A 56483-nucleotide genomic window follows, 5' to 3' on the forward strand; every position below is an offset into this window, starting at 1 on the left:
ACACAGCCAGCCGTGCCTTCGGAGGCCAGGCCGGCACGACCACGACCACCGATCCCGTCACCACAAAATCCCACCAGGCCGCCCCTACCACTCGGAACTGCCGACCCGCACCTTCCCCGAACACAGCGTCAGTGCGGACGTAGCCGAGGAGCGTGATCTGAGGGCGGTGTCGTCGGGCCGCTTCGTGCTGCACCGCCGACCTGTTCGGTGCGGTCAGCCATCCCGGCCCGCCGGATCAAGTCAGAGACGAGGTCCTGGCCCTGGATGATGGTCTCATCGAGGGTCCGCATGCCGGCATCCATGCGACCGGCCTCGAACGACCACCGGGCGGCGGCCATGCCCTGCACCAACGAGTCGTTGATCTCTATGGCCTCGCGGCGCAGTAGCGCCTCGGCCTCCAATTGGCGCCGCTCTGTCTCGGCTCGGCTCAGCCGATCCGATGCATCGCCGAGCACCAGACCGAGCAGCAGTATCGGCAGCACGCGTGCTGCCCATCCGGTAGGCGTCAACGACACATCCCGCAAAATGGTCCAGACCACGATGAGGACCACGGCGAGCAGGCCGGCGGCGATGCCCGAGCGCACTCCGAACGTGATCGAGACCACCCTGCAGCGATCGACCGCACGTCAAGGGCCGACGCGGTCAGCACCAGCGCGAGGACGGAACCCCCGAACACGACAACGTGAAGCAAGAACATGTCGTTGAACGATGTGCCGAACAGGTAGTACGCGTAGGTGTAAGCGAGGTAGGCAAGCATTCCGACCCAGAGCAACTGCGCGCGATCAGAGCCGCGTGGCCCACAGTCGCGCCAGCACGAGGACCGGTACAACTACGGCGAGCGTCACGGGGTCGTACGCCCGAAGCATCTCGGCCACCGACGCCTCTCCGGTGTACAAGCCATCCCTCAGCAGCCCCGCGAGCGACGCCAGACCGGCAACACCGGCGACGAAGAACGAGAGGCGTAAGCCGCCCGCCATTTCGCCGGGACCTCTCCGACGGTTGATGCTGTCGATGACCCTCTCAGTGCTGGGTCAGTTGATGCTCTCGTCCGAACAGGCTCATCACACACCCCACTCTTCGACGGCGAGTGAGGTCGGAGCGTCGTCTGTGGTTCGGCTGGAGCGTGCTCAGGATCTGCCCGGCATCACCACCGCCGACCTCCCTCACCGGCTCCATTTCAGCCGAGCATCTTTTCGTCCGGCAGGGTCGAAAGTCCCGGGGCCGCTGTCCGTTCGCCCTGACCGGCCGAGGTCGAGCTGTCCTGGCCAGTCCGAGACTCCGAACGGTCCCGGGAGGTCGAATCGTGCTCAGTCCGGGCGGGCGCGGAGGGCACGGAGTTCGTCACGCAGCGCGGGATCGGACATCACCATGTAGACGAGTGGGCCAGTCCTGCGGCTCAGTCGTGCCTGGGAGCAAGGATCTCCCCGCCGGATCGGGCATCTCGGCCGCGGCCGCGCGGGGCTCTCAACCATGTCCATTTCCTTTCGTGGCATCCCCCGCCACGAACGCAGCGGCCGGCGTCTACCGCGGCAGGACTCGGCATCCGGTGAGTCGAGTCGGCGTGATCCGGACGAACCGCGTGCGCAGCCCGGCTGCCAAGGTTGCGGACCTTGCTCTCCCCACAGCTCCACGAGAAGGTCGTGGTCGTCCACGAGCGCGGCGTCGCCGACCGCGAGGACGCTCCAACCCGCCTGCAGGAACTCGTCGACCTCGAACGCCACCGGGCGATCGCTCATCGCGTTCGCCAGCGCGCTCCCGGTTTCGGTACGAAAGTAGATGCTGCGCCGGAGAACGACGTAGTTGACCGGCAGGATCTGCGGACCGTCCGGCCCGTCGAACCCCACCCGGCCGACCGACCTGGCCGCAAGGCTCTCCCGCATTCCTCCGGCGGCATGTCCTGGAACAAGCCTGGCTCGAACCGGAGCTGCTTGCTGTCTCTTGCCTCCATCTCACCAACGTGCGGCCGCCCTTCGCCGGGGCGAACCGGCCAGAGGTCCCGGAACCGACAGACCGAAGGTAGTCGCGCTTGCGCGGCTGGTCCGGGATCTGACCGTCCTACGACGATTCCGGCCAGGCCGATCATGAACAGCGGGGTGACCCACCAGTCGCCGACCAGGGACTGGTAGAAGTCCGCGAACGGGCCGCTGGTGCCCTTGCCGAGGAATCCGGCGGTCGGGTCGCCACCGTCGATCCAGCCCTTGCCGGACGGCGTAGCGTAGCCGAGCCGAACAGCTTGTCGATGAAGGCCCACAGGAATGTGAGGCCGAAGGCGATCCGCAGCACCGCGAAGGCGCGGCGACTGGCGGTGGTTGGCCTGGCACTGATCCTGGGCATCGGGATGCGGATCGCGGCGGTCACCGGAGCACTGCTGTACGTGCTGATGTGGACCGCAGCCCTGCCACCGGAGAACAACCCGGTGCTCGACGACCACATCCTCGGCGCCATCACCCTGGTCGCCCTCGCTCTGGTTGCCGCTGGCAACGTGTGGGGCCGAGCTGCTCTCGGTCTGCACGATCAAGAGCCTGGGCCATGTCGCCCCGTCGATCGATGTGCGACTCAACTTCCTGCCGACTGGTGCCGCAAGTGCCTTCTCTGCGGGGCGCTTGCCCGCCACGGCCGCGTTGTACTGCTCACGCAGTTCCGCCGGATCCCGGGCGCCGGCGTCAAGTGCTCGCCGAGTCGCTCCATCGCGACTTCCGCCGCAGGGATGCGATCCCGTTGCTCAGCCACATGCCTCAGAGGTCGCTCACCGCTGTCGTCGGGCGAAAGCAGGTTCGCCAAGGTCCGGTCATGATTGATCGGGTCGAAGAGCTGGCCGCCAGGCGGGTCGGCAGTTCGTCGAGCATGTGGTCGACGATGCGCTCGATCTCGGCGAGGGTGAGCGGTTTGAACAGCACGATCTCAGGCCGGGGTCACGTGGTGAAGCGGTAGCCCATTCCAGGCTCGGTGAGCAGGTGTCGGGGGCGAGAGGGATCGGGTTCGAGTTTGCGCCGTAGCTGGGCCATGTAGACCCGCAGGTAATTCGTCTCCGACTCGTAGCCGGGGCCCCAGACTTCTTGCAGGAGCTGTTTTTGGGGGATGAGTTTGCCGGGGTGGCGGACGAGGATTTCGAGCACGTGCCACTCGGTCGGGGTGAGCCGTACGTCGCCATCGGGGTTGGTGACGCGCTTGGTGGCGAGGTCGATGGTGAAGGCGTCGGTCCTGATGACTGGTGCGCTGTCGCCGGGTGACGCGCGCCGCAGCGCCGCCCGGATGCGGGCGAGAAGCTCGTCCATGCCGAACGGCTTGGTGACGTAGTCGTCGGCGCCGGCGTCGAGCGCGGCGACTTTGTCGCCCTGGGTGTCGCGTGCGGACAGCACGATGATCGGGGCGGTGCACCAGCCGCGGAGGCCGTGGACGACGTCGACGCCTGTCATGTCGGGTAGTCCGAGGTCGAGGATGACCAGGTCGGGTGGCCGCCGGCCGGCGACGGCCAGGGCGGAGGTGCCGTCCGGCGCGGCGTCGACGTCATATTGGCGGGCACGCAGGTTGATGGACAGGGCGCGGAGGAGTTGCCGGTCGTCTTCGACGATCAGGACCCGGCTCATGACGCCACCGGAAGGGTCACGGTCATGGTGAGGCCTCCACCGGCTGTTCGTGAGGGGGTGAGTGTGCCGGCCATGGCCTCGGTGAATCCGCGGGCGATGGCCAGGCCGAGGCCGATGCCGCTGTCGCTGGTTTGATCGCCGAGGCGCTGGAAGGGCGCGAACATTCGTTCCCAGTCTGTCTCCGGGATGCCCGGACCGGAGTCGACGATGCGTAGTCGTATCCGGTCGTGGTCCTGGTCGTGGTCAGCGACGACGTAGACCTTGGTTGCGGGCGGTGCGAAGCGGCGCGCGTTATCCACCAGGTTGGCGACAACGCGATCCAAGAGCCCCGGGTCGGCGAGCACCAGCGGGAGATGGTCCGGTACGTCGACGGCGACGTGATCGTGGTTGTGGGGCAGGTGGAGCAGGGCGTTGGCGACGATCTCGTCCAGCGCGACCGGCCGCGGTGCGACGGACAAGGCACCGGCCTGGAGCCGGCTCATCGCCAGCAGGTTGGCGACGAGTTCGTCGAGTCGGTCGGCGGACTCCTCGATGGTGGCGAGCAACTCGTCACGCTCGGCCGGGCTCCAGGTCACGTCACGCTGCCTCAGGCTGGACACCGCTGCTTTGACGCCGGCCAGCGGCGTACGGAGCTCGTGGCCGACGGCGGCGAGAAGCGCGGCCCTGAGCCGGTCGATCTCGGCGAGCTCGCGGGCTTGCGCTGCCTGCCTGGACAGACGCTCGGCCTCCCAGGCTCGGGCCGCTGTTGCTGCGAGACGAGTCAGCAGTCGCCGGTCCTCGGCGAACAGTTCCGGGCCCTCGGCGACGAGGCGCAGGCTGCCCCCGGCGCTGACCGAGATGGCAGGGCGGCCGCGCGGTGGCTGGCCTACCGACGCGGCGATTCGCTCTTGATCGTCCCGCTGTTCGAGTAATGCAACCGAGTCCATGCCGAAGATGTCGCGGACCTGATCCAGCACGCCGGTCAGTGTGGTGTCGGTGACCGGTTCGGCGGTGAACCGCGACAGCACCTCGGCCTCGGCGCGGCTGCGCGCCGCGGCGACGCGATGGCGACCGGCCAGCTCGACCGTCACGCTGACGGTGACGGCCACGCCGACGAAGACGATGAGCGCGATGATGCTGTCCTGCTGGTCGACGACGAGCGTGTGGTATGGCGTAGTGAAGAAGTAGTTGGCCAGCAGCACCGAGACCAGGGCTGCGGTCACGGCCGGCCCCACGCCGCCGGTGACGGCTGTCAGCACGACCGCGAGCAGGTAGAGCAGCAGCACGCTCTCCAGCGCCAAACTGTCGCGCAGAGGTACCAGTGCGGCCGTCAGAACGGGCAGCCCGACCGCCGTCAGGGCGATGCCGGTCCACAACCGTGTCCGGCGGTGCGCGCCGGTCGTGACCCCCAGCGCGGAGCTACGGGCGGCCTCCGAGGCAGAGGACTTCGTGCTTTGTGCCACGATCCACTGTTGCACGGAAGCCGGGGAGCTCTTGTCCGGCCGCCCGGGAACCATGACTAGCGCGGTACCGGTTCGGTCCGTTGCTCAGCGCCGCGTGCCTCGCGCAGCTCCGCCGAGCCGAGCTGCCACGGCACGTTGATCACCATCACTCCCGGCTGGAACAACAGCCTGGCCTTGAGGCGAAGCGCACTCTGGTTGTGGAGCAGTTGCTCCCACCAGTGGCCAACGACGTACTCGGGGATGAACACCGCCACGAGGTCTCTCGGGCTTTGCCGGCGAATGTTCTTGACGTAGTCGAGGACGGGGCCGGTCACGTCGCGGTACGGCGAGTCCAGGATCTTCAACGGCACCGGAATGTCACGCTCAGTCCATTCCCGGAGCAGGTCGTCGGCCTCCTCGGGGTCGGTTTGAACCGTCACGCCAGAGAGCGTCGTTGGCCTCGTGGCCTTGGCGTAGGCCAGCGCCCGAAGCGTTGGAGTGTGCAGCTTGGACACCAAGACGATGCCGTGGACCCGGGCCGGCAGCGTGACACCGGCCTCCCTCGGACGCAGCTCGGTCGCGAGCCGGTCGTAATGCCCGCGGATGCCCTTCATCAGCAGGAACACAGCCGGCATGGCGAGTACGACGATCCACGCGCCGTGAGTGAATTTGGTGATCAGCACGACGACGAGCACGACCCCGGTGAACACCGCCCCGACGGCGTTGATCGCCCGGGACCGCAACATCGTATGCCTGCTCTCCGAGGGCACCGCCTGCCGAAGTTTGCGGGTCCAGTGCACCACCATGCCGGCCTGGCTGAGCGTGAAGGATACGAAGACGCCGATGATGTACAGCTGGATCAGCCTGGTGGTGCTCGCGTCGAACGCCCAGATCAGCAGACCGGCAAGGGCGGCGAGGATGACGATGCCGTTGCTGAACACCAGCCGATCGCCGCGGCGGGAGAACTGGCGCGGCAAGAACCCGTCATGCCCGAGCAGGGACGCGAGGATCGGGAACCCGTTGAACGCGGTGTTCGCGGCCAGGACCAGGATCGCCGCAGTGAACGCCTGCACCGCGAAGAAGCCGATCGAGTGGTAACCGCCGAACACCGACCCCGCCACCTGCGCGATCACCGTGCGCTGCTCGTAGCCGGCGGGTGCGCCGATCAGCCGATGCGCATCGTCCGCGACATGGACCTTCGCGATCAGCGCAAGGGCGGTGATCCCGGCGAACATCGTCACCGTCAAGGCGCCCATGATCGACAGCGTGCTGGCGGCGTTGCGGCTCTTCGGCGACTTGAAGTTCGGCACCCCGTTGCTGACGGCCTCCACCCCAGTCAGTGCCGTGCAGCCGGAGGCGAACGCGCGCATCGCAATCAGAACCACCACCAGGCCGCCCGTGTGCGTTGCGGGCGCGACGGCGATCGACGCCGACTCCGCGGTCGGCGGATCACCTGCCAGCGTACGGAAAAGCCCGGTCACGATCATGATCAGCACCACGGCGATGAATCCGTAGGTCGGAATGGCAAACGCCGTTCCGGATTCTCTGACCCCGCGCAGATTCATCAGCGCCAGCACCACGATCATGCCCACCGAGACGGACACCGCATGCGGCGCGAGTGCCGGAACCGCCGACACGATGTTCTGCACCCCGGCGGCAACCGAGACCGCCACGGTCAGAACGTAGTCGACCAACAGTGCGCTGGCGGCGACCAGGGACGCGTCCCGGCCAAGGTTGGCCCGGCTCACGGCGTACGCCCCGCCCCCGTTCGGGTAGGCGTGACAGGTCTGCCGATACGAGGCCACGACCACGATGAGCAATGCAACGACAACGGCGGCAACCCACGGAGTCATGTGCAACAGCGCGAGCCCGCCGAGGCTCAGCATGAGCAGGATCTCCTCGGTCGCATAAGCGTTGGAGGACAACGGGTCGCTACAGAACACCGGCAAAGCGAGCTTCTTCGGCAGCAACGTCTCGCCCATGCGTTCGTTGCGCAGCGGTTGGCCCACCAGAAGTCGCTTCGGCACCTCGATGATCTTCACGGGATCCAGCCAACAACCATCGCACGCCCGCGAACGGCCATCTTGACGCCTTCCTAACGCGCCAGGCGCCGACCCTAGCGCCGTCTTAATGCGCTCACGCGAGCTGCCTCAACCCTGTCCGGTGCGGAGTAGAAGGTTGGTCGTGCTGTGGGTGGCCAAGCCGCCCAGGGCTTCCAGTGCTCGGCAGGTGAGGGTTACGTCAACGACGGCGGAGGCGTCCAGGCGGACGCGGAGCGATGTGTCCTGGCGGCGGTCGCCGGTCAGGACACAATCAACCTGGTCCCAGTGGACGCCGTCGACGGGTTCGGGCTCGATGATCAGCGGCCCGGTCACGAAGCCTTCGTTGACGACGGCAACGGGGATGGTGTGCCACTCGCCCGGAGCCGGCTCGCCGAGTGGGGCGCCGGTGCGGGTGACGGTGACCCGGGCTTCGGGGTTGATGGTGACCGCGAGCGGAGCGTCGGTCTCGACGGGTCCGCAACAGCCGAGCTGCATCATCAGTGGACCTCACACTCGTCGAGCCGGGCACGGTAGATCTCCTGGGCAGCGTCGTACGCCTCCCGCGCCGCCTGCCGTTCGCTGTCTCGGATGAAACCGGACTTCGCCTTCCACAGGGCGTCGACGGAGTCGTGCAACCACTGCGCGCTGCGCCGGGACGCGCGGATCGGCCGGCCGGCGATCTCGACGAAGATCGGCTGGGTGTGCACGCTGCGCAGGATCCGCATCGCCAACCAGGACGAGCGTTCCAGCGTCACGTCGAACGACACCTCCTGCTCGGTGCCATCCGCCACCAACTCCTGCGAAGCCATCGGTACGCCGTTCACGAGCACCTCGACCAGTACGGCGCGGGACGTGCCGATCCGCGCCCGCTCCAGATGCCAGCCCACCGGCGCGCTGTACGCCGGACGCCCAGCCGGCGGCGGAGGCGGCTCCTCAGGCAGCCAAGCCGCGAACGTCGCACTCACCTGCACCGGACCCGCCTCAGCCACGCTGTGCTCGCGGGTCACGTGACCATCGACGGCCAGGTCGAAAACGTGACTACGACCATCACCGAAGTACGACGTACCCTCTCGCAGACCGTCGATCCACGCCTCCAGTGCCCGTGGACCCTGCGGCGGCTCGTCCAGTCGCACGTACGTACGCCCGACTCCCGGACCGTCGTCGTACATGCACGGATAGTCGGTCTCACCGAGCATCAGAGTGCGGTAGCCGACGTTGAGCAGGTGGTACCAGATGTTCAGCTCGGCCGTCGGCGCGAGCTGGCCGCCACACTGGAAGTCGGCGGCACCGAGCGGTACGTCGACCACGATCTCGTTGGACCCGATGCCGTGGAACCCCGGGATGACGTAGTTCGGCAACTCATCCGTGCCGACCGCCAGACCCACCCCACAGTGCGCATAGCCGGCGAGAGCGTTCTGCGAACGACCCCAGCGCAGGACCGGCAGGTTCCACGACGGCCAGTCCTCGATCACGCTGGTGCCGGGATAGTCCTGGTCGGTCAGCCCGAGCAGGATCACGTGGCCGGAGTGGCTGGACGGGAACCCGGACACCTCGAGGTCGTACCGCAGCACGCTCTCCGCGTCGCGGTCGGTCGGCTTCGGCCTCCAGGTCATGCCTTGTGCCTGTTGCATCGCCGGACACTCCAGCTCGGCCGGCGGGCTGATCGACTCGCCACTGAAGAACTGCTTCTGGTGGTAGTAGCACGGCGCCCAGGTGAGCACGCTGCCGAGCCACAGGCCCTCGCCGCGGACGTGCCTGATCATCGTCTCCGGCGTGACGCCCTCACTCGGGACGTTGTAGTGCGAGCAGCCGCCCGCGTGGATGTGCGGATCGCCCGAGTAGTAGCCACGGCTCGCCGGGTCGACCCAGCGATCGAGCGTGATCGCCAGTACGTCGGTTGCCGAGTCGACGTCGGCCTGGAACCGCACCGGCCGGTACTCCGGCCCGCGGATCGCGGAGATCTCGTACCGGCCCTCCGGCAGCCGGATCACCTCACCGGTCGCCCGGTACACGTGCTCGTGGAAGAACATGTCAGGCGCCAGCCGCATCGCCTTGGACGGGTACGAGCGCCCTTGCGCGTCGCGGACCGTGATCGACGCCATGCAGCTGCGGCCGTCCGGCTCGCGAACGTCCAACTGGATGTCGCGGGCCGACGCACAGTCGAACTCGAAGGACGCGCTGAAGTCCCGGTCCTCCAAACTCGTCCGGAAGCTCGCGACCTGCACCGGTGTCCGACTCAGGCTGTGGTGGTTGTGCTCGTCCGCGACACACAGCCACAGTCCAGCTGACCTGACGCCGTGCTCGCGGCTGTAGAGGCTGATGATCTTGTAGTCGACCTCCAGGCCGGACAGGACACTGGGTCCGGCGATCGTCGTATTCAGCCAGGCGTCCTTGATCCGCGGTACGACGGTCAGCGTGTCGCGCAGCGCGATCCGCGCGGAATGGCTCAGGTGGTCGATGACGCCGTACACACCGGTGCTCGTCGTGACCAGCTTGCCCTCGATCCGATGTGGATTCTCCACCCGCACCAGGAAGCTGCGCCAGCCGTGCTGGACCAGCTGCGGTGGCGCGGCGCCCGGGGTGCACACGGCGTTCCCGAGCTCGTCGATCCGCACGTCCACGAGGACGAACGGCCGCAGCAGAGCCTCAGGTTCAGCCTCCGGCTTGGCCAGTTGGGCCGTCACCTCGACAGGCAGCGGATCGCCGAGATCTGCCAACTGCCGGACGGCGCGGGACGCGGACGCGAGCAACGGCTGAGCAGCGGGCTCAGGCACGGTGACCTCCTGCGGTGCCGGGAGCACTCGACCCTACTCCCCTGGCCACCGGCGATCACGTGGTTATCCGACGACGGATCGCCCAGGGGCAACGGCGCGGCCGGCACGGGATCCCGAGCCCGATCACCACTCGGCCATTCGGGCAGGTGCAACGTCACTGTGCCGCCGCTTCCGGGTTCACGAGGGTCACGCGCCTCGTGGTAAGTGCTTGGCAGGCAGCCGGTGTCTTCGCTGTTGAGCGCGAAGATGTGTTCATTGGGCGGTGCGCACACTCTCATAGCCGCCATCCGCGCGGACACGCCGATGACAGGACGCCTTTGGCACTATGCAGGCAGCCACTGACCATCCACCAATCAAGGTCAGAGGTCGACCGGGGTGCCGACTTCCATGTCGTTCGCTTCCGGGTCGGTCACCATCGCAGACGCGGCTTCGAGCAACCCATGGCGGGTGAGCGCCCCACGCGCCGCACGACGTAGCGAGTCAAGATCGTCCCCTTCGAGGTAGAAGCAGATGAAGTCGTCGAAGTGGTCCGGGTCGTCGGTCTCCCCCAGGCCGGCACTGTCAACTACCTCGAACAAGTCGCCGAGAAGATCTTCGTAACCCTCCTGCCACTCGTCGCCAGCACCCCAAGCGGTGTAGGGCAATCGGACCTGCAGTTCCGCCACGACTCGCCTCCTCGACCTTGTGAGCGGACGTCTGAGTAGTGAGCCCTACATCAAGCTGCTCGTTCGAACCAGTCGATCGCGAGGTCGGCGACCGCTGCGGGGGCGTCGTCGGTGATGAAATGCGCTGCGTCGTCGACATAGGCGAACTCGACGCGATCGGCGTACCGCTCCGGATTGCGGCAGACACGCCCCATGAGCGCCTCGGTCCAGGGGTGGTCGCGGCGGCCGAGTACGACGAGGGTCGGCACCGTAAGCCGCTGGCGGCGGTAGACGCCGCGCATCATGCGCAGGCCTTCGGGCAGGACCATGCCGCGAGTGAGCGGACGCACCGCGCCGTCGATGTCGGGTCGGCGCATCGGGGCGAGGTGGGCTTCGACCGCTGCCTCCGATATCGGGCGGGCGACGTACTCCTCGGAGAAGACTCCGCGCAGTGAGGCGCCTGGGCGGTGCCAGATGAACGGGGGCAGGTGCCGGAAGCCCGGGAGGAGCTTCGGGCTGAACGTCATGAAGCCCGGCGGCACGGAGAGTTGCACTGCCGTTCGAACCCGCTCGGGGTGGTCGTAGGTCAGCTGCATCGCGGTGAGGACGCCCATGTCGTGGGAGACGAGGTGGGCCCGCTCGATGTGGAGGACATCCAAGAGGGCAAGCAGGTCGCGTAGCCGGGTCTCGCGTTCGATACGCGGATCGTCGGCCACGGTCCAGCCAGCCCCGCGCAGGTCGGGGCAGATGACGCGGTAGCCGCCTGCGGCGATGGCCGGAGCTATCGCGTGCCACTGCCACCAGTGCTGGGGAAATCCGTGCAACAGCACGACCGGTTGGCCCTCGCCGATGGCGGCGAGGTGAGTATGCAGGCCGGGCGTCTCGACGACGAGATGCTGGAATCCGGAGGCCTCTGGCAGCGGCGGCGACCAGGCCGAGGCGTCGACGGAACGAGTGATGCGGGGCTCGGGCGTGGCCATGGCGACCCCCTTCGTGCGATGGAGATACTATGTTCATAGTAGACCTCGTGGAAGGGAGCGTCGATGCCGGCGGCCACCCGGGATCGCGCACTCGAGGCGGCCGTGGAACTGCTCGGCGCGGAGGGCGTGCGCGCATTGAGCCATGCGCGGGTCGATGAACGAGCGGGTCTGCCGCCTGGGTCGACCTCGAACTGGTTCCGCACCCGCCGGGCGCTACTCGGCGGTGTGGTCGACTGGATCGCCGAGCGCGAGCGCGCCGACTTCGACCCGGCCGCGATGCCTGCGATCACTGGACTCGACGGGCTGGTCGAGGGCTTGTGCGCCATGGCCGAACTGCAGACCGGGCCATTCGCCGCGCGCACCCGCGCACGCTACGCCCTCTTCCTCGAACTGGCCGACGACCCTGAGCTTGGCGAGCCGCTGCGGCGGCAACGCCGCGAGTTCGAGGAGTGGACTGAGCGGATTGTGATCGCCGTCGGCATCGCCCACCCCGTGCCGGCGACCCGGGCCCTCATGGCACTCGCCGACGGGCTGCTCCTGCACCGGCTCACCGTCGACCCCGCTCTTGACATGCGCCCCGCCATCGAACGCGCAGTGCGCGCCCTCGCAGAGTCTTGACCTGACGCTCCAGCGCAGACAGCCAAAACACTGCCACGACAGACTTTCCGTCGTGTAGCCGACGCCGTGGCTATGTGGGGCTCGCGGACGGGCGGCCCGCGGACGCATGGCATCGGACACTGTCAATGACCCGAACTCGCACAGAAGTTCTCCCCGGCGCGCCGGTGCTGGCGGGATGCAGGAGCACTGGATCTGGTTCCGCAACCTGCCGTACCGCTCCCCGTGGTTGGTGCTTCGACGTCGATCGCCGGTGAAGGAACCAGGCCTTTCCGATTTCGCGGTTATGACGAGAACTGAGCTATCCAGCAAATGGATGGATTTCGATGGATTTCAGCGTGCAATTCCGCACAGTGTGCAACGAGTAGACCCTGGTCGACGCCGACTTGACCTTGACGCCGCGTCAACCCTTCACCCTGAGGACAGGAACTTCCTCGCAGGTGACTGGACCGGCTTCACAAAGGAGACAGGTGATGACGACGTTGATCGAAAAGATCGTCGGCGACCTCGGCGACAAGCGGCGATGGCGGCAGTACAAGGCTCGCGTCAAGGGGCTTCCCGCGAGCCACCGCACGACGGTCGAGACGCTGGAGCGGTACCTGACGTACTTCGGGGGGATCACGAAGGGCGACATCCCGGTGGACGTCGTGATGTCGATGCTCGAGGATCTCGCCGGGCTGTTCGAGCAGGCTGCGGCGGACGGGACCCCGATCCGCACGGTCGTTGGTGCGGCTCCGGTGGAGTTCGCCGAGACCTTCTTCCGGAACTACTCGGACGGTCGGTGGATCAGCAAAGCGCACGATCAGTCGATCAGTGCCATCGAGCGCGGGTTCTACAAAGAGATCGAGCGCGGGATCAACAAAGAGCGGGAACGGCTGGTCAACGCCGTCGAGCGCGCCGAGACAGAGGACGGGGGAAACCGCTCATGACGGCCCAAACGACCGCTGCTCCGGCGATTCGCGTGCAGGGTCTCGAGAAGTCGTACGGGAAACTCGAGGTGCTGCGCGGCGTGGACTTCGACGTGGAGCGGGGAAGCATCTTCGCCCTGCTCGGCTCGAACGGGGCGGGCAAGACCACGGTCCTGAGGATCCTGGCAACGCTCCTCAAGGCCGACGCGGGGGCGGCCGCCGTCAACGGCTTCGACGTCGCCACGCAACCGTCGGACGCGCGGGAGTCCTTCAGCCTCACCGGGCAGTTCGCCGCCGTCGACGAGATCCTCAGCGGGCGGGAGAACCTCATACTCGTCGCCAGGCTGCGCCACCTCGAAGACCCCGGCGCGATCGCGGATGACCTGTTGAAGCGTTTCTCGCTGACCGACGCGGGCGCGCGGAAAGTGTCGACGTACTCGGGTGGGATGCGCCGCCGCCTGGACATCGCGATGAGCCTCATCGGCAATCCGCCAGTGATCTTCCTGGACGAGCCGACAACGGGACTCGATCCCGAGGCGCGCGTCGAGGTGTGGGACACCGTGAAGGGTCTCGCCGGGCGCGGCACGACGGTACTGCTCACCACGCAGCATCTGGAAGAGGCCGAGCAGCTCGCCGACCGGATCGCCATCCTCCACCAGGGCCGGATCATCGTGAACGGCACCCTCGCCGAGCTCAAGCAACTCCTCCCGCCTGCCAAGGTCGAGTACGTCGAGAAGCAGCCCTCTCTCGAAGACGTCTTCTTCGCGGTCGTCGGAGACGCCGGCGAAGACGACAATCACGTCGACACCGACGAGCGCAGCCAAGACCGCAAGACCACGTCGAACAAGAAGTAAGGAACAACTATGGCCACGCACTTCTTCGGCGACACCGCCGTCCTCACGGGACGGACCATGCGCCACGTCACACGCAGCGTCGACACCATCATCACGACCGCGATCATGCCGATCGCCATGATGCTGATGTTCGTCTACGTGTTCGGCGGCGCAATCGACACCGGTCCGGTCGAGTACATCGACTACATGCTGCCCGGCATCCTGCTCATCACGATCGCCTCGGGCATCTCCTACACCGCGTTCCGGCTGTTCATGGACATGACGAGCGGGATCTTCGAGCGGTTCCAGTCCATGCCGATCGCACGGTCCGGCGTGCTGTGGGCGCATGTTCTGACCTCGCTGGCCGCCAACGTGATCTCGCTGGTGATCGTCGTGGGCGTCGCTCTGCTGATGGGCTTCCGCTCGGGGGCCGGAGTACCGGCGTGGCTCGCCGTCGCCGGCATTCTGCTCCTGTTCACCCTGGCGCTGACCTGGATCGCCGTGATCCCCGGTCTCTCCGCGGCGTCCATCGAGGGCGCGAGCGTGTTCTCCTACCCGCTCATCTTCCTGCCGTTTCTCAGCTCGGCGTTCGTGCCCACCGAGACCATGCCCGGCCCGGTGCGCTGGTTCGCCGAAAACCAGCCGGTGACTTCGATCATCAACACGATCCGTGACCTGTTCGCCGGGCAGCCGGTCGGCGACGACATCTGGATCGCCCTCGCCTGGTGTGTCGGCATCCTTGTCGTGGCGTACGTCTTGGCGATGGTCACCTATCGCCGGAAGATCGCCTGAGGCAGGCTGAGACCCATGCTCACCATCAGCCAGCTAGCGGGATACGCGGGGGTGACGGCGCGGGCGGTGCGCTACTACCACCAGATCGGGCTGCTGCCGGAGCCCGAGCGCGACGACTCCGGATACCGGACCTACGGCGCCGCCGCGGTCGTGCGACTGATCCGGATCCGCACCCTGGCAGATGCCGGTGTGCCGCTGGCCCGGGTGCAGGAACTCCTCGACGCCGGCCCGGAGGAGTTCGCCGATGGCGTCCAGGAGGTTGACAAGGAACTACGCGCGGAGGTCCGGCGGGTGCAGGACACTCGTAAACGGCTCGCCAGGCTCGCCGCCGGAGAACACCTGGCACTCCCGCAGAGCGTCGTCGGCTACCTCGACCGGCTGCGCGGTCTCGGTGTCCAGGAGCGGTACATCGAAATGGAGCGGGACGCCTGGATCATGGTCGCCGCCCAGGTGCCGCACCTGATCGACTCTGTCATCGCCAAGAAGCACGAGGATCTGGACAGTCCCGACATGGTGAAGCTCTACAGCCTTGTCAACGACGCGCTCGACTGGCGGGCCGACGATCCGCGGGTCGTCGAGCTCGCCGACATCCTGGAGCGCCTGAGGATTCGCGCGGTGGAGGCCGGCGAGACGGGTGCCGACGGCTTCGACGACCAGTTCGCCGCCCTGATGGACGCGACCATCGTCGAGTCGTCCCCGGGAGCCGAGCGGGTTCTGGCGATCCTGGAGGAGCGGGGTTGGAAGGGCTGGACCCGCATCGAGCGAGTGCCTGTCGACAGACTCAACACTCAGCCCGGGTCCGTCGGGCAGCACGCACCGCCGGAGGAGCCTGACCCGCTTCCCGGACCGCCGAGCGAACCGGATCACGCAGATGCTCGACTTCGTCGAGACCGAGCCGGCGCCGTCGCGGGCTGACGTCATCGATCGGTCGCGCCGTGGCGAGATCACCGCAGACAGGTGGAGCAGCTCATCGTCGCGCTCGATATGGGACCAGCCGCCGGCGGTGTCGAGTCTCGACGCGCGGCCGAAGAGGAAGGCGAAGTATCTGTGGGTGATGGTGGACTCCCTTGGGAACGGCGATCCGGGGCGGGTCAACGTGCGGGTGCCGCTGGAGCTGCCGCGAGCCGGCGTACGGCTGGCGGTCCTGATCCCGGCGCCGGCACTGGAGCAGGCCAACGCCGAACTGAACAAGTCAGGCGTGCCGCTCGACCTGACACAGCTCAAGCCCTAGCAGCTCGAGGCGCTCCTGGAGCACCTCGACGAGATGACCCTGGAGGTCGACCAGCCCGATGCCAAAGTGCGTGTCTTCTGCGAATAGGCGCCGTCCAGTTGGACGGGCCCCGGAGAGATGCTGGACACCCTCCGAGGCCGCGCCCGCCACAGCACGGGAGAGCGGACCCGAACGACGAACCGACGGGGGCTTCGGGAGGATGAGCACATGAACGAGAACGAGGACTTCCTGGCTGAGCAGGCGCATCTCATGGAAGCCGAACGCATCCGGCAGGAGGTCGAAGACGCCGCCTCCGACCCCGCGGCCCAGGAGGAATGGATCCGTCAGTCCAACCTGATCTACGGCGGACTGACGGGCGCGGGTCTGGTGGTGGTGCAGCCCTTCCTGACCGAGACCTCGCTCGACCCGTCGGCGATGGTGTGCGTCATCGCGTTCTCCATCTCGATACCTCTGCTCGCCGCGCTCCTGGTGCTGAATCGGCAGGAGGCGTTTCGTCGACGGGCGAGCAGGTCACGGTTCGTCGGGATGGCGAAGGCGGTCGCACAAGGATCGGCGTTCGTCGGCATCACGGCGGCCTTCTGGCACATGTCCATCGTTGCGGGGATCGTGTTCCTGGCCATGGGGTTGGTCGCGATGGGAGTGCACTCCTCGGGATACGTGCAGTTGGAGTACGACTCGAAGTTCCGTCCGAGATTCCTTCCTCGCAAGACACCCGAGGCATAACGAACCAACGCAATCGGCGCGAAGCGGTCACCGCTGGCGCGAGTCGACGGGCTCCTTGATCGTTTCAGGGAAGGGTGGCGGAGTAGAGGCTGATGGCGAGTGCCACGCAGAGGAAGAGCGCGCTGGCAAGGGGCTTGGCGCGGAGAGCTCAGGCAATCCCGGCAATCGCGAGAACGCGAGCCAGGGTCCACAGTGCGATTCCCACGGGTCCGACCTTTCTTGGTGCGGCGGCGATCCTGGACTGCGGGCGCGGCGGGCTTTGCCTTGAGTGTCAGCCGACGTGGATTCCGGGTCTGCGGGCCGGGTCGTCCTCGTGTTGGCGGATGATCTCGCGGACGACGGGCGCCGTGTCGCCGCGCCCGAGAATGAGGTAGCGCAGCAGATGGCTCAGCGGGTTGCCCTCCGACCACTCGAAGTGGCAGTGGGGCCGGACGCCGGTGGTGTCGCGGAGCGTCAGAAGGATCGCCGCGATCGCGTTCGGTGCAGCGGGGCTCTTGGCGCGGAGGATCCGGTAGCCGTCGACATCGATGCCTTCGACGCGGAGTACGTCGCTGAACGTGGACGGGTCGATGACATCGATCTCGAGGAACAGGACGTCTGCGTGACCCGGGACGGGGTCCATTTCCCGGACCTCTGCTTCTTTGGCGGAGTACTCGGCAGCGTCGCCGGCCTGGCGGCGGTTGGCGATCAGGTTCAGGGCTCCGTCGTTGGTGATCGAGTCAGTGATGAAGCGGCGCGCTGTGTCGTCGAACTCGATCCGGTCGGCTCGCAGTTCCGTCGTGCGAGAGACCCTGGAGATCAGCGAGACGACAATGATGCCGGCGATGAACAGCCCGGAGATGGCGATGCCGTCGGGCTTCTCGATGATGTTCTCGACCAGCGCGTACAGCAGTACCAGGGTGAGGATCGTGAACGCGATCGTCTGCCGGCGTTGCCGGCGGTGGCCGGCCGAGATGGTGACCGCGACCGCCCCGGACACCATCATGACCAAGATGCCGGTCGCGTAGGCGCCGGCCTGGGCGTCGACGTCGGCGCCGAAGGCGATGGTGATCGCAACGCTGATCGCGGTGTACACCAGCACCACTGGGCGTACGGCGCGACCCCACTCCGGCGCCATGCCGTAGGTCGGCAGGTAGCGGGGCACGATGTTGATCAGACCCGCCATAGCCGATGCGCCGGCGAACCACAGGATCAGAATGCTGCTGACGTCGTAGGTGGTACCGAACACCTCGCCCAGATGCTCGTGGGCGAGATAGGCCATGGCACGCCCGTTCGCCGCGCCGCCGGGCTCGAATTCCTCGGCCGGGATCAACACGGTGGTGATGAAGCTGGTTGCCAGCAGATAGACGCTCATGATCAGCGCGGCAGCAGTCAGCAGCTTCTTGGTGTTGCGGATCCGGTTGGCCAACTGCTCCTCGGCGTCGCGGCCGTCGGCTGCCACGAGCGGCATCATGCTGACCCCGGTTTCGAAGCCGGACAAGCCGAGCACCAGCAGCGGGAAGGCCACGATCGCCGGACCGATCACGCCACCGAAGCCTCCTCCGCCTGCCGTCAGCGCGTCGATCCAACCGGAGAACGCCCCCGCCCCCGTGACGACGTCATACAGGCCGACCGCCACGACTGCCGCGTTGAGAGCGAGAAAGACGGCAACCAGCGGAATCGCTACACCGACCGCCTCGCTGAAGCCGAGCAGGAACACCCCGCCGAGGATCAGCAGCAGCACGACTGTGACCAGCACCTCCTGCCCGTGCAGGAAACCTGGCGCGTAGGGGTTCTCCAACAGGTGCACGGTCGCGTCTGCCGATGACAGGGTGATGGTGACGATCCACGACGTCGCGACGAAGCCGAGCAGCACCAGTACGAACAGCTTGCCCCGCCAAAACGGCAGCAGATTCTCCAGCATGGCAATCGAGCCTTGACCGTGGGGGCTCTCCTTTGCCACCCGCCGGTACATCGGCAACATTCCGAGCAGCGTGAGCGCGACGATGAGGAGCGTCGCCAGCGGCGACAGCGCGCCAGCCGCAAGAGCCGCGATTCCAGGCAGGTACGACAGCGTCGAGAAGTAGTCGACGCCGGTCAGGCACATGACTTTCCACCATGCCTGCGGCGGGGCATGCCCCTCATCGGCCTCCGGGCCGACCGGCTGCACCTGGTGCCGCAGCAGCCAGCCCACGGCACCACGCGAAGGGCCCGCCTGTCTGCCCGGCCCTTCGACGGTCGATGGGACGACGAGGTCATCAGAGGGAGTCACGCGGCAAAGCATGCCCGATGGATCCGGCCATCCCAGGATCGGCCTAAAGTAGCAGCATGGAGGAACCGCGAGGACCGATGTATGCGGCGGTCGTCGGCGGTACCGCGCTCACCTACCTCATCCTCGCGCTGATCCACGCGAAGGGCGCCACCTGGCTTATCCCGATACCCGTCGCCGCAGCCGCGGCTGCACTCATCGCGCTGACGAGTCGACGCCATCCGCGCTGACCTTCGATTGCCTCTGGCCGGCGTGCTGGCAGGCGCCCAGTTGCTGGCCAACGCCTCGGCGATCGCCACCGATCTGGGCGTACCGCCGGTCATCATCGGCTTCACGTTGGTCGCTCTCGGTACGTCGCTGTCGGAGGAGGTCACTCCCGTTCAAGCTAAGCGCCGCGGCGAGTCGGATCTGGTGGTCGGAACCTGTTCGGCAGCAATCTGTTCAACAGCCTTGTCGGCTGCGCGGTGGTCGGATCCGCATCCGGCTCGGTCACTCCGGGAAGGCTCTGGGTGCCTTGAGCTGGCCCGACTGGCCGCGTACGCGCTGACCATGCCGCTGCTCGTGTCAACCTGATCTGCCTGATGGCGCGGTTGGATGGGTGCGGCGCTGGAGTGCTAGAGACAGGATGTGGTCATGACGCGGGTAGAGATCTTGTCCACTTCCCTTGGCGAGGTTGAGATCGCCCGGATCGACGCGGCTGGTCCGCCTGTGCTGTTCTTCCCGGGTGGTCATTGCTCGGCCATCAGCGACTGCGGCTGGGAGTTGTACACCGGCCTCGGTCACTCGGTCGTGTCCTTCTCTCGTCCTGGCTACGGCGGCACGCGAGTAGGCGACCTGTCCGGTGCGGAGTTCGTGCCAGCCGTCGAGGAGGTGTGCGATGCCCTCGCGCTCGACGAGATCGCCGCTGTCGTCGGGGTGTCGTTCGGCGCCTTGCAGGCCGTGCCGACCGCGATGTCGGGGCGCATCGACGTTCGGCGTCTGGTCCTGCACAGTGGCGCACCCTCGACGCTGGCGTACCCGGACACGCGGGCGCAGCGTCTGGCGGGGCCGGTCGTGTTCGGTCCTCGTGTCCAGCAGGTGACCTGGGCAGCGATCTCGCGGCTTGTCGGCACTGAAATCGGGCTCCGCGCGCTCTGCGCCTCGCTGTCGATGCTCCCCGCGGGACGCTGGTGGCGATCCTGGAGTCAGCAGGACCGCGAGCTGGCGCGGAAGATGTTTCGAACCATGGCCTCAGGTCGGGGATTCGCCAACGACTTGCGGCAGGCCCGTGCCGACTCCAGCAGATACCGCCGCCGGCTGCTGCAGCGGGTCGGCTGCCCCACACTGATCACGGGCTCCCGCCACGACGGCGGGGTCGCCTTCGCGCACGCCGAGGACTTCGCGGCCACGATCCCCGGCGCCCGCCTCGTAGAACTGGACTCACCAACCCACCTGTTCTGGATCGGCCCGCATGCCGACGCCGCACGGCGCACGGTCCAGACCTTCCTCACCGAGACCGAATGACCGAACTGCCGGAGAAGCTGGACGGCATCAGGAATCGGACGTACGAGGTCGTCGTACTCGGGCATCAGGAACTCGGCCACCCAGGTATCGGTCAATCGGTGACGGAGCCAGCCTGCTTGAGTTCGTCGTACAGCAGGCTGAATCGGGCGTCGCGGTGAGCGCCAAACTGAACGATGCCGTGGCGGCACCGGCCGCGTTCTACGCGGCGCCGACGACGCTACCCGATGGGCTTGGCACCATCATCCGCAGCGAGGTCGTCGACGGGTACGTCGCGGGTGCGACCATCTACCGGGTCCCGTACGCCTCCACCGGCTACGACGGGAAGCGTGCTGCGGTCAGCGGCCTGATCTTCGTGCCGACCGGTCCGGCGCCAGCCGAGCCGCGCAAGGTCGTCTCGTTCACCCACGGCACGGTCGGGGTCGGGTCAACTGCGCGCCTTCGGCGCTGAAGTCCGCCGCCGAGGCCCACATCTTCGAAGACCTGGACCTGTTCCTGGCTGCGGGGTACGTCGTCACCGCGACCGACTACCAAGGCCTGGGCACCGAAGGCCCACACGCTTACCTGGTCGGCGCGACCGAAGCCGCCAATGCCCTCGATCTCGTCCGCGCCGCGCACAACCTGCCCCAGGCGCATGCGGGCACCACGTTCGCGACCTGGGGCCACTCCCAAGGTGGGCATGCGTCACTGTTCACCGGCCAGACCGCCGCCACCCTACTCCCCCGATCTGAAACTGGTCGGGGTCGCCGCCGGGGCCCGACCGGCCGACCTGCCCGCACTGCTCGACGTCAACCTCAAGACCCTGCCCGGGAAGGTCCTCGTCGCGATGCTGCTGCAGTCCTGGTCAGAGGTGTACGACGACGCCAGCATCGAGAAGATCGTCAAGCCCGGCGCCCGCCCATCCATCAGCATCGCCGGCTACTGCCTGTTCAAACAGTTCCTCGCCGCCGTCCCCAGTGCACTCCTGCTCGACCTGACGTTCATCTCGAACGCACCGGTCGACACCGAGCCCTGGAAGACGCACTTCGCCGCCAACGCGCCCGGCGGTCAGCGCACCGGCGTACCGATCCTCATGACCCAAGGCGAAGCAGACCCCATCATCGCGCCCGCCGTCACCACGAAGCTGGCTCAAATGCTCTGCACCAGCGGAAAGCAACTTCAGTTGCGCACCTACCCCGGAGTTGAACACGTCGACGCGGGATTCAAGGCCGCACCCGACGTCGCTGCCTGGATCGCCGACCGCTTCGCCGGCAAACCGGCACCCACCACCTGCACCTGAGCCTGCGGCGGCAGTCGTCCGATCGCGCCAATGCCAGAAATCCTTCGCTGATCATGCCAAATCAGCAATCCGCATCGCTGTCTCGTGCACACCAAGGTCCTGCTCCCCGACATCCGCAGACCCACAGATGCCCACAAAACAAGAGCTGTGGGTTGGACGCCGTAGTCGTGGAATTTCGGCAGATGGTGTGAGCTGCTACGGGTCGGCTAAGGGATGCGGATGCTGCGTGCGACATCCGCGGCGCCACCGCACAGCAGCCCCGACGCGTCGTGCTGTGCGGTGGCGGTGATCGTGGAGGGACTGCCGAGGGAGTCACCCATGTCGACGGCGATGTCGCTGATTCCCTGGCCGGCCAGGTGCGCAGCGAGGCAGGCGGTGCTGTTGGCGTTGGCGATGTCTTCCGCGACGCCGATCGACGGGGCGAACATGCGGGCCGCGGCGCGGCCGCTGGGCGTCGGCGCCGAGTAGGCGTAGCAGCCCAGGAAACCGAGTCGGTCGCAGGCGGCACGGAGCCGTTCGAAGTCCGGGCTGAGGGTGGTGAGAGCGGACCGCGTAGCAAGGGGAACCAGCAACCGCGACCGCCCCACTGAGGCGACGCGGGTGCCGGGAGCGAGTGTGCCCGGGGTGACGCCGAGTGCGGGTAGGACAAGGTCGCACTCGATCGCTGTGGGCCTGCGGAGGTCTACGGGACCGGGGTCGAAGGCGGCATTGACATGAGTGTTCTCCCGCACGGACCAACCAGTGAAGACACGCCCTGCCGCATGGATGGTGGCTCGATACTCCCGGCCCCCTGCGCGCTCGGCCAGGAAGGCCAGAGCGGCAACCGTCCCATGACCGCACCCAGGCAGTTCTCCCTCGGCGGTGAAGAAGCGGAGGGAAACGACCGGACCGCCCCGTCGGCTGTCGTGCACCGACACGAAGACCGCGTGCGACGTTCCCATCGCAGCCGGCACACGACGGCGTTCATCGTCACTCAACGGCGCCTCGTCCAGCACCGCGGTGGGACTACCGCCCTGGCCGTCGCGCAGACACGCCCGGACGATCGTGACGGGCAGACCGTGCCTACTCATCGCACTGCCGTGATCCTTGTGCCGGACCGGCGTCCGCTTCTCCCGCCCACCGCCGGCTCCACCTTCATGCCTCCGCAGGATTCTGATCGTTCTGTTCTTGCGCCTCCGCCCAGGTGATCGCCCATTCGTCGAGCGGCCGGAGGGCGTGACTGAGTGCTGCCCCCAGGCGAGTGAGCTCGTAGCCGTCGGCTGAGGGGGCGATGATCCCGCTGGCCGTGAGTTCCCGAAGCCGCTGGTAGAGGACGCTCGATGACATTCCTTCGCACTGTGCCAGCAGCGCGCGGGCGCCGAGCGGGCCCGCACGCAGCTCCCAGAGAATGCGCAGCGCCCACCGACGACCGAAGAGGTCCATCGCGGCCATGATCGGACGGCCGGTCGTCGATCCACGAACCGGTGTTCCTGGGCGCGGTGTCGGCATGGCCCTCCTTGTGTTTTGTTATTCGAAACACTAGCATCCGTGCGTGTTTCGAATTTCAAAACAACCTCCACGGGAGCGCCGATGTCGCGAATAGCCCTGCTGGAACCGCCGTACGCCGACCAGGCCGGCGCGCTGCTCGTGCGCATGATGCCCGGGGACGTGCCGCCGATCGGGCTCTTCCGGATGTTCGCCAGAAACCTCCCGATGGCCGGCGCCATGCACGGATGGGGGCGCTATGAGCTGGGCCGACAGCTGACCCTGACCATGCGGGAGCGCGAGATCGCCATCGACCGGACGTGCGCGCTGTGCGGCTGCGAGTACGAGTGGGGCGTGCACATGATGACGTTCGCCGAACGGGTCGGGCTCACCCGCGAGCAGGCGGCATCCCTGGTGCACGGCGGCCCCGCTGACGAGTGCTGGACGTCCGAGCGGGAACGGCTGCTCATCCTCGCCGTCGACGCGCTGCACGAGCGTTCCGACATCGATGACGCGCTGTGGACACGGCTCGTGTCGGTCTTCGACGAGCTCCAGCTGCTCGATCTGCTTCTGCTGTGCGGGTGGTACCACGCCGTCAGCTTCGCCGCGCGCGCCGCACGTGTGCCGCACGAGCCCGGCGCGCCTCGCTTCGCCGACTTCCTCCCCATCACGACCGCGACCAACCGGTGAGCACTACCCGGGAGCACTCCGAGGCGCGGCTGCTTGTCCCCTCCCTGATGTTCATCGCCCTGGTCGTGGCGGCAGTCGCCAGCCTGGGGACGCCGCTCATCACCAGCGTGGCGACCACGTTCCACGTCTCGCTCGACAGCGCGCAGTGGACGCTGACCATCGCGCTGCTCAGCGGCGCCATCGCCACGCCGGTCCTCGGCCGGCTCGGAGCCGGCCCCCACCGACGAGCCACGATTCTCGTCACGCTTGCGGTCGTCGTCGCCGGCAGCGCGCTCACCGTGCTACCGCTGCCGTTCGCGTGGCTGCTGGCCGGCAGGGCGGCCCAAGGCGTCGGGCTCGGGCTGACGGCGCTGATGATGGGCGTGGCCCGCGACCACCTCCCCGAGGCGCGCAGCGCGGCCACCATCGCCCTGATCTCGGTGGTCTCGATCATCGGGGTCGGCGTCGGTTACCCGCTGGCCGCACTGCTCGCCGAACTCGGCGGGGTGCGGGCCGCCTACGGCCTCGGCCTGGTCGTCACCGCCGCCGCCTTCCTGACCGCGTGGCGCTCCATGCCCGAAGCCCCCGAAGGCCGCTCCGCCCACTTGGACGTGGCAGGGGCGGTCGTCCTGGCCGCTGCGCTGCTCCTGGTGCTGTTCCTCGCCGGCGAACGGAATCTGTGGAGCCGGCACCTCGCCGTGGCGGCGGGCCTCGCCGTCGTCGCGGTGGTGCTGCTCTGCGTCTGGGCCGTCGTCGAGCTGCGCAGCACGACGCCCCTGGTCGATGTGCGGGCGGTGCGGCACCCGGCGGTCGCCGGGGCGAACCTCGCCATGTTCGTCGGCGGGATCGGCATGTACCTCCTGCTCACGCTCATCACCCGGTACGCGCAGACGCCGCACGGCGCCGGCTACGGCTTCGGGCTGACGACCTTCGTCGCCGGGCTGGTCCTCATCCCGTTCTCGGTGCTGGGGTTCGTCGCCGGCAAGCTCACCCCGCGGGTCCGGACGCGGATCGCCGACCCCCTGCTCCTGGCCGGCAGCGCCGTCGTGGTCGGCGGCGGGTTCGCCCTGTTCGCGGCGGCCCGGTCGGACCTGGCGGAACTGTTCGCGGCGATGGGCGTGCTCGGCTTCGGCGTCGGCGGCTTCTCGGCCGCGATGCCCGGCGTCATCCTGGCCGTCACCCCCAAGAGCGAGACGTCGAGCGCCATGAGCTTCAACTACGTCGTCCGCAGCGTGGGGTACTCCGTGGGCAGCGCCATCGGCGGCCTGATCCTCGCCGCGGGCACCGGCCCCGGCCACCTCTTCCCCGACGACAGCGCCTACACCACCGCGGCGCTGGTCGGCATCGGCGCCATGGCGATCACGACGCTGACAAGCCTCGCTCTCGCCCGCCGACGCTCGTCCGAAACCAACCCGTAAGTCAGATGCACTCATCCCAACACTGGAGGTTCCATGCCCAAGGGCTACTGGGTCAGCGTTTACCGCACCATTTCAGACCCTGAGAAGCTGGCTGCTTACAACAAGCTGGCCGGTCTGGCCGTCCGTCCCGCGGGCGGGCGGACCCTCGTCCGTGGCGGTCGGGTCGTGGCGCATGACGCCGGAATCGCCGAGCGCACCGTCGTGGTCGAGTTCGACAGCTTCGAGCAGGCCGTCGCGGCGCACGAGAGTGCGGCCTACCAGGAGGCGCTGGTCGCCCTCTCCGACGGCGTCGAGCGCGACTTCCGCATCGTCGAAGGCATCGACTGACCGAGGTCCAGTCGGATCTTCGCTGAAGGACTCCGTCGAGAATCTTGAGGACGGCAGTCAACGATCGTGACGCTGCATCAGGCTCGTAGGAGCATGATGCCCATGTTCCCGGGGAGCCCGATAGGCGGAGCGTAGTACCGACTGATCTCCGCCGCCGACGTACCACTACGCCGTGATCGGCCGTCAACGCCGAGCCTCTTGCCACAGATGTCGCCGGAACCGGCGCTGTCGGTGCCGAGGACGCCTGTGCGCCTTCGGCACCGGCAACCGCCTGATCCCCAATCACCGGCACGCCCCATCCGATCGAACCGGAAGCTAAGGACCCCGCATGCAGTTCCCTCACATGGCAGCCCGCAACGTCGTGACACTCGCGCTATCCGAAGATGCGGCCGCTGATGACGTCACCACTCGATGGAGCGTCGCGCCGCGACAATCGGCGACGGCAGTCATCACCACCCGCCAACCGGGCCTGGCTGCCGGGATGCCCCTGGCTGCCGAGGTTTACGCCCATATCGGCGGCGAAACACGGATCGACCAATCGGTGCCCGACGGCACTCGACTTGAGGCCGACGATGTCCTGGCGAGGATATCCGGCCCGGCACACCAGATCATCACCGGCGAACGGACGGTGCTGAACCTCCTCCAGCGGCTTTGCGGCATCGCCACACTCACCGATCGGTATGTGGCCGCCGTGTGCGATCTGCCTGTCCGCGTCCTGGATACCCGCAAGACCGCCCCTGGACTTCGGTTGCTGGACAAGTACGCGGTCGCCGCGGGCGGAGGGCACAATCATCGGCTGGACCTCGGTGCCATGGTGCTCCTCAAGGAGAACCACATCGCGGCCGCCGGCGGCGTCACCGCCGCCATCGACAGCGTCCGTAAGAACATGGCGTCGGAGGGCAAGACCCTGGCCATCGAGGTGGAGGTGGCCACGCTCGCCCAAGCCCGTGAAGCGCTGCAGGCCGCGCCGTCATGGATCATGCTCGACAACATGACCGTGCCGCAGCTGGCCGAAGCCGTCCGCCTTCGACGCGAACTGGCCTCCGACTCCGGCATCAAGCTGGAGGCCTCGGGCACGATCACCTTGGACGACTTGCGCGCCGTCGCGGAAACCGGTGTCGACGCCGTCTCCGTCGGCGCGCTGACCCACAGCGCGCCGGCCATGGATCTGAGCATGCTTCTGAGCATCTCCCCATCGTGAGAGGCCGAGTCGGCAGCCTCGGTCGAATCGCAGGCTCCCAGCGTCGCAATCGCGACGCGACTGCACGATCCGACATTCGGGAGGAGCCTGCGACGGTCGACCGCAGGGTCGGAGCCGACCAGCTCGTGCTCCGGATCATCCGGGCGACCCGCCGCCGGGTACGACCGAACTTTCCCGATACGAAGTCAGGTAGCCCTGCCGGCGCTGCGAGCAGGCAAGCGAGACGCTTCTCAAATCCTTTGACCCTCCCGAGCAGCCCTTCCGACGAAGAGTGGCCGCTCGCCGCCTGAGCTCCCCGGTGATCTGTCGCCAGAACAAATCTGATCTGGCGACAGCTACCCGAGACGGCGACGCCGATCGACGGGGACCGGCGCCCTGAGGCGTGAGCATTCGGTCTCTCAGAGATCCAGCTTCAGGCGTGTGGCTAAGGTGCGTGTTCCTCCTGGTAGACGCTGTTGTGGCTTCACTGTGGAGTCGAGCCTTCAAACAGGCCTTCGACAATTTTCGTCAGCACCGGCGGGTCGATCTCGCCGAGCGTGGTCAGCGTAGTTGCCTGGGCACCGGTGCAGACGGCCTGCGCCAGGTATCTTCTGGCACGCTCCGGCTCGAAACTCGTGGCCACCAGTTCCAAGGCTTTGCCGCGACTGTTCACACCGGGGTGATGCGAGCGGCCGATTCCGCGGCGTGGTCAACCCGCCCAGCCTCATCCAGTGCCCTGACCACCTCCGGCACCGGCAAGGCCATCAGCCCGCGCCCGGTGTGCGCCGGAATCCGCGAGGCGGTACGCCTTCGGACTTCGTCGACGGTGATGCCGTGGTCCACAATTGCCGAGTCCCGCAACGGCGCAGACAGTACATTCACACTGCCCAGGGCAGCTCGGTTCACTGGCGAAGTTTTGGTCGCTTGGTCGGCATAGCGGTGAGTGGATCTTCCGGCCAGGGATGGCGGGGGTAGCGGGCTCGCAGGTCGGCTCGGACCTGGGGATAGCCCTGCTTCCAGAAAGAGGCGAGGTCGCTCGTGATCGCGACCGGGCGCCGCGCGGGCGACAATAGGTGCAGAACGACCGGGACACGACCGTCCGCGACGGATGGAGTGGCAGTCCAGCCGAATACCTCCTGCAGCTTCACTGCGAGGACCGGTGGCTCGACACCGTCGTACGCGAGTCGCACCTCGGAGCCCGATGGGACCCGGAGCCGTTCCGGTGCGAGTTCGCCGAACCGGGTTGCTGCGGGCCATGGCAGGAGTCGCCGGAGCGCCGAAGCCACGTCGATGTGGGCAAGATCGCGCGAGCGTCGCACCGAGGCGAGCTCGCTGCCCATCCATTCGTCGAGATCGGCCAGGAGTGTGTCGTCGTCGACCGCAGGCCACGGGGCTCCGAGGTGGGCGTGGCAGAACGCGATCCGCTCCCGCAAGGCGAGAGCGGCCTCCGACCAACGCAGTACAGACAGACCGCTGCGCCGGATACCGTCGAGGACGGCCGCTTGGACGAGCAGCGGGTCGGCCTTTGCCAGCGGAACGTCGTTGAGCACGATCGCGCCGAGTGCCTCGACGCGCCGCGTCACGATCCGGCCGTCGTCCCAGCGGATCTGGTCGGTGGTCGAGACGAGGTCGCCTGCGATGTCTCGTGCGGTCTGCTCATCGATCGGCGCCGCGGAACGGATCCTGGCATCGGCGCGACCGGGTGCCCGGTCAGCAACCGCGATCGCCAGCCAGGTCGTGGTCCGCAACGGCGATTGCGGATCCAGAGCAGCACCCGTACCACCAGACATCTGGTACGTCGCCGAGTCGACCCCCCGGATCCGCGCAATCCGATCGGGATACGCCAGCCCCACCACGACCCCCACCGCAAGATCATCCGGTACTCGGCGCGTCCCCCGACCAGCCGGCCCACCAATCGCCGGCCGCACTCCATCTCCATCCAACGGGTCGCCGGTTGTCATGCCTCGGCCGAGGCGCTTTGCTTCCTCTCGCCAGCGGGCCGTGGCTCCGCGGTCCTCGCCGCGGCGGAGGGCTCGCCAGCGAGCCGGTAAATCATCGCCGAAGTCGCGGCCGGAGTCCTCCGAGAGCATCGCGACGACCTCGCGTGCCCGGTCGGCGCCGACCCGCGGCGTGCCGTCCAGCAACGCACGAGCCAACCGAGGATGCGCCCCGATCGCCGCCATCCGCCGTCCCCGCTCGGTGATCCGGCCGCCGTCGTCAAGAGCATCGAGGCGGCGCAGTAATTCGGTGGCCGCGGTCATCGCCACCGCTGGCGGCGCCTCGAGCAAGGTCAGACCGTCACCAGCAGGCGCACCCCACGCCGCGAGGTCGAGGGCGAAGCCTGCCAGATCGGCGATCGCGATCTCCGGCGCCGCATGATCGTCGAGATGCGAGTGGTCGGTGGCGGACCAGCACCGATAGACCCGGCCAGGCGCCTCCCGCCCGGCACGACCCGCTCGCTGGTCGGCGGACGATCTCGAAACCCGGCAGGTGACCAACGCACCGAGGCCACGGGATTGATCGGTCCGTGGCTCCCGGGCAAGACCCGAGTCGACCACAACCCTGACCCCGGGCACAGTCAGCGAACTCTCGGCGACCGACGTCGTAACCACGATCCGACGAGTGGCGGCCGAAGCCAACGCGCGGTCCTGCTCAGCCCTTGATTGGCGACCGAACAACGGCAGGACATTCTGACCAGCCAACCGGCGAGTCACACCGTTGATCTCGGCCTCCCCCGGGACGAACACGAGGATGTCGCCGTCGTTCTCGGTCAGCGCACGCTGGACGACGGCCGCGACGTGATCCAGCAGGCGCGGATCGACCCGCCCACCGGGAAGCAGCGGCACGGGGACCGGCGGTGGGGCCCACTCGATCGCCACATCGAACAGCGCCGCAGACGCGGTGATCACGGGCGCCGGAACGTCCGAGCCCAATGCGCGACTCAGCCTGATGGTGTCCGCCGTGGCCGACGTCGCAACGATCGCCAGGTCCTCCCGAAGATTCGCCCGGATGTCGATGCAGAGCGCGAGCAGTAGATCGGCGTCAAGGTGCCGCTCGTGGCACTCGTCGATAACAATCGCGGCGACACCCGGCAACTCCGGGTTCTGCTGCAGACGACGTACGAGGAGCCCTGTCGTCACCACCTCGACACGGAGTCCCTGGCCGCCACTGCGTTCACCGCGCATCGCGTAGCCGATCCGCTGCCCGAGCGGTTCGCCGGCCAGCGTCGCCAGCCGGATCGCAGCCGCGCGGGTTGCCATCCTTCGCGGCTCGGCGACGATGATCCTGCCCCCGAGCGCATCGCCCAGCGCAAGCGGCAACAGCGAGGTCTTCCCCGATCCAGGCGGCGCAACCAACACCGCAGTACCGCGCGAACGCACCGCATCGACCGTGGCAGGCAGAACCGCCCGGACAGGCAGATCCGCCCCCGGCACCGACGATTCAGGCAGCAACACGCCTCGACGCTAGCCGACCCCACCACAGAACCCTCGACAACCCGGTCCACAGCCCATGAAGAACCCATTCTCTGGACACCGACTGGACCAGGCGGGAACGACTGCTCCGCGCGGACATCGTGGCGCGGACCGACCAGCTCGCATGGCACGACTGGGGGGTACTGCGCGACCTCGGCCGCGACCGCGACTGGGTCGGCAACGGCTCGGCGCAGGAGTTGTACTGCGCCGGCGGTCGGGCCGAAAGGTCCTGTACGGCGAACGCCGCTGGGCGACTCGCTCGTCGCATCCGATCGCCGACGAGTGACCGCAGCTGGTCAGCGTGGTGGGCGGAGTACTGCGAACGGGTCCGTGACGGTCAGCTCGCGGGCCACGAACGTGTAGACGGTCGCGGGACGGCCGCCGCTCTGGCCGGGGCTGGCTCGCCGCTCGGTCGGTTCGATCACGTGCCGCCGGGTCAGGACGCGGGTGAGATTGGTGGCGCCGAGCTCATAGCCCAGTGCGGCGCCGAACAGGTCACGCAGCTCGGCAATGGTGAACTCCAAGGGAGCCAGCGCGAACCCGATGTTCGTGTACGACAGTTTCGCGCGCAGCCGCCCGACCGCGGCATCGATGAAGTAGCGATGGTCGAACGCGGTCCGCGGCAGGTCGTCGATCGGATGCCAGAGCGTGTCGGACGGAAGCTCCGGCCGTACGTCGGACGGAACCAGGCCGAGATAGCCCGTTGCCAGCACGCGGGCCCGCGGATCACGATCGATCGCACTGTGGGTGGCCAACTGTTCCAGGTGCGCGACGTCGCGGACGTCGACCTTCGTCGCGAGGTGCCCGGTGATGGCCTCCCGGAGCCGCTCTACAGGCTCGACCCCGCCGCCGGGAAGAGCCCAGCGGCCACGGTGCGGACTCCGTGCGCGTTTCCAGAGCAGGACGCACAACCTGCCGTTGCGGACGGACAGGACCACGGCGAGCACTTCGTGCGGATAACTGGGGAAGTTAACCGGATCACCTTTCTTGGCTGCGGGCACGACGACGATGGTAGCGTGCGTCTAGTTATCGACTATCAGGCGAAAACACCCGAATGGTTGCGATCCACGCAGATCCAGCACCACAGACAGAAGGTCGGAACAACACATGCAACTGACGACGGAGACGGTCCGGACCGCGGTGCTGGCCGCACTGGCCGAGGATCAGTCGGCAGACGACGTCACCACACGGTGGAGCGTCCCAGCGGCGCTACAAGTCGAGGCGACGATGATCGCCAAACAGCCGGGACGCGTAGGCGGTCTGCCTGCTGTACAAGGCGTCTACGCGGCCATCGATCCCACCGTCACGATGCGGCCGGCTGTTGCCGATGGCGATTCGGTTCTCCCGGGACAGCCGCTGGCGTGGATCACTGGTGCGGCGCACTCGATCATCACCGGCGAGCGGGTGGCGCTGAACTTCGTCCAGCGAATGTCGGGCATCGCAACCCTCACGTCGGCCTTCGTAGCTGCGATCGGAGCGCGCCCCGCCCGGTCCGGCTGCTCGACACCCGCAAGACCGCGCCCGGTCTCCGGGCCATGGACAAGTACGCCGTGAGTTGCGGCGGTGGAACGAACCACAGGCTCGACCTGGCCGCCATGGTGCTGCTCAAGGAGAACCATCTCGCTGCGGCCCGCGGCGTGGCCACGGTCGTCGAGCGGCGCAACACCTCCGGGTCGACGTCCCAACTCGAGGCCTCCGGCACACTCACCCTGGACACCGTCGCCGACGTCGCCGCCACCGGTGTCGATGCCGTCTCGGTCGGCGCCCTCACCCACTCCCCTGCCGCACTCGACATCAGCCTGCTGGTCACTCGCGACCACGAACTCAACTGAGCTCCGGCACGGCGTCGGAGGGCGTCGTCACCCCCAGTTATCGCCTATGAAGCGAAAATCTCCCGAGAGAAGGACCTGTTGTGACCGTTGGGACAGCAATCAGCTGGCAGGAAGAGGTACGCCGCCTGGCCCGGGAGCGAGATGCGGTGGTGCTCGCCCACAACTACCAGGAACCGGCGATCCAAGATGTCGCCGATCACGTCGGCGACTCGCTCGCGTTGTCGCGCGTCGCGGCCAGTACCGACGCGTCCACGATCGTGTTCTGTGGCGTGCATTTCATGGCGGAGACCGCCAAACTGCTCAGCCCTGACAAGACCGTGCTGATCCCCACCGCCCGGGCCGGCTGCTCCTTGGCGGACACCATTACCGCTGACCAGTTGCGGGCCTGGAAGGCCGAGCACCCCGACGCTGCGGTTGTTGCCTATGTCAACACCAGTGCGGCCGTGAAGGCCGAGGCCGATATCTGCTGTACGTCGTCCAACGCGGTGGAGGTGGTGAACTCGATCCCGGCGGATCAGCCGATTCTGTTTCTGCCCGACCAGTTCCTCGGGGACCATGTCAGGAGGCAGACCGGTCGGGACAACATCGAGGTGTGGATGGGCGAGTGCCACGTGCATGCCGGCATCAGCGCGGCCGACCTGCGCACTCAAGTGGCGGCCGACCCTGCGGCCGAGGTTCTGGTCCATCCCGAGTGCGGCTGCGCGTCGTCGGCGATCTGGCTCGCCGGCGTGGGTGATCTGCCGGCAGATCGGACCCACATCCTCTCCACCGCCGGCATGCTGGACGCCGCGCGCGACATGACCGCGAAGACCGCCCTGGTCGCGACGGAAATCGGCATGCTCCATCAACTTCGCAAGGTGAACCAGAAGACGACCTTCCTGCCGGTGAACCCGAAGGCCTCGTGCCGATTCATGAAGATGATCACCCCGGACCGACTGGTGCGGTGCCTGCGTGAGGGACGCGACGAGATCCAACTGGCGCCCGAGGTCGTCGAGCGTGCCCGGCGGTCGGTCGAACGGATGGTTGCCATCGGCAAACCTGCTGTTGCTCGATGACGCGCACCGTCGACGTCGTCGTCATCGGCGCCGGCGTGGCAGGCCTGTCAACCGCGCTCGGTCTCGCGGCGACCCGCGATGTGCTCCTGCTCAGCGCCGGCCACGGCAGCACACCGTGGGCCCAGGGTGGCGTCGCCGCAGCCTACGGCGAGGACGATCCGCTCGACCACGCGCGCGACACCGACATCGCGGGCGCAGGATACTGCGATCCTCGCAACGTTCGGGCGTTGGTCGAGGAGGGACCGCAGCGACTTGCCGAACTCATCGCTCAGGGGGCTCGCTTCGACCGTGAGGACGACGGATCGCTGTCGAGAACTCTCGAGGGAGGCCACGGTCGTTCCCGGATCGTGCACGCAGGCGGTGACGCCACCGGCGCGGAGGTTCATCGCGCGCTCCGTAGCGCGCTACAGCTCACCGGCGTTCAGACGATGGACGGACGGACCATCGGCCTGATCAAGTCAGACTCCGGCCGCATCGTCGGCGTGCTCGTCGAAACCGGCACGGAGATCACCCGGATCGACGCGCGCGCCGTTGTACTGGCCACAGGCGGAGTCGGCAACGCCTACCTGGCGAGCACCAATCCGCCGACGGTGCGCGGTGATGGCATCGCTCTGGCGCTGCGGGCCGGCGCGTCTGTGGTGGACATGGAGTTCGTCCAGTTCCACCCGACAGCGCTCTTCACCGGTGAAACCGGCGGTCAGTTGCCGTTGGTCACCGAAGCCGTGCGCGGTGAAGGCGCAGTACTACGTGACATGCATGGTCGCAGGATCATGGCCGGCCGGCACCCGCGAGCCGATCTGGCCCCCCGGGACGTCGTCGCCCGGGAGGTCGAGGCAACGATGCGCCGCGACGGATCCGACCACGTCTGGCTGGACGCCACATCCATCGCGCCCGACGTACTCCGACAGCGATTCCCGACCGTACTGGCCTCCTGCGCACGGATCGGCGTTGAGCTGCTGTCCGAGCAGATCCCGGTCGCGCCCGCCGAACACTTCCTGTGCGGCGGCATCCGAACCGACCGCGACGGCGCAACCGACGTACCAGGCCTGTACGCCGTCGGCGAGGTCGCCGCAACCGGCGTACACGGGGCCAACCGGCTCGCCTCCAACAGCCTCCTGGAGGGACTGGTCTTCGGCCGGCGCGTCGCAACGGCCCTGACCCTCGATCTCCCCGCAATGGACCACGGCCACTCATACGAACTGGCACTGAACCATGATCGCGAACCGGAACGGATTCGCGCGATCCTGACCAAGTACGCCGGTATCCGTCGCGACGGCGCAGGCCTGAACGCCGCCGCTGACGAACTCGAGCCACTGGGCACCGGACCGCTCGCGACGGTGGCGCGATCTGTCATCGCGGCAGCGACCACACGACAAGACAGCCGCGGCTGCCACTGGCGTTCGGACTACCCGCACTCCGACGAGCGCTGGGACGAGCACATCGTCGTACGGCTCGACAAAGACGGCCGCCCGACCACCCGGCAACTTCTCCACGCAACCACGCAGTGACGGGGCAAGCCCAACGACCTGGGCCTAGGTATTTGAGTGCTTCTGTGAGTCAGTACGAGGGGGACGCCATGCCTGAGGATCCTGAGGTCATCGTCGAGGACTACGAGGACGAACTGACCGAGCGGCTGCTGCATTGGCGGGAAGTGCTCGTGCGGCACGACCAGGTCCGGGAGCAGTTGGGGAACGTCGACCCAGCCGCTCTCAGTTCTCGGCCCGACCCTGCCGGGACGAAAGCGTGACGAGAGCTCGCCATTCGTCGCGACGATCTTCGACCCGCGGGAGAACCGATCGGTCGAGGTGGTGGGACGGCTCGACGGCGATGACGTCGAAGTGACGCCGAGCGCGTTCCGGCCGAACCCGACCGGCGAGGAACTCAGCGCTGCGCTCGAGGTGCTCCGCGAAGATCGGGAGTTCGCCGGGCTGCGGGACCGGGACAACGTCGTGGTCTACCAGCCGATGCCTCCGTTGGCGGACGTCGACCTGGATGACGGGACGGCTGTCCGCCGGGTCGCGTTTGGGGGTGTTCGACCCGCAGGCCGAGCGGCGGCATCGGTTCGCCGCGGTCGACAAATCAGCGACCAGGTCGTGGAATGGGACCCGAAGCTCTTCCACCCGCTGGATGGGGACTGCGAGGAACGGCTGCCGGTCGGTGTCAACAGCATGCCCGACGGCGGCGGCCGCGACTGGGCACTTCCTCCACGACGAGGCACACCCCGCTGCGCACCAAGGCCACATCATCGGACCCGAGCTACGGCCGATCAACTGGTGAGGCTCTTCTCGACCGCTAGTTCCACCTGTTGTCCAGCAGGTGGTCTTCGAATCGGCGAACCAGCTGATGACTTCGCTCGGGACGTAGCGGAGCCCGCAGTTCCCAGCCGCGAGCGTCAGGGTCTTCGTCACGCCAGTTGATCACCGGATCGCCGACGACATGACCCGTTCATGCAGTCCTACCGAACGCCGTGATGCCCAGCTCATGCCGGATCGGTCGGTAGTCCCGCGCTTGAGACCTGTGATCAAGGTGCGTGTTCCTTCAGGGGCACATGGGATGCCGCGCGTCCATCCAGGTCAGTGCTGTGGGAAGCAGGCAGCGACGGCCAAGCCATCCACGAAGTCGTTCATCTCGTGCCCGGAATGGCCCTTGACCCACCGGAAGGCGACATCCCCGCGTTTGATCACCAACGCCACCAGGGGCTCCCACAGGTCCCTGTTGGCGACCGGCTTCTTTGCTGAGGTGAGCCAGCCTCGCTCGAGCCAGCCCGTGTGCCATCCGTCGCGGAAGCAGTTGACGACGTAGGTCGAATCCGAGACGACCAGCAGCGGACCGTCGTTGGCACGCACGGCCTCGAGGGCGGCACGGATCTCCATCCGCTGGTTCGTGGACGCAGCCTCGTGACCGGCGGCATACTCGGTCGTCGACAGCGCCCAGGCCCAGCCGCCAGGTCCAGGGTTCCCCGAGCAGGCACCGTCGGTGAACACCGTGCGCGCGCCGATGGGCACTGTCATGTCGGCCGGACGAAGACGGCGGGCGCGGGTTGGAGGCATCAGAGCGAAACACTACTCCGCCGACGCATCCACAGACGCACCGCTCCGAACAACGAGGCTCAGTGCGCGGCGGGGATTGGGAAGGTGACTCGGATCAGAGCTGTTAGCCGCGCCATCTCGCACATCGTCAATCGAGCAGGAGTTCACCGGTCGAGGTGCGGGGGTGCGACCTCGAAGTGGGCGACCGTTTCCTCTCTGTCGAGAAGGTAGTCGTCGTCTTCCGGGTAGTACTTGGCGCGCTCGATGTCGTCGCCGGCGAAGGCGTGGATGTGATCGAGGTCGGACCACCAGCTCAGCGTGATGATCTCGGTGCGTCCGTCGCCGAGATCGCGGGTGAGCAGTTGAGCGCCCTGGTTTCCCGGAGTACGGCGATAGCCGGACATCCCGGTGCGCTCGACGATGTCGACGTACTCGGCCGCCTTCTCAGTGGGCACCCATCCCCGCCACATGCGCGCAATCATGCAGCCCAACCTACCGTCAGGCAGCTATCGGACCATCAGGTCCAGGTTTGGGGGTACGGCAACGGCGCGATGCCTCTCGTGATCCAACCTAGGCAACGGGTGGCGGAGCGTGGCGTCCTTGCCGGCTGCCGGAGTAGGCGCGTTCGCGGAGTTCGCGCAACCAGCTCGGTGCTGGGACGGCGGCCGGAGGGTGATTGAGGACCGGGTCGAAGACGAGTCCGCTGTCGTCGAGACATTTGAGCAGTTCCAGCCGACCGATCTGGTGCCAGTCGGCAGTTTCCCCGCTGAGGTGCAGGGTGAAGCTGGGCGGCGCGGAGTGCTGCAGTCCGTGGATCGATGTGTGCCCGACGGGAGGGCCGGAAGGTGTCAGCATCAGCCACCACCGACGGTCGCCTGATTCGTACGGGGCCAGAGTCCCGTAGCTGGAGGTTGCCCAGTCCCCGGCGGGCACAGGCATCCAACGAGTCCACGGGCCATCGCCAGCGCTGGAGAACAAGAAGTCACATGGTTCGGCCGGATCCTGCAGGTGGAATCGCAGGGCGAGGCCGAGGACGTCAGGCCATCGGCCTGGTGTGCCGGCGCCCTTCGACATTCTGACCGTAGTGACGTAGTCGCCCTGGGGAATCAATGAAGTCGAGTGGTCGACGATGAGTCGTGCGGCGAAGGTGATGCCGCGCGGATGCACTGCAGGGGCCTGCCGCAGCCGCGCCAGCGAGCGGAAGACCGCCGAGAACCCGTGGGCCGGCGCGTTCGTGAACCGTCGGACTGCGCCCGTCATGCTCGTTGTTCGCCGGTTCATGGTTGGCGCCGGTGACTAACGGGGCCCCGGCTGAGCAACTCGGACAACTCACTCGTCACGGTGCGTCGCCGCAGTACGGCGGTGGAGCCTGCCGAGGCGTGGCTCATCCCTTCGATGGTTTCCCGCAGAACATCCTGTGCGTCGATCGTCGGTGACCAGCCGAGCTCACGCCCAGCCCGAGAGCTGTCCAGGGCCGGCGCAGCGCATCCAAGGTCCAGCCAGCCCGGTGCCACCGGCTGCAGCCGCGCTTGCCACGTAGCCGACATCAGTGCGCGGACCAACCGAGCAGGGGTTTTGACCCACCGGGTACCGAGTGCCTCGGCGATCATCGCCGAGGTGACCGGCGTCGCCGCAGCCAGGTTGAACGCTCCAACAGCCCGCTGCTGCAGGACCCGCACAATCGCCTCCGCGACGTCGTCAGCATGCACCATCGCAATCGTCAGTCCCCCAGGCATCGGCAGCACCGGTACCGCGCCGATGGATCTGGCCGGCAGCAGCACCGGCAGTGCGTAGCGCAGCAACGCGCTGCCGGCCGAGCGCTGCCCGATGATCCCGGGTCGCAAGCGGGCCACCGCCGTACCGTGGGAAGACTGCTCGAGGGAGTCGAGCAGTCTTTCGGCTGCGGCCTTATGGCGGCTGTACGACGAGCTGGGCACGCCGTCGACCGGCCAGTCCTCTGTCACAGGATCGGCGTCACGTTTGGGTGAGTACACCCCCACCGATGACATGTGCACCACCTGTCCGACACCCGTCGAAGTGCAAGCGTCAAGGACCCGTTGCGTCCCACCGACACCGACGGCCTCGAGGTAATGCACCTGGTGTGACGGCTGGAATGCCCAGGCCAAGTGCACTCCCGCGTCCGCGCCACCGAGAACCTGCCGCAACTGGTGCTCGCAGTCGCGGCTGGACAGATCGATGGACACCCACCGGGGCTTATCCATCGCGGCATGGTCGGGTACCCGTCGGGCCACCGCGACGATGTCGTACTCCCCGTCCGCCAGCAGGCGACGGGTCAAGGCGCTACCAACATTGCCACTAGCGCCGGTGATGACAACTCGCATACCGCTCCCACCTCCGGCGCCTCTACTGATGGAGTGGTGCCAGGGTCCGGGCAACTCCAAGAGCACAGCTAGCCGCCCCTGAGCGGACGGCTGCGTGCGCGCCGTCGGTACCCGGGTCACGCGCAAACAAACGAGTTCCGACACCTGCACGGCCCAGCGGCGGGCGCTCGGTCGAGATTGTCAGGATTTGCGCGCGCCGCCAGCAGACTCGGGTCGGCACCTCCAAATAGTCGGTGTACCAATCATGCGGCACACGCTTGAAGTGATCGATTATTTGAGATTGCCATCAAGAAATGGCGGCGATGCGGTACGGAGAGCTGCCTCGTTTGTTAGGTGCCGTCGTGGGCACCGCGTTGATGTTCAGGAGAAGACCGGCACATCACCTTCCACGAGCAGGCTCCGATCCGAGCGCATCCTGGTCGATCGGAAGGGAGGAGACTCATGAGCGTTGCCGCCGGCGGCCCGCGCCGTTCAGGAGGCTATCTCGAACGGCCGGAGCCAAGCAGCCTGGCAGACGTCATCGACAGCATTCTCGACAAGGGCCTCGTCATCGATGCCTATGTGCGCGTGTCGCTCATGGGTATCGAACTCCTCACGATCGACGCCCGGATCGTCATCGCGAGCGTCGACACGTACCTGCGCTTCGCCGAGGCAACCAATCGTCTCGACCTGTACGAGAAGGGCGGCAAGGACATCCCAGAGATCGCGGAGGGGGTCGTGGAAGCCGGTGCGTCAGGCGTTGGCCGTGGTCTTGTGTACGGCGCCAAGGAACTACTGTTCGGCAGCGACAGCGGCCGGGAAGAGGACTGAGAACCACCTCCACGCCGGTGCGGTAAGTACGTGGTCATGGCTGTACCCAGCTTCCAGTCGCTGCCAGCGGTCGGAGCGACACCGGGCGATGGTGCCTCGTCCGAGATTGCGGCATCTGCAGGCGGCCGAAGAATGCGCTCGTGCCGGGCACGGGCCGGGCGTAGTCTCGGGAGATATGTGATTCGTGCCCAGGGGGACCGACCGTGAGCCAGCCTGCCACCCACTCCGACTACCCCGACCACATCGATGCCGCCGTCCTGAAGATCGCCGGCGTCGTCGTGTTGGGGGCCATCATGTCGATCCTCGACATCACCGTGGTCAACGTCGCCCTCCCGGTCTTCCAGGACGAGTTCGGCTCGACCGACAGCCCGGTCGCCTACTCCCACGTCGCCTGGACGGTCACGGCGTACACGCTCGCGCTCGCGACCGTGATCCCGCTGACCGGATGGGCGGCGGATCGGTTCGGCACCAAGCGGCTCTACATGACCGCGATCTTCCTCTTCACCGCCGGGTCCGCCCTGTGCGCCACCGCCTCGAGCATCGACATGCTCATCGGCTTCCGCGTCCTGCAGGGGCTCGGTGGCGGCATGCTGATGCCGCTCGGCATGACCATCATGACCCGGGCCGCGGGGCCGCACCGGATGGGGCGGCTGATGGCCATCCTCGGGGTGCCGATGCTGCTCGGCCCGATCCTGGGACCGATCCTGGGCGGCTGGCTGATCCAGGTGGCGAGCTGGCACTGGATCTTCCTCATCAACGTGCCACTCGGCGCGATCGCGATCGTGTATGCCTGGTTCGCCCTGGCCAAGGACAGCCCTGAGCCGTCGGAGTCCTTCGACTTCCTCGGAGTGGCGCTGATGTCCCCCGGGCTCGCCTTGTTCCTTTTCGGCGTCTCGTCCCTGCCGGCCGAGAACGGTGACTTCGGTGCACCCAGGGTCTGGGTCTCGATGCTGGTGGGGGTGCTGCTCATGGTGGCCTTCGTCTGGCACTCCTTCCGGCCGGAGCACCCCCTGCTCGACCTCCGGCTGTTCCGCAACCGCAACCTGACCGTCTCGATTGTCACGATGTTCCTGTTCGCCGCCGCGTTCTTCGGCGGGCTGCTGCTGGTGCCGACCTACTTCCAGCAGATCCGCGGTGAGTCCACGCTGAATGCGGGCCTCCTGGTTGCGCCGCAGGGGCTCGGCGCCATGGTGACCATGCCGATCGCCGGGCGGCTGGTCGACAAAGTACCCGTCGGCCGGATCGTGCCCGTCGGGCTCGGGTTGATCGTGGTGGGCATGTTCGGCCTGACCCAGGTCACCTCGACAACCCCGTACCCCTTGCTGATCGCGATGCTTGTCGTGATGGGTTTCGGGATGGGGGCCACGATGATGCCGTTGTTCACCTCGGCGCTGAGGACGCTCTCCGGCCCCCAGGTCGCGCGTGGCTCGACCTTGCTCAACATCACCCAGCAGATCGCCTCCTCCTGCGGGGTGGCGACGATGTCGGTCATCCTCACCAACCAGCTCAACGACTCACCGATTGTCCCCGGTACGCAGCGCGTCCCCGGGCAGGGCGAAGGACTCCGCGAGACCCAGGCGGCCATCCTGTCCAACACCCGCCCGGAGAGCCTTGCCCCGCTCGACATCGACCCCGCCGCCATCGCCCGCGGACTGGTCGACGCCGCCACGGCGTTCGCGACCACCTACTGGGTCGCCTGGGTGCTGGTCGCCCTCACCCTGGTACCGGCACTGATGCTCCCCCGCAGACGCGAGAAGACGCACCTCCTCGACGACCGCGGCGTTCCACCGGCGTAGGCGACTGACCGCCGCGACGTGCTGACGTCGACGTCACCGTCATCGACCGCACCACCACCATCGGCTCCAACTGCTGCTCTGTCACGTCGTTTCCAGATCCGGCCACGTCGCATCGGCCGGCGCGATCCGGGCACTGGGGAACATGGATCAGCGCCTTGCCCTCGTCACCGGAGTCACGGGCTACATCGGTGGCCGCCTTGTACCGGCACTGCTCGAGGCCGGCTTCCGGGTCCGCGCGGTGGCTCGGAACCCTCGCCGGCTCCGCGATCGGGCCTGGTACGAGGAGGTCGAGGTCGTGGAGGCGGATGCCGGGGACGCCCGGCGACTGCGGGCGGCGATGAACGGCGTTGACGTCGCCTACTACCTGATCCACTCTCTCGGTTCCGGCCGGCGGTTCGAGGCACGCGACCGGCACCATGCGTTGACGTTCGGGACGGCTGCGCGGGAGGCCGGCGTACGGCGCATCGTCTATCTCGGCGGCCTCTACCCCGACAACGAGGAACTCTCGCCGCACCTGGACTCCCGACGCGAGGTCGGCGACATCCTCCTGGCGTCCGGCGTGCCGGTCATCGTGCTGCGCGCGGCCGTGATCATCGGTTCGGGGTCGGCGTCGTTCGAGATGCTGCGGCACCTGACCGACCGGCTGCCGGTGATGGTCACCCCCCGCTGGCTCAGCACCCGGATCCAGCCGATCGCCGTACGCGACGTCCTGCACTATCTGGTCGGCAGCGCGTCGATACCGACCGGCGTGAGCCGCGGCTTCGACATCGGCGGGCCCGACGTCCTCACCTACCGCGACATGATGCAGCGCTACGCGAAGGTCGCCCACCTCAATCAACGGCGCATCCTCCTGCTGCCGCTGCTCACGCCGTCGCTGTCAAGCCACTGGGTAGGTCTGGTCACCCCCGTGCCGAGCAGTATCGCCAGACCACTGGTCGACAGCCTGGTCCACGAGGTCGTGTGCAAAGAGCACGACATCGCCAGGTACGTCCCCGATCCAGAGCCGGGACTGATCGGCTTCGATCGGGCGGTGGAGCTCGCGCTCAAGCGGATCCGCGACCTGGACGTGACGACCACCTGGGCATCCGCAGCAACGCCCGGCGCCCCGAGCGATCCACTGCCGAGCGACCCGGACTGGTCCGGCGGCTCCTTGTACGTCGACGAGCGCGAAAGCGTCGTAGCTGCGAGCCCCGAACGTCTGTGGAGGGTGGTCGAGGGCATCGGCGGCGGCAACGGCTGGTATTCCTGGCGCCTCGGTTGGTGGGCCCGCGGCCTGCTGGACCGGCTGCTCGGCGGTCCAGGCCTGCGCCGAGGCCGGCGCAACCCACGACATCTGTCCGTCGGCGATCCGCTCGACTGGTGGCGCGTCGAAGAGATCCAAGACCACAGGCTCCTCCGTCTCCGCGCCGAGATGCGACTCCCCGGCCTGGCGTGGCTCGAACTCATCGTCGACCACGACGACGCCGGCAACACAGTCTTTCGTCAACGTGCGCTGTTTCATCCGCACGGCCTGCCCGGCCACCTGTACTGGTGGGCGATCAAGCCCTTCCACGGCCTGGTTTTCGGTGGCATGCAGCGCAACATCACGTCCGCCGCCACCGCACTCTCCGAGGTTCTTCCTCGCCGGCGGGATCTCTGCGGCGCCAACCTCAGACGTTCCTTCTTCAGACGTTGAGCCACACCGGAAGCCCGACGTGCGCTCACCTGTCCTGTATCGAGATCCGTACATCAATTGTGCATAGGTTTGAGGCAGGCGGCCGAGACCAGGCGTACTCCTAGACAGGCAGGAATAGCCAGCTTGCAGCGGGCACTGGCGCGAGTTCCAGGCATGCGTCGTGCATGATTTCTGCACAAGTTTTGCCGGTAGTGCATCCGTACCCCCGCCATCGACCGAAGAAGGGACAACAATCCGATCCCTTAGGAGGGTTCCATGTCCGTGCGTCGATTCACTGCCCTGCTCGCCACCGGCCTCTTGGCCGCCGGCGCCCCTGCAACCGTCGTGGCCAGTGCCCAGGCCGAGCCAGTGGCCACCGCGACCGTGTCCGTGCTGCACGCGGTGCCCGGTCCGACGGTCGACGTCTACGCCAACGGAAAGGCGCTGCTGACCAACTTCAAGCCTGGCACGCTCACCGACCCGGTCAAGCTGCCTGAAGGCGCATACGACCTCAGAGTGACCGCGGCCGGTGCGGGCGCGAACGGCGCAGCGGTCATCCAGGCGAACGACCTCAAGGTGCCAGCCGGTGCCAACATCACAGTCGTGGCACACCTGTCGGCGGCCGGCAGGCCCGTTCTGACGCCGTACGTCAACGACACGTCGAAGCTCGCGGCGGGCCAGGCCCGGCTCACCGTCCGGCACGACGCGGCCGCCCCCTCCGTCGACATCCGCGCGGGTGGCACGCCGGTGTTCAAAGGCCTGACGAACCCGAAGGAGGTCAAGGCCGACCTGCCCGCCGGCACGGTGAAGGCCGACGTGGCTCTGGCCGGAACGTCCACCATCGCCCTCGGCCCGGCCGAGGTGAACCTCAAGGAGGGCACGAACACGATCGTCTACGCCTGGGGCAGCGCATCCGGCAAAAGCCTGAAGCTGGCCGTCCAGACGATCTCGGGCCTGCACGGCAACCCGTCCGGCGTGCCGGGCGGCACCGGCGGTCAGGCCGCCGAGCAGGACCCGTCGGCCGGCACGCTATTGCTGACAGGCGTTCTGGCGCTCGCCGGGCTCGGTGTCATCGGCCTCGGTACGGCGACGCGCCGGGCGCGTATCCGGTCGTGATCCTCACCCGCGGTGCGGCCATCCTCGCGATGGCCGCACTCCCCATCGCCGGCCTGTTCGCCGGCTGCGCGGCGCCGGACGGTGCGTCCAGCGGCGGCCGGGGCGAACGGACGGAGCAGACCGCATCGGAGGCTGTCTCCCCTCCACCAGTTCCGCCCGCTCCCTCTCCAACATTGGGGGAAGGCGGCATACGCACTCAACCCGCCGATCCGCCGGCGCTGACGAAGGCTGCCCAGCCGGTCCGTCTGCAACTCGCGTCCGTTGGGATCGACATCCCGGTCGTCGCCGTGGGAGTTGCCTCGGACGGGCAAATGGAACTACCACCCGACCCGGCCATGATCGGCTGGTACCGGTTCGGGCCCAGCACCACAGATCTGCGCGGCGCGGTCGTCCTGGCCGGTCACGTCGACAGCAAGCAGTACGGCGTCGGGCCCTTGGTTCGCCTCCGCGAACTCCGCCTCGATGCTCTTGTGACTGTCCAGCTGAGCGACAGCACGGTGACGAGATACCGGGTTCAAACGGTTGAGAACATTCCCAAGACGAGCACGGCCTTGGACCAGGTCTTCGATCGCGACGGCGCTCGGCTGCTGCGCGTCATCACCTGCGGCGGGCCGTACGACCGGAACGGCGGCGGCTATCGGGACAACCTCGTCGTCACAGCACGGCCGGCATGACGACCCCGAGACTCCGTCCCGACACAGCCCGTGACGCCGTCGTCAGGTGCAGCGATGCGGCCGCCCGGCGATCCGGAAAAGCTGGCAGCCGTCCGATCGCCGAGTCCGATAAAGTTGTTGCCGTGACCAGCAGCGACGCCGGTCTCCCGTCGCCGGCCGACATTGCGAAAGGTTTCGCGGCCGGCCATGAGAAGAGTCTCGCGGACGCGTACCGCCAATGGTCAAGCCTGATCTTCACTCTCGCTCTCCGCGCCCTGGGGGATCGCGCCGACGCCGAAGATGTCACCCAGCAGGTCTTCGTCTCGGCCTGGCGCGGGCGGCAGACCTTCGACCCCGCTCATGGTCCGCTCGGGGCGTGGTTGACGGGCATCACCAAACACCGGATCGCCGACCGGCTCGCGACCCGCCGCCGCGACCATCGCGATGCACAAGCCGCTGCCGGCTTGCTGGAGACCGAGACGTCGCCGGAGCGGGTCGACGAGGATACCGTCGACAAGGTGCTCCTCGCCGACGAACTGGCGAAGCTCGATGACCCGCGCCGAACCATCCTCCGGATGGCCTTCTACGAAGACCAGACGTACCCAGCGATCGCGCAGCAACTGGCGCTCCCGCTGGGGACCGTGAAAAGCCATGCCCGGCGCGGTCTCATGCACCTGCGGGACAGACTGGAGGAGGTGAAAGGTGACGACACATCTCGATGAGGAATTGCTGGCCCACTGGATCATCGACGGCGACGTCCCCGATGACGCCGCTGCGAACCACCTGCAGCTCTGCACCCGGTGCCGCGAAAGCCTTGCAGAACTTCGGGCCATCGCCGGCCAGCTCGACGCCCTGCCCCGGTTGGAGGAGGCCCCGGCGGACGTCTGGGATCGCATCAGCACGGAGCTTGGCTTCGACACGCGTGCACTGGACACAGCGCCGACGGTGTTGCCGACCGGACAGCATCGGGATCGGAGTCGCGGCAGCACCGGTTCAGATCCAGGCAGGCGGGCAGGACGTCCGTTCCCGTCCCAGCAGCGGCATGCCAATTGGTCGATTCGCAGACCGTTGGCGATGGCCGCGAGCGTAGCGGCGGTCTTGGGAGCAGGCGCGGGAATCCTGGGCACGCTCCTCGTCACCTCGAGCGACCCGGACCAACCGGCGACCGAGGCAGTCGCCAGACTCGAACCGCTCGCCGGCAAGTCCGGGGCCGGTAACGCCGATCTCGTCCAAGGCACTTCGGGCAGCCAGCTGCGGGTCACGACGAGCGGACTGACGAGGACACCAGGTTTCTACGAGGTCTGGCTCATCAACGAGGACGGCAAGCGCATGGTGTCGCTTGGCGTCCTGGACCCGAGCACCGGCGGAACGTTCCAGGTGCCGTTGACCATCACCGGTCAGGGCTATCGGATCGTCGACATCTCGCTGGAGCCGGACGATGGCAACCCTGAGCACTCACACAACAGTGTCGTCCGGGGAACGTTGCCTGGCTGATCCCCGGTCTTGTCCTCCTCGTCCACCCGACCGTGCGCCGCTGAGTGCCGTCAGGCTCGCTGAGCCTCTCGGCACACTGCGATGACTTGCGCGACAGCCTCATCCAGATCACTCAGCTCGCGATCGGGTCGTGGCCAACCTGGACCAGCCGCGAGGGTCTGATGTCCGAGTCTCTCCAGGCGTCGTCTCAGCGCAGTCTGGCCACTGCGCCGTATCGTTGCCCACAGCACCACCACGGCAGGTTGCGCTCGATCAGCTGCAGCCAGAATTGCGGCATCGTTTCCTCCCGCGTCGAGGGCGATCACCGGAATGCCTCGTTCGAGCAGGACCGCGCGTAAGACGGTCAGCGGCAAGGTGTGTCGTTCGTCAGGGCAAGGCACGAGCAGGCAAGGGCTCCCGTGGTGCTGCAGGCCTCGGCGCACGATGTATCGCTCGACCGCCTCGTCGACTGCTCCGGCCAGCAGGACCGTCAGGTCGATGCAATCGCCGGCATCCACGAACCTCTGTTCGAGTTGGTGGAAGGCGGGGGCCACCACCTCGTTCCAGACGCGTTGAATTCCGCGGCTCTCGATCGAGCTGTCGAGCATCTCGGCCATCGCGGCCACCTGGTACGACTCCGCCGCGGCGAGCAAGGCGCCGGGTTCGGACGCCGCCGTTCGCGAAGGTGCAATGAGGCGCGCGGCATCCGCCGGCGACATACCGCCGGCGATCAGCGCGATCATCTGACGCAGCCGAGCGACGTCCTCGGCGGAGTACCGGCGATGCTGACCGCCGCTGCGCAGCGAGGGCCCGATGCCGTACCGTCGCTCCCAGCTTCGGATCGTGACGGCCGGAATGCCGAGCATCTCCGCGACGCGCCCGACCGGCCAGACCACCTCCCCGTTGACGGTGTACTGCATCGCCTCGGGACGCCTGGCCATGTTCCCCACGATGTCACGAAACTCCCTCCAAGACACCGAGGCCTGACACATTTCGTCCGCGCGTCGGGTACGCACCGATGGAGGGGCGCGACCGGACCGGCGCACCGATGATGCACAAGTTCGAGTCGATCAGATCATCCCCGGGGCGCGGTGACGACGCGGACGACCCCGAACGGGGGAACAGTGACGACAGCGTCCGCTCCGCTGGCAGCCAGCGCAGCGTCGGCCTCCTTGTTCCACGCGTTCTCGGTGACGTCGGTCGAGAGGTTGTCGTACGAGCCGACCTCCGCTGAGGCGATGCTGCCGGCGAGGTCGGACAGCGTGAAGGTCGCCGGCTGAGCGCTGGCGTTCGCGAAGGCGAACTCGGTGGCACTGCGTTCGACGGCGACGGCGGCTGTCTCAGCCCTGAACGACCCGATCGTCAACGGCTGCGACCGGAAGGTCACGTCCACCGAACCGAGCCGCGTCGTTACATCGCGCCCGGCGCCCGGCCCCTGGCGCTCGTTCAAGTAGACGAGGTTGCTGCCCGCGAGACCGTTCGGCCTCCTGGTCGCGACGTCACTCCCGATCCTCTTCAGCATCGTGTTGACGCCAGTCAGGTAGTCGATCTTCAGTCGGTTCGCTGCGGACGTGTTGTTGCCGTTGCGGTCCGAGAACGGGCCGTCGTACGTGCAGTCGCCCACGCCCAGATACGGTTCCGGCGAGTTGAAGATGCCGTGCTCGTCGGCGCCGCAGAGTTCGTAGATGTTGTAGTAACCGCCGCCGGACAGCGTGGACAGGAGCCCGTAGGAGACCCCGTACTGCCCGTCCTCGGCGCCGATCTCCATGATCATCGGCAGGTTGTGCCCGTACGAGTAGTCGACGCCGTTCCAGACCTTCGAGTGCCCGAACGCGTACTGGTTGGATCGGCTGGCGTTGTAGGGATCCACGCCGACGAAGTCCAGGTACGACGTACCCCCGGCTTGACGTACCAACTGGTTGTACTCGACCGCGGAATAGCCTCGGAGTGCGTCGTTGGCGCGGGTCCAGACGGAATAGCCGGACTTCTTCACCGCCCTGCTGAGCTGGTTGTAGTAGTTCCACAAGACGTGCCGGTTGAACTCCTTGAAGGTGTTCGCGCCGTTGTCCGCGGTCGACTCGGTGGTGAATCCCTCGAACCCCTTCCAAGCCTTCAGCGCGACATCGCTCTGGCTGACGTTCATCCGGGTGCCGTTGATGAAACCACCGCCCTCCATGCTGAGCGTCATGGCCTCGTTGGCGACCTGAACTCCGACCGTCGTGTGCTTTCCGCCGTTCTCGGTCTGGTCCCATTCAGTCACGTGGTCCATCACCTTGGCGAGCGCCGCGGACTCGAACTCGGCAAGCCTCGGGTCTGCCTTGTCCAGGAGGTAGTCGTAGACGCCGTACATCTGCGAGGTCTCGGCCGTCCTCTTCTTGAACAGCGGGGCGCCGGCCGGGTGACTCGGGTCGCAATGGTTGAGCTGAGCCTGCTTGAGTTCACTCATCTGCCTCCTGAACCGAGGTTCGCTCGCACAGGACGGCGTACTGAGAGTCTTGGTCACGCCTTGGAAGACGTAGTACGGCACGCGGTTGTCCATGGAGTTCGACGTCGTATCGCCACCGAACCACATGATCTCGAACTTCAAGTTGTTGTCCGAGGCCGTCCGCATGGCTTCGTCGAGGTAACTCCAGTCGAAGTTGCGCTCGTCCGCGCTCGACAGGACAAGCTGGGGTGGACGAGCGCCCCGGAGTCCGCCGACCGAGATCGGTACGTCCGAGCCGGCGCCGACAGGCGTCGCCGACTGCAGCAGCAGGCTCACCGTCCGGTCGCCATCGTGGTCGTACTGCGCCTTCACGAAGTCCGTGACATCGAAGTCGTAGAAGTTGGCCTTCTTGATCGGATCCCAGGAATGAGTGACATCGAGGGGCTTCTGTGCGACGCCCCTGAGTTCGAGGTCCTGGCCGTCGTACGCCGACACCCCGAGCGAGTTCCAGGTGACGTCATTGTCGTCCCAACTGTCGTTCTCGAGGCCGTAAACCTTGAGGTTGTGGGTCTGGGCCAGGTCTGCGCCATCGCCGTGGGGGTTGCCCTGGTTGTCGACGTAGAGCCTCACCTTGGACGCAGTCAGTTCAAAGTCGTAGTCCGGGGGGATCGTGAATTTCAGGAGCGACAGCGACTGGCTGTCGTCGTCCGCCGGATCGAAACCCGTCTTGACGCTCCCACCAGAGTAGGTCGCGTCCGGATGGCCCTTGGTGACGTAAGCGGCGTCCGAGGCAGGCACAGACCTGTCCGGCTGCACGGTCAACCACGGGACCTGGACGTTGATCGTCGTGAAGCCCATATCGGCGGCCGCTTTGTACAGCGATCGCGTCTTCTCGCTGTTGTAGGCGTACTCGGGCCCGAAGACGGCCTGGTTCTTGTCCACGCGCAGTTGTACGCCGTTGAAGAAGAACGGCTCACCGTCGACCTCGAGCGCCTCCTCACGCTCATACTTCCCGATCGCGACCTGGGAGACCGGACGGTTGCCGTCCTGACTCGCCGAAGCGGCCGCCGATGGGGCCGCAGTGGGGATCACCACATGTCCGCCGACAGTGAGCGCAACTGCGACGCCAGCGATCCAGGATCTGTACCGGTTGATCATCATGCGTCAGGATCCTTGTCGAGCCACGTGAACCAACTGTCGGGCGGCACGGAATTCAACGCCCGGAGGTCGCCGCGGTGGACGACCCCTTTGTCGAGGAGGCCGATCGCGACGATCTCGGCAACAGCGGCGGCGCCCCGTGGCGTGAAGTGCGTGTTGTCGGGTCGGAAGTACTTCGCTGTTTCATCCGGGCCGAGCTTCTGCCAAAGCCCGAGTGTGCTGGTGTGGACGTCGACCAGCGGAACATCCATCGCCGCGGCCAGCGCGCGCATGCCGTCCGGATACTCCTCGAGTGTGGTGTAGGCATTGCTCACTGCGTTGAAGCGGCGCCGCTCCGCCGAGGTCGCCAAGACCGGGATGGCACCTTTCGACCGCGCTCCGTCCACGTACAGGGAGAGGTAGCTCTGGTACGTCGTCCAAGGTTCGGTGTAACGCGTGGCGTCGTACGCCTTCTGGTCGTTGTGGCCGAATTGGACCAGGAGTACGTCGCCAGGACGCAGGCGGCCCAGGATCACTTCCAAGCGCCCCTCGTCGACGAAACTCTTCGAGCTCCGGCCATTGCGGGCCTGGTTCGCCACCGTGATGCGGTCGGCGAGGAAGTAGGGCAGCGCCATCCCCCAGCCCGTTTCGGGTGCGAGGTTGCGAACCTTTGGCGCGGCCGTCGAGTCGCCGGCGATGTAGATCGTCCGGGGAGGGATCGGAGACGGCGTCGGGCCGGCCTCAGCTGCGGCGGTGGTCGCCGCGGTGGCAGCGAGCGGAGCGCTGGCCAGACCGGTGAGAACGGCACGGCGGCGGACAGTGCTTGGGAGTTGGTTCATCAGGACTCCTGCCGCTCATTGACGGGGACGATCGTGATTCAGTCGCCGCCGAGGCTCGTGCCGGTGCCGGCGATCGCCTGGTAGACGAGGTGTTCTTCTGACCGAGCGCTCGGTCGAGTTGCACGTCGTTGCCTTCGGCAACCTGCCGCACGCCCGACCGGTCCGATTCCGCAACCCCCACGTCGGTTCCGTCGTCGGGCGACAGGAAGTCCGCTGGAGCCGGCCGTCTGCCTGGCACGGTCGACAGATCGCCGATCGCGGTCATGGCCGACTGCGCGTTCGGTTCACGCTCGCTCCTCACCGCCTGTGGAAGGCGCTTTCCAGATGTCTGTGAGGTCAAGTTAGTGATCGATCACTTTCGTGTCAACGACTGGTTGCCGCAACTTTTCGACCTCGGCAGATCCGAAGTGATCGATCACGTTCAGCGTGTTGACCCAAAGGTGAACGATCACTACCCTCAACCAAGCCGCATCGCCCCAGCGGTTGGCGGTCCGCTTCCTCCTCCGCAAACGGAACCGCACCGGCACGCCCCTGCTGCCGTTACTTCTCCTCGCCCCGACGCCTCCAAGTCCAGGGAGTTGGACCATGAGCCAGATCAGCCGACGTCATCTACTCCGCACCGCCGCGGTCGCCGCGGGCGGCGTGATGCTCGCCGCGTGCACCAACGATCGCTCTGACAAGCCAGACACGACGTCCTCGGACGGGGGTTCGGACCAGAAGGGCGACGTGACCGAGGCGCTGAAGCGGCCGGCGAAGATCCAGGAATCGCCCACGCTGAAGGGCAAGGGTCTGCCGCCTGTCGAGCAGCGCATCCCGGTGAACCCCTACGTCATCCCGCACCGCTGGACGGGCGAGGGGAAGTACGGAGGGAAGCTGAAGATGCTCGCCTTCGGCTCCACAGGCGCTGCCAACGCCAACGCGATCGCCGAATTCTTCTACGGCCACTCGCCCCTGCGCTTCCTCAACGACGGCTTGGACGTCGGCCCCGGTCTCGCTGACAAGTGGAGCCCCAACGACGACGCGTCCGAGTGGACCGTCCACTTCCGCGAGGGCCTCAAGTGGTCCGACGGCCAGCCCTTCACCGTAGATGACATCCTGTTCTGGTGGGAGGACCTGGTCCTGGCCGGCCTCAACGGACAGACGCCGCCGCCATCGAACATCTCCGGCAAGGGTACGGCGGTGAAGATGACCAAGGTGGACAGCCAGACGCTGAAGTTCACCTGGGACACCCCACAGCCGCTTTTCCCCGAGCAACTGGCCACCTATGTCAACGGAGGCCTGGGCAGTAACGGCCCGACCTGGGTGCTGCCGAAGCACTATCTCAAGCAGTATCACCCCAAGTACAACCCCAAGGTCCCCAAGGACTGGGGCACGCCGGGCGGTCTGTGGGAGCAGAAGGCCGACTGGAAACGCAACCCCGACTGCCCGACGCTCACCGGCTACCGGTGCAAGTCCTTCGACAACAACACCGGCATCGTCCTCGAGCGCAACCCGTACTACTGGGTCGTCAACACCAACGGCGACCAGCTGCCCTACATCGACGAGATCAGCTTCTCGATGCAGACCAACGCCGAGGCGCTCAAGCTCAGGGTCCAGCAGGGTGCGGTCGACTACTGCCAGGGCTTCCCCAATCGGATCAGCCTCGCCGACGTTTCCACGCTGTCTCGGAACAAGGACAGCGGTCACTACGAGATCCTGCTGTGGAACAGCGGGGACGGCACCGGCTCGATCTTCTTCTTCAACTACGACTACATCGCCAAGGACGAGAAGTACGGCAAGCTCATTCGCGACAAGCGGTTCCGCCAGGCCATCTCGCTCGGCTGGGACCGCAAGGCCACCCGCAAAAGCCTGTACTTCGACCAGGGCGAGCTCACCACCGGGACCATCGGGCCCGGCACGGCCGAGTTCCACGCAAAGCCCGACGGCCCGAAGCTGTACGAGCAGTGGCGCGACTCCTACCTCGGCGCCGACCCCGAGAAGGCCAAGGCTCTGCTGGCGGAAATCGGCCTGAAGGACACCAACGGCGACGGCTACGTCGAGTTCGCCGACGGCACCCCCTTGACGATCCAGATCCCCTACTCCGCCGACATCTCCAAGCCGGAGGCCGACAAGGACGAGCAGCTCGTCGCCGACATGCAGAAAATCGGGCTGCGCATGAAGCGCGTCCCGATGTCGCCTGCCGCCTTCGGCGAGCAGTGGACGGCAGGGCAGCTGATGTCGCACACCAACTGGGGCAATGCCAACGGCACCTCCATCATGGTGGTCCCGAACTGGCTGGTCCCGGTGAACACCCAGTACTGGGCCCCACTGGAGGCCGCCTGGTACGCCAACAGCGCGAGCGGCAAGAACAAGGAGGAGCTGAACGTCGCGCCCATCAAGCGGCATCCCCCGCGGATGGAGCCTGAGCCGGGCGATCCGGTCCAGAAGCTCACCGAGCTGTACAAGCAGGCCAAGACTCAGGCGGATCCGGTCAAGCGCAACCAGCTGGTCTGGCAGATGTTCAAGATCCACATCGAGGACGGGCCCTTCTTCATGGGCTCCACGGCCAACTTCCCCGAAGTGATCGTCAAGAACCGGGACCTCGCCAACGTCCCCGGTCCGAAGAACCTCGCCCTCGGCGGCATCACCGGCCCCTGGCACATCCCCGCCCCGGCCACTTACGACCCCGAGTGCTGGTACTGGACGAACCCGGAGAAGCACTCGTGAGCGCAGCCGGCGCGGACAGGCCGGTGGTAATCGCCGGGAGAACCGTATGTTGATCATGGTCGCCCGCCGCACCGCCTACATGATCGCGACGCTCGCTGTCGTGTCGATGCTCAGCTTCGCCATCATCGCCGCCCCACCCGGCAGTGCACTTTCGCAGAAGATCTCCCAGCTGCAGTCGCAGGGCGGCGAGGTGACCGAGGCGCAGATCGCCGCGTTGAAGGAACAGTACGGGGTCGACCAATCCTGGTTCACTCAGTACGGAAAGTGGATATCCGGCTTCTGGCGCGGCGACTTCGGATTCTCCTTCACTCTCAACGAACCCGTCAGTTCCCTCATCTGGAGCCGACTCGCACTCACGCTGCTGCTCAGCATCGGGGCATTGCTCATCGCGTGGGGCTTGTCGATCCCGCTCGGGGTCTACTCCGCTACCCACCGGCGCTCGCTGCCCGACAGCGTCATCACGGTGATCCAGTTCATCGGCGTCGCGATCCCGGAATTCCTGTTCGCGCTCGTGGTCATGACGCTCGCGGTCAAGTACCTCGGCACCGACGTCGGCGGGCTGTTCTCCAGCCAGTACGACAATGCCCCGTGGAGCTGGGGCAAGTTCACCGATCTGCTCGAACACCTCTGGGTCCCGTTGGTCGTGATCGCAGCCGGCTCGACCGCCTGGCTGACCCGCGTCGTGCGCGCCAATCTGCTCGACGTTCTCAACAACCAGTACGTGCAGACCGCGCGGGCCAAGGGGGTGTCTGAGCGCAAGGTGATCTGGAAGCACGCGGTGCGCAATTCGCTGCACCCGTTGGTGATGACCTTCGGCACCACCTTCCCTGTGCTGATCTCCGGCGAGGCGATCGTGTCGATCGTCCTCAATCTTCCGACCATCGGGCCGCTGCTGGTCAACTCACTGCTCAACAAGGACATGTATCTCGCAGGCACCATCTTGCTGATGCTCTCCGCGCTGCTGGTGATCGGCAATTTCGTCGCAGACTTCCTGCTCACCGTGATCGACCCCCGCATCCGGCTCGGAGAGTGATCGGAATGACGACAACGCCACCAGCTCCCGTGACGGAGCCGACGACCGCCTCCGTGGCCGGCGAGGCCGGCAACGGGACGGCCACCCTGCCGCAGTGGCGGCTCATGGTGCGCCGCTTCCTCAGCAACCGCCTCGCGGTGGCCGGTTCGGTGGTGCTCATGGTGCTCTACCTGTGCGCGATCCTTGCCCCTTTCCTGTCCCCCAACCCCTACAACCGGCAGAACGCCGACCTGAAGAATGCATCCCCCACGTCCATCACCTGGTCCGGCGGACCGGCGATCTGTGGCCGCGAGCAACAACTCGACACCGAGACCTTCACCTACGAGTACCGCAGCGACTGCAGCAAAGTCATACCACTACAGCTCTTCGGCAAGGGGCACGAGTACAAGCTGTTCGGACTGATCCCGACGGACCGGCACCTGGTGACGGTGGACCAACCGCACACACTGCTGCTCTGGGGCGCCGACAGCGCAGGCCGGGATGTGTTCGCCCGTTCCATGCAAGGCGCGCGCGTATCGCTCACCATCGGTCTGCTCGGCGTTGCCATCGGCACCTTTCTCGGCGCCACGATCGGGACGGTATCGGGCTACTTCCGGGGAGCCGTCGACACGGTGCTGCAGCGGTTCATCGAACTGTTGATGTCGCTGCCCACGCTGCCGCTCTGGCTGGCGCTGGCAGCGATCCTGCCCCAGGACATGTCCGTCACCAGCCGGTACTTCCTGATCACTCTGATCCTGTCGCTGGTCGGCTGGGCAGGCCTCGCGCGGCAGATCCGCGGCAAGGTGATGTCGTACGCCGCCAGCGACTACGTCGCCGCCGCCCGAATCGCCGGCTCATCCAGCGGCCGCATCGTCTTCAGGCACCTGATACCGAACGCTTCCAGCCACATCGTCGCCACGGCGATGCTGGCGGTACCGGCCACCATCATCGCCGAGACGTCGCTGTCATTCCTCGGCGTCGGCATGCTGCCGCCCGCCGTGAGCTGGGGGGTCCTGCTCTCGGACGCGCAGAGCGTCTCGACTGTGCAGCAGTACCCGTGGCTGCTGATCCCCGCGGCCTTGGTTGTGCTCGCGGTCACCTGCTTTCAGTTGATCGGGGACGGCCTGCGCGACGCCGTCGACCCCTACGGGTGAGGCGCCGTGGCAACCCGCGTGACAGGACCCGATCGACCCCGACCGAGCCGGAGAACCGCACGATGAGTCAGTCATACGCGACAGAGGAAGGAACACCCGCTGCTGCCCCGGTGGAGGTGCCGCACGGCGCCGGAGACCCGGTGCTGTCCATCCGCGACCTGGAGGTGGAATTCCCCACCCAGTTGGGCGTGGTACGCGCACTGAACGGTGTGACGTTCGACGTCCCGCGGGGCAAGGTACTCGGGATCGTCGGCGAGTCCGGCTGCGGCAAGAGTGTGACGGCCCGAGCGATCCTGCAGATCGTCGACAAGCCGGGGCGCATCACCGCCGGCAGCATCACGCTGCGCGGTGCAGGCGGGACGACCGAGATCACCGCGCTCGACCCGGACAGTTCGCGGATGCGCAAGCTGCGCGGCAGGGAAGTCGCGATGATTTTCCAGGAGCCGATGAGTTCGCTCAACCCGGTGTACACCATCGGCGCCCAGATCGCCGAAGCCGTCCTCATCCATCAGACGCGGGACCGCGAAAAGGCGCACGAACGCGCGGTGGAAATGCTGCGCCAGGTGGGCATGCCGCACCCGGAGGCGGTCGCCGCGTCCTATCCCCACCAACTCTCCGGCGGCATGCGGCAGCGGGCCATGATCGCCATGGCGCTCTCCTGCAACCCGACGATGCTCATCGCCGACGAGCCCACCACCGCGCTGGACGTCACCACCGAGGCACAGATTCTCGAACTGATCCGGAACGTGCGCGACCGGACCGGCATGTCGATCATGTTCATCACCCACAGCATGGGCGTGGTCGCCCAGCTCTGCGACGAGGTGATCGTGATGTATCTGGGCCGAATCGTGGAGCGCGGCAGCGTCGATGACCTCTTCCACGACCCCAAGCACCCCTACACCCGGGCGCTGCTCCGCTCGATACCCCGCATCGGCGCCAACCGCAAGGCGCCACTGGAGGTGATCGAGGGCTCGGTGCCCGATCCGCACACCGTGGTCGCCGGTTGCCCGTTTCACCCCCGGTGCCCGGAAGCGATCGCGGGCCGCTGCGACACCGCTGTCCCGGTCCTGAGCACTGTGGGACCGGGACACACCGTGCACTGCCACCTCTACCAGGGCGATGACGAGGCCAGCCGAACCGAGCCCGGGGAGGGCGCGTGAACACACCACTGCTCGACGTGACCGGCCTGCGCAAACACTTCCCCGTCCGCGGCGGCTTTCTGCGCCGACGTACCGGAGAGATCAAGGCAGTGGACGGGGTCGATCTGACGATCGGCCGGGGCGAGACCGTCGCCCTGGTCGGCGAGTCCGGCTGCGGCAAGTCGACGACCGGGCGCACGATC

59 protein-coding genes and 2 pseudogenes (1 of these 61 running past the window's edge) are annotated in these 56483 nt (G+C 67.1%); 37 read left to right on the plus strand and 24 right to left on the minus strand.

Translation table 11 applies throughout. The annotated features are described in order from the left end of the window. Positions 1–128: 128 nt before the first annotated feature. The 3 genes from AB0F43_RS20820 to AB0F43_RS20830 all read right to left on the minus strand — a co-directional run bounded on the left by AB0F43_RS20820 (position 129) and on the right by AB0F43_RS20830 (position 1880). Entirely contained in the window at positions 129–605 is a 477-nt protein-coding gene (locus AB0F43_RS20820; protein ID WP_360478983.1) for a hypothetical protein, read from the minus strand. Positions 606–782: 177 nt separating this feature from the next. Beyond that, positions 783–977, minus strand: coding sequence for a hypothetical protein (locus tag AB0F43_RS20825; protein ID WP_360478986.1), 195 nt, complete (start codon positions 975–977; stop codon positions 783–785). A gap of 330 nt (positions 978–1307) precedes the next feature. Beyond that, entirely contained in the window at positions 1308–1880 is a 573-nt protein-coding gene (locus AB0F43_RS20830) for a pyridoxamine 5'-phosphate oxidase family protein (RefSeq protein WP_360478988.1), read from the minus strand. Positions 1881–2239: 359 nt separating this feature from the next. On the opposite strand from AB0F43_RS20830, the gene AB0F43_RS20835 reads away from it, so the two are divergent. Both AB0F43_RS20835 and AB0F43_RS20840 read left to right on the plus strand, forming a co-directional pair. Continuing rightward, entirely contained in the window at positions 2240–2794 is a 555-nt protein-coding gene (locus AB0F43_RS20835) for a hypothetical protein (RefSeq protein WP_360478991.1), read from the plus strand. Beyond that, positions 2791–2931, plus strand: a complete 141-nt coding sequence (locus AB0F43_RS20840; RefSeq protein WP_360478993.1) for a hypothetical protein — start codon at positions 2791–2793, stop codon at positions 2929–2931. The genes AB0F43_RS20835 and AB0F43_RS20840 overlap by 4 nt, the downstream gene beginning before the upstream one ends. On the opposite strand, the gene AB0F43_RS20845 is transcribed toward AB0F43_RS20840, so the two are convergent. From AB0F43_RS20845 to AB0F43_RS20875, 7 genes are all read right to left on the minus strand, one after another. Further along, the gene (locus AB0F43_RS20845) at positions 2913–3587 is read right to left on the minus strand and encodes a response regulator (protein WP_360478996.1); all 675 of its coding nucleotides are present in this window, start codon (positions 3585–3587) and stop codon (positions 2913–2915) included. The genes AB0F43_RS20840 and AB0F43_RS20845 overlap by 19 nt on opposite strands. Then, positions 3584–5029, minus strand: coding sequence for an ATP-binding protein (locus AB0F43_RS20850; protein WP_360478999.1), 1446 nt, complete (start codon positions 5027–5029; stop codon positions 3584–3586). The genes AB0F43_RS20845 and AB0F43_RS20850 overlap by 4 nt, the downstream gene beginning before the upstream one ends. Before the next feature lie 56 nt (positions 5030–5085). Further along, positions 5086–7050, minus strand: a complete 1965-nt coding sequence (locus AB0F43_RS20855) for an APC family permease (protein WP_360479002.1) — start codon at positions 7048–7050, stop codon at positions 5086–5088. Positions 7051–7158: 108 nt separating this feature from the next. After that, positions 7159–7548 carry a hypothetical protein gene (locus tag AB0F43_RS20860; RefSeq protein WP_360479005.1) on the minus strand — a complete coding sequence of 130 codons (390 nt, stop codon included), beginning with the start codon at positions 7546–7548 and terminating at the stop codon, positions 7159–7161. After that, positions 7548–9824 (minus strand): CehA/McbA family metallohydrolase, encoded by a 2277-nt coding sequence (locus tag AB0F43_RS20865; protein ID WP_360479008.1) that lies wholly within the window; start codon positions 9822–9824, stop codon positions 7548–7550. Before AB0F43_RS20865 ends, AB0F43_RS20860 begins: the two co-directional genes overlap by 1 nt. Before the next feature lie 359 nt (positions 9825–10183). Beyond that, entirely contained in the window at positions 10184–10489 is a 306-nt protein-coding gene (locus tag AB0F43_RS20870; protein WP_360479011.1) for a hypothetical protein, read from the minus strand. 50 nt (positions 10490–10539) lie between these two features. Then, positions 10540–11448 carry an alpha/beta hydrolase gene (locus AB0F43_RS20875; RefSeq protein ID WP_360479014.1) on the minus strand — a complete coding sequence of 303 codons (909 nt, stop codon included), beginning with the start codon at positions 11446–11448 and terminating at the stop codon, positions 10540–10542. A gap of 63 nt (positions 11449–11511) precedes the next feature. Here AB0F43_RS20875 and AB0F43_RS20880 point away from each other — a divergent pair, with 63 nt between their 5' ends. The 7 genes from AB0F43_RS20880 to AB0F43_RS20910 all read left to right on the plus strand — a co-directional run bounded on the left by AB0F43_RS20880 (position 11512) and on the right by AB0F43_RS20910 (position 16550). After that, a complete protein-coding gene (locus AB0F43_RS20880) occupies positions 11512–12066 on the plus strand; it encodes a TetR family transcriptional regulator (protein WP_360479017.1) in 555 nt (184 codons plus the stop codon). 470 nt (positions 12067–12536) lie between these two features. Continuing rightward, positions 12537–12992 carry a DUF1048 domain-containing protein gene (locus tag AB0F43_RS20885; protein ID WP_360479020.1) on the plus strand — a complete coding sequence of 152 codons (456 nt, stop codon included), beginning with the start codon at positions 12537–12539 and terminating at the stop codon, positions 12990–12992. After that, positions 12989–13825, plus strand: a complete 837-nt coding sequence (locus AB0F43_RS20890) for an ATP-binding cassette domain-containing protein (protein ID WP_360479024.1) — start codon at positions 12989–12991, stop codon at positions 13823–13825. The genes AB0F43_RS20885 and AB0F43_RS20890 overlap by 4 nt, the downstream gene beginning before the upstream one ends. A gap of 9 nt (positions 13826–13834) precedes the next feature. Beyond that, positions 13835–14596: an ABC transporter permease gene (locus AB0F43_RS20895; protein WP_360479027.1), complete on the plus strand. Its 762-nt coding sequence runs from the start codon at positions 13835–13837 to the stop codon at positions 14594–14596. Positions 14597–14611: 15 nt separating this feature from the next. After that, positions 14612–15511, plus strand: coding sequence for a MerR family transcriptional regulator (locus AB0F43_RS20900; RefSeq protein ID WP_360479030.1), 900 nt, complete (start codon positions 14612–14614; stop codon positions 15509–15511). After that, the gene (locus AB0F43_RS20905; RefSeq protein ID WP_360479033.1) at positions 15468–15827 is read left to right on the plus strand and encodes a hypothetical protein; all 360 of its coding nucleotides are present in this window, start codon (positions 15468–15470) and stop codon (positions 15825–15827) included. Before AB0F43_RS20900 ends, AB0F43_RS20905 begins: the two co-directional genes overlap by 44 nt. A 207-nt stretch (positions 15828–16034) precedes the next feature. Continuing rightward, a complete protein-coding gene (locus AB0F43_RS20910) occupies positions 16035–16550 on the plus strand; it encodes a hypothetical protein (protein WP_360479035.1) in 516 nt (171 codons plus the stop codon). A 271-nt stretch (positions 16551–16821) separates the two neighbouring features. On the opposite strand, the gene AB0F43_RS20915 is transcribed toward AB0F43_RS20910, so the two are convergent. Next, entirely contained in the window at positions 16822–18801 is a 1980-nt protein-coding gene (locus AB0F43_RS20915) for an amino acid transporter (RefSeq protein ID WP_360479038.1), read from the minus strand. Between the two features lie 56 nt (positions 18802–18857). Here AB0F43_RS20915 and AB0F43_RS20920 point away from each other — a divergent pair, with 56 nt between their 5' ends. The 7 genes and pseudogenes from AB0F43_RS20920 to AB0F43_RS20950 all read left to right on the plus strand — a co-directional run bounded on the left by AB0F43_RS20920 (position 18858) and on the right by AB0F43_RS20950 (position 21577). Continuing rightward, complete coding sequence (locus tag AB0F43_RS20920) at positions 18858–19028, plus strand: hypothetical protein (protein ID WP_360479041.1); 171 nt, start codon at positions 18858–18860, stop codon at positions 19026–19028. A 22-nt stretch (positions 19029–19050) separates the two neighbouring features. Continuing rightward, positions 19051–19371 (plus strand): hypothetical protein, encoded by a 321-nt coding sequence (locus AB0F43_RS20925; RefSeq protein ID WP_360479044.1) that lies wholly within the window; start codon positions 19051–19053, stop codon positions 19369–19371. Positions 19372–19431: 60 nt separating this feature from the next. After that, a complete protein-coding gene (locus tag AB0F43_RS20930) occupies positions 19432–20301 on the plus strand; it encodes an alpha/beta hydrolase (RefSeq protein ID WP_360479047.1) in 870 nt (289 codons plus the stop codon). After that, positions 20298–20459 carry a hypothetical protein gene (locus AB0F43_RS20935; protein WP_360479050.1) on the plus strand — a complete coding sequence of 54 codons (162 nt, stop codon included), beginning with the start codon at positions 20298–20300 and terminating at the stop codon, positions 20457–20459. Before AB0F43_RS20930 ends, AB0F43_RS20935 begins: the two co-directional genes overlap by 4 nt. Beyond that, on the plus strand, positions 20456–20749 hold the full coding sequence (locus AB0F43_RS20940) for a hypothetical protein (RefSeq protein ID WP_360479053.1): 294 nt from the start codon (positions 20456–20458) through the stop codon (positions 20747–20749). The genes AB0F43_RS20935 and AB0F43_RS20940 overlap by 4 nt, the downstream gene beginning before the upstream one ends. A gap of 86 nt (positions 20750–20835) precedes the next feature. Further along, positions 20836–20934: pseudogene (locus AB0F43_RS20945) on the plus strand (hypothetical protein); the annotation flags it as partial. 43 nt (positions 20935–20977) lie between these two features. Continuing rightward, entirely contained in the window at positions 20978–21577 is a 600-nt protein-coding gene (locus tag AB0F43_RS20950; RefSeq protein WP_360479056.1) for a lipase family protein, read from the plus strand. Between the two features lie 206 nt (positions 21578–21783). Here the strand turns inward: AB0F43_RS20950 and AB0F43_RS20955 are convergent, their stop codons facing one another. Then, positions 21784–22647, minus strand: coding sequence for a PhzF family phenazine biosynthesis isomerase (locus AB0F43_RS20955; RefSeq protein ID WP_360479058.1), 864 nt, complete (start codon positions 22645–22647; stop codon positions 21784–21786). Positions 22648–22711: 64 nt separating this feature from the next. Next, positions 22712–22999 (minus strand): helix-turn-helix domain-containing protein, encoded by a 288-nt coding sequence (locus tag AB0F43_RS20960; protein WP_360479061.1) that lies wholly within the window; start codon positions 22997–22999, stop codon positions 22712–22714. 147 nt (positions 23000–23146) lie between these two features. Here AB0F43_RS20960 and AB0F43_RS20965 point away from each other — a divergent pair, with 147 nt between their 5' ends. The 4 genes from AB0F43_RS20965 (at position 23147) to nadC (ending at position 26656) form a co-directional block, all read left to right on the plus strand. Then, positions 23147–23731: a carboxymuconolactone decarboxylase family protein gene (locus AB0F43_RS20965; protein WP_360479064.1), complete on the plus strand. Its 585-nt coding sequence runs from the start codon at positions 23147–23149 to the stop codon at positions 23729–23731. Further along, entirely contained in the window at positions 23728–25128 is a 1401-nt protein-coding gene (locus tag AB0F43_RS20970) for an MFS transporter (protein WP_360479067.1), read from the plus strand. The genes AB0F43_RS20965 and AB0F43_RS20970 overlap by 4 nt, the downstream gene beginning before the upstream one ends. 33 nt (positions 25129–25161) lie before the next feature. Beyond that, positions 25162–25455: a DUF1330 domain-containing protein gene (locus AB0F43_RS20975; protein WP_360479069.1), complete on the plus strand. Its 294-nt coding sequence runs from the start codon at positions 25162–25164 to the stop codon at positions 25453–25455. Positions 25456–25783: 328 nt separating this feature from the next. Then, complete coding sequence (gene nadC / locus AB0F43_RS20980; protein ID WP_360479072.1) at positions 25784–26656, plus strand: carboxylating nicotinate-nucleotide diphosphorylase; 873 nt, start codon at positions 25784–25786, stop codon at positions 26654–26656. Positions 26657–27119: 463 nt separating this feature from the next. Here nadC and AB0F43_RS20985 read toward each other — a convergent pair whose 3' ends face one another. The 4 genes from AB0F43_RS20985 to AB0F43_RS21000 all read right to left on the minus strand — a co-directional run bounded on the left by AB0F43_RS20985 (position 27120) and on the right by AB0F43_RS21000 (position 31055). After that, the gene (locus AB0F43_RS20985) at positions 27120–27308 is read right to left on the minus strand and encodes a hypothetical protein (RefSeq protein WP_360479075.1); all 189 of its coding nucleotides are present in this window, start codon (positions 27306–27308) and stop codon (positions 27120–27122) included. Beyond that, a complete protein-coding gene (locus AB0F43_RS20990; RefSeq protein ID WP_360479078.1) occupies positions 27305–27517 on the minus strand; it encodes a hypothetical protein in 213 nt (70 codons plus the stop codon). The genes AB0F43_RS20985 and AB0F43_RS20990 overlap by 4 nt, the downstream gene beginning before the upstream one ends. A 20-nt stretch (positions 27518–27537) precedes the next feature. Next, a complete protein-coding gene (gene hrpB, locus AB0F43_RS20995) occupies positions 27538–30090 on the minus strand; it encodes an ATP-dependent helicase HrpB (protein WP_360479081.1) in 2553 nt (850 codons plus the stop codon). A 314-nt stretch (positions 30091–30404) separates the two neighbouring features. Next, positions 30405–31055 carry an NUDIX domain-containing protein gene (locus AB0F43_RS21000; protein ID WP_360479084.1) on the minus strand — a complete coding sequence of 217 codons (651 nt, stop codon included), beginning with the start codon at positions 31053–31055 and terminating at the stop codon, positions 30405–30407. 160 nt (positions 31056–31215) lie between these two features. Here AB0F43_RS21000 and AB0F43_RS21005 point away from each other — a divergent pair, with 160 nt between their 5' ends. The 5 genes from AB0F43_RS21005 (at position 31216) to AB0F43_RS21025 (ending at position 34742) form a co-directional block, all read left to right on the plus strand. Next, positions 31216–31662, plus strand: coding sequence for a hypothetical protein (locus AB0F43_RS21005; RefSeq protein WP_360479087.1), 447 nt, complete (start codon positions 31216–31218; stop codon positions 31660–31662). Continuing rightward, a complete protein-coding gene (locus tag AB0F43_RS21010; protein ID WP_360479090.1) occupies positions 31644–31940 on the plus strand; it encodes a hypothetical protein in 297 nt (98 codons plus the stop codon). The genes AB0F43_RS21005 and AB0F43_RS21010 overlap by 19 nt, the downstream gene beginning before the upstream one ends. A gap of 80 nt (positions 31941–32020) precedes the next feature. Continuing rightward, positions 32021–32995, plus strand: coding sequence for a quinolinate synthase NadA (nadA, locus tag AB0F43_RS21015; RefSeq protein WP_360479093.1), 975 nt, complete (start codon positions 32021–32023; stop codon positions 32993–32995). Then, positions 32992–34503 (plus strand): L-aspartate oxidase, encoded by a 1512-nt coding sequence (gene nadB, locus AB0F43_RS21020; protein ID WP_360479096.1) that lies wholly within the window; start codon positions 32992–32994, stop codon positions 34501–34503. The genes nadA and nadB overlap by 4 nt, the downstream gene beginning before the upstream one ends. Positions 34504–34571: 68 nt before the next feature. Next, a complete protein-coding gene (locus tag AB0F43_RS21025; RefSeq protein ID WP_360479099.1) occupies positions 34572–34742 on the plus strand; it encodes a hypothetical protein in 171 nt (56 codons plus the stop codon). Positions 34743–35568: 826 nt separating this feature from the next. Here AB0F43_RS21025 and AB0F43_RS21030 read toward each other — a convergent pair. From AB0F43_RS21030 to AB0F43_RS21045, 4 genes are all read right to left on the minus strand, one after another. Further along, positions 35569–36006 (minus strand): ribonuclease H, encoded by a 438-nt coding sequence (locus AB0F43_RS21030; RefSeq protein ID WP_360479102.1) that lies wholly within the window; start codon positions 36004–36006, stop codon positions 35569–35571. Positions 36007–36188: 182 nt separating this feature from the next. After that, positions 36189–36479, minus strand: a complete 291-nt coding sequence (locus tag AB0F43_RS21035; RefSeq protein WP_360479105.1) for a hypothetical protein — start codon at positions 36477–36479, stop codon at positions 36189–36191. 115 nt (positions 36480–36594) lie between these two features. Further along, the gene (locus AB0F43_RS21040; RefSeq protein WP_360479108.1) at positions 36595–36879 is read right to left on the minus strand and encodes a hypothetical protein; all 285 of its coding nucleotides are present in this window, start codon (positions 36877–36879) and stop codon (positions 36595–36597) included. 422 nt (positions 36880–37301) lie between these two features. After that, the gene (locus AB0F43_RS21045; protein WP_360479111.1) at positions 37302–38366 is read right to left on the minus strand and encodes an NAD-dependent epimerase/dehydratase family protein; all 1065 of its coding nucleotides are present in this window, start codon (positions 38364–38366) and stop codon (positions 37302–37304) included. Between the two features lie 507 nt (positions 38367–38873). On the opposite strand from AB0F43_RS21045, the pseudogene gvpJ reads away from it, so the two are divergent. The 7 genes and pseudogenes from gvpJ to AB0F43_RS21080 all read left to right on the plus strand — a co-directional run. Then, positions 38874–39020, plus strand: a pseudogene (gene gvpJ / locus AB0F43_RS21050) (gas vesicle protein GvpJ); the annotation flags it as partial. A gap of 359 nt (positions 39021–39379) precedes the next feature. Next, the gene (locus AB0F43_RS21055; protein WP_360479114.1) at positions 39380–40972 is read left to right on the plus strand and encodes a DHA2 family efflux MFS transporter permease subunit; all 1593 of its coding nucleotides are present in this window, start codon (positions 39380–39382) and stop codon (positions 40970–40972) included. 142 nt (positions 40973–41114) lie between these two features. Beyond that, positions 41115–42647: an SDR family oxidoreductase gene (locus AB0F43_RS21060; RefSeq protein ID WP_360479117.1), complete on the plus strand. Its 1533-nt coding sequence runs from the start codon at positions 41115–41117 to the stop codon at positions 42645–42647. 255 nt (positions 42648–42902) lie between these two features. Continuing rightward, the gene (locus AB0F43_RS21065) at positions 42903–43742 is read left to right on the plus strand and encodes a DUF4397 domain-containing protein (RefSeq protein WP_360479120.1); all 840 of its coding nucleotides are present in this window, start codon (positions 42903–42905) and stop codon (positions 43740–43742) included. After that, positions 43739–44416, plus strand: a complete 678-nt coding sequence (locus tag AB0F43_RS21070) for a class F sortase (protein WP_360479123.1) — start codon at positions 43739–43741, stop codon at positions 44414–44416. Before AB0F43_RS21065 ends, AB0F43_RS21070 begins: the two co-directional genes overlap by 4 nt. A 122-nt stretch (positions 44417–44538) precedes the next feature. Then, entirely contained in the window at positions 44539–45117 is a 579-nt protein-coding gene (locus AB0F43_RS21075; RefSeq protein ID WP_360479126.1) for a sigma-70 family RNA polymerase sigma factor, read from the plus strand. Beyond that, the gene (locus AB0F43_RS21080; RefSeq protein ID WP_360479129.1) at positions 45098–45889 is read left to right on the plus strand and encodes an anti-sigma factor; all 792 of its coding nucleotides are present in this window, start codon (positions 45098–45100) and stop codon (positions 45887–45889) included. Before AB0F43_RS21075 ends, AB0F43_RS21080 begins: the two co-directional genes overlap by 20 nt. 50 nt (positions 45890–45939) lie before the next feature. Here AB0F43_RS21080 and AB0F43_RS21085 read toward each other — a convergent pair whose 3' ends face one another. The 3 genes from AB0F43_RS21085 to AB0F43_RS21095 form a co-directional block, all read right to left on the minus strand. Continuing rightward, on the minus strand, positions 45940–46860 hold the full coding sequence (locus tag AB0F43_RS21085; RefSeq protein WP_360480485.1) for a MerR family transcriptional regulator: 921 nt from the start codon (positions 46858–46860) through the stop codon (positions 45940–45942). Between the two features lie 83 nt (positions 46861–46943). Beyond that, the gene (locus tag AB0F43_RS21090) at positions 46944–49454 is read right to left on the minus strand and encodes a DNRLRE domain-containing protein (protein ID WP_360479132.1); all 2511 of its coding nucleotides are present in this window, start codon (positions 49452–49454) and stop codon (positions 46944–46946) included. Beyond that, a complete protein-coding gene (locus AB0F43_RS21095) occupies positions 49451–50269 on the minus strand; it encodes a rhamnogalacturonan acetylesterase (protein ID WP_360479135.1) in 819 nt (272 codons plus the stop codon). Before AB0F43_RS21095 ends, AB0F43_RS21090 begins: the two co-directional genes overlap by 4 nt. A gap of 585 nt (positions 50270–50854) precedes the next feature. Between AB0F43_RS21095 and AB0F43_RS21100 the strand changes: the two genes are divergently transcribed. The 5 genes from AB0F43_RS21100 to AB0F43_RS21120 all read left to right on the plus strand — a co-directional run. Continuing rightward, the gene (locus AB0F43_RS21100; RefSeq protein ID WP_360479137.1) at positions 50855–52975 is read left to right on the plus strand and encodes an ABC transporter substrate-binding protein; all 2121 of its coding nucleotides are present in this window, start codon (positions 50855–50857) and stop codon (positions 52973–52975) included. Between the two features lie 46 nt (positions 52976–53021). Then, the gene (locus tag AB0F43_RS21105; protein WP_360479140.1) at positions 53022–54008 is read left to right on the plus strand and encodes an ABC transporter permease; all 987 of its coding nucleotides are present in this window, start codon (positions 53022–53024) and stop codon (positions 54006–54008) included. A 53-nt stretch (positions 54009–54061) separates the two neighbouring features. Continuing rightward, positions 54062–55141: an ABC transporter permease gene (locus tag AB0F43_RS21110; RefSeq protein ID WP_360479143.1), complete on the plus strand. Its 1080-nt coding sequence runs from the start codon at positions 54062–54064 to the stop codon at positions 55139–55141. 110 nt (positions 55142–55251) lie between these two features. Continuing rightward, positions 55252–56301 carry an ABC transporter ATP-binding protein gene (locus AB0F43_RS21115; RefSeq protein WP_360479146.1) on the plus strand — a complete coding sequence of 350 codons (1050 nt, stop codon included), beginning with the start codon at positions 55252–55254 and terminating at the stop codon, positions 56299–56301. After that, a protein-coding gene (locus AB0F43_RS21120; RefSeq protein ID WP_360479149.1) for an oligopeptide/dipeptide ABC transporter ATP-binding protein crosses the window boundary here: on the plus strand, positions 56298–56483 show its start. It continues 852 nt past the right edge of the window; 186 of the gene's 1038 nt are visible here — the first part of the coding sequence; it begins with the start codon at positions 56298–56300; its stop codon lies beyond the right edge, outside the window. Before AB0F43_RS21115 ends, AB0F43_RS21120 begins: the two co-directional genes overlap by 4 nt.

It is taken from the genome of Kribbella sp. NPDC023972, from assembly GCF_040639075.1.
Taxonomy (GTDB): domain Bacteria; phylum Actinomycetota; class Actinomycetes; order Propionibacteriales; family Kribbellaceae; genus Kribbella.

Bases quoted from the DNA above. Each gene is read 5' to 3' on its own strand.
- AB0F43_RS20845 (WP_360478996.1), bottom strand. From the start codon at position 3,587: ATGAGCCGGGTCCTGATCGTCGAAGACGACCGGCAACTCCTCCGCGCC.
- AB0F43_RS20895 (WP_360479027.1), top strand. From the start codon at position 13,835: ATGGCCACGCACTTCTTCGGCGACACCGCCGTCCTCACGGGACGGACC.
- AB0F43_RS21105 (WP_360479140.1), top strand. From the start codon at position 53,022: ATGTTGATCATGGTCGCCCGCCGCACCGCCTACATGATCGCGACGCTC.
- AB0F43_RS21040 (WP_360479108.1), bottom strand. From the start codon at position 36,879: ATGCTGACACCTTCCGGCCCTCCCGTCGGGCACACATCGATCCACGGA.
- AB0F43_RS20835 (WP_360478991.1), top strand. From the start codon at position 2,240: ATGAAGGCCCACAGGAATGTGAGGCCGAAGGCGATCCGCAGCACCGCG.
- AB0F43_RS20975 (WP_360479069.1), top strand. From the start codon at position 25,162: ATGCCCAAGGGCTACTGGGTCAGCGTTTACCGCACCATTTCAGACCCT.
- AB0F43_RS21005 (WP_360479087.1), top strand. From the start codon at position 31,216: ATGCAACTGACGACGGAGACGGTCCGGACCGCGGTGCTGGCCGCACTG.
- nadB (WP_360479096.1), top strand. From the start codon at position 32,992: ATGACGCGCACCGTCGACGTCGTCGTCATCGGCGCCGGCGTGGCAGGC.
- AB0F43_RS20860 (WP_360479005.1), bottom strand. From the start codon at position 7,548: ATGATGCAGCTCGGCTGTTGCGGACCCGTCGAGACCGACGCTCCGCTC.
- AB0F43_RS20960 (WP_360479061.1), bottom strand. From the start codon at position 22,999: ATGGACCTCTTCGGTCGTCGGTGGGCGCTGCGCATTCTCTGGGAGCTG.
- AB0F43_RS21045 (WP_360479111.1), bottom strand. From the start codon at position 38,366: ATGCGAGTTGTCATCACCGGCGCTAGTGGCAATGTTGGTAGCGCCTTG.
- AB0F43_RS21065 (WP_360479120.1), top strand. From the start codon at position 42,903: ATGTCCGTGCGTCGATTCACTGCCCTGCTCGCCACCGGCCTCTTGGCC.
- AB0F43_RS20880 (WP_360479017.1), top strand. From the start codon at position 11,512: ATGCCGGCGGCCACCCGGGATCGCGCACTCGAGGCGGCCGTGGAACTG.
- AB0F43_RS20910 (WP_360479035.1), top strand. From the start codon at position 16,035: ATGAACGAGAACGAGGACTTCCTGGCTGAGCAGGCGCATCTCATGGAA.
- AB0F43_RS20965 (WP_360479064.1), top strand. From the start codon at position 23,147: ATGTCGCGAATAGCCCTGCTGGAACCGCCGTACGCCGACCAGGCCGGC.
- AB0F43_RS20840 (WP_360478993.1), top strand. From the start codon at position 2,791: ATGATTGATCGGGTCGAAGAGCTGGCCGCCAGGCGGGTCGGCAGTTCG.
- AB0F43_RS20825 (WP_360478986.1), bottom strand. From the start codon at position 977: ATGGCGGGCGGCTTACGCCTCTCGTTCTTCGTCGCCGGTGTTGCCGGT.
- AB0F43_RS21030 (WP_360479102.1), bottom strand. From the start codon at position 36,006: ATGACAGTGCCCATCGGCGCGCGCACGGTGTTCACCGACGGTGCCTGC.
- nadC (WP_360479072.1), top strand. From the start codon at position 25,784: ATGCAGTTCCCTCACATGGCAGCCCGCAACGTCGTGACACTCGCGCTA.
- AB0F43_RS20905 (WP_360479033.1), top strand. From the start codon at position 15,468: ATGCTCGACTTCGTCGAGACCGAGCCGGCGCCGTCGCGGGCTGACGTC.
- AB0F43_RS21100 (WP_360479137.1), top strand. From the start codon at position 50,855: ATGAGCCAGATCAGCCGACGTCATCTACTCCGCACCGCCGCGGTCGCC.
- AB0F43_RS20950 (WP_360479056.1), top strand. From the start codon at position 20,978: ATGCGTCACTGTTCACCGGCCAGACCGCCGCCACCCTACTCCCCCGAT.
- AB0F43_RS20885 (WP_360479020.1), top strand. From the start codon at position 12,537: ATGACGACGTTGATCGAAAAGATCGTCGGCGACCTCGGCGACAAGCGG.
- AB0F43_RS21025 (WP_360479099.1), top strand. From the start codon at position 34,572: ATGCCTGAGGATCCTGAGGTCATCGTCGAGGACTACGAGGACGAACTG.
- AB0F43_RS20935 (WP_360479050.1), top strand. From the start codon at position 20,298: ATGACCGAACTGCCGGAGAAGCTGGACGGCATCAGGAATCGGACGTAC.
- AB0F43_RS21060 (WP_360479117.1), top strand. From the start codon at position 41,115: ATGGATCAGCGCCTTGCCCTCGTCACCGGAGTCACGGGCTACATCGGT.
- AB0F43_RS21085 (WP_360480485.1), bottom strand. From the start codon at position 46,860: ATGTGTCAGGCCTCGGTGTCTTGGAGGGAGTTTCGTGACATCGTGGGG.
- AB0F43_RS21090 (WP_360479132.1), bottom strand. From the start codon at position 49,454: ATGATGATCAACCGGTACAGATCCTGGATCGCTGGCGTCGCAGTTGCG.
- AB0F43_RS20920 (WP_360479041.1), top strand. From the start codon at position 18,858: ATGGAGGAACCGCGAGGACCGATGTATGCGGCGGTCGTCGGCGGTACC.
- AB0F43_RS20890 (WP_360479024.1), top strand. From the start codon at position 12,989: ATGACGGCCCAAACGACCGCTGCTCCGGCGATTCGCGTGCAGGGTCTC.
- AB0F43_RS21010 (WP_360479090.1), top strand. From the start codon at position 31,644: ATGGACAAGTACGCCGTGAGTTGCGGCGGTGGAACGAACCACAGGCTC.
- AB0F43_RS21095 (WP_360479135.1), bottom strand. From the start codon at position 50,269: ATGAACCAACTCCCAAGCACTGTCCGCCGCCGTGCCGTTCTCACCGGT.
- AB0F43_RS20900 (WP_360479030.1), top strand. From the start codon at position 14,612: ATGCTCACCATCAGCCAGCTAGCGGGATACGCGGGGGTGACGGCGCGG.
- AB0F43_RS20955 (WP_360479058.1), bottom strand. From the start codon at position 22,647: ATGAGTAGGCACGGTCTGCCCGTCACGATCGTCCGGGCGTGTCTGCGC.
- AB0F43_RS20830 (WP_360478988.1), bottom strand. From the start codon at position 1,880: ATGCGGGAGAGCCTTGCGGCCAGGTCGGTCGGCCGGGTGGGGTTCGAC.
- AB0F43_RS20930 (WP_360479047.1), top strand. From the start codon at position 19,432: ATGACGCGGGTAGAGATCTTGTCCACTTCCCTTGGCGAGGTTGAGATC.
- AB0F43_RS20875 (WP_360479014.1), bottom strand. From the start codon at position 11,448: ATGGCCACGCCCGAGCCCCGCATCACTCGTTCCGTCGACGCCTCGGCC.